The organism is Actinomadura sp. 6N118, assembly GCF_044326415.1.
Taxonomy (GTDB): domain Bacteria; phylum Actinomycetota; class Actinomycetes; order Streptosporangiales; family Streptosporangiaceae; genus Spirillospora.
This window is the reverse complement of the sequence record NZ_JBIRAZ010000013.1, coordinates 284,876-339,132: the sequence shown is the minus strand read 5'-3', so window position 1 is coordinate 339,132 and position 54,257 is coordinate 284,876. Positions and strand designations below refer to the sequence as shown.

59 protein-coding genes and 1 pseudogene (2 of these 60 running past the window's edge) are annotated in these 54,257 nt (G+C 71.2%); 32 read left to right on the top strand and 28 right to left on the bottom strand.

Annotated features, from left to right (window positions below):
- Positions 1-42, top strand: partial view of a hypothetical protein gene (locus ACH34W_RS32190; RefSeq protein ID WP_395964901.1) — the 3' end only. The gene continues 135 nt to the left of window position 1, outside the view; 42 of the gene's 177 nt are visible here — the last part of the coding sequence; the start codon falls outside the window, past its left edge; the stop codon is at positions 40-42.
- Here the strand turns inward: ACH34W_RS32190 and ACH34W_RS32185 are convergent.
- The gene (locus ACH34W_RS32185; RefSeq protein WP_395964900.1) at positions 39-257 is read right to left on the bottom strand and encodes a hypothetical protein; all 219 of its coding nucleotides are present in this window, start codon (positions 255-257) and stop codon (positions 39-41) included. The two genes, ACH34W_RS32190 and ACH34W_RS32185, sit on opposite strands and share 4 nt — an antisense overlap.
- Positions 258-277: 20 nt before the next feature.
- On the opposite strand from ACH34W_RS32185, the gene ACH34W_RS32180 reads away from it, so the two are divergent.
- Positions 278-544: a hypothetical protein gene (locus tag ACH34W_RS32180; RefSeq protein ID WP_395964899.1), complete on the top strand. Its 267-nt coding sequence runs from the start codon at positions 278-280 to the stop codon at positions 542-544.
- Positions 481-825 (top strand): hypothetical protein, encoded by a 345-nt coding sequence (locus tag ACH34W_RS32175; protein ID WP_395964898.1) that lies wholly within the window; start codon positions 481-483, stop codon positions 823-825. Before ACH34W_RS32180 ends, ACH34W_RS32175 begins: the two co-directional genes overlap by 64 nt.
- Before the next feature lie 479 nt (positions 826-1,304).
- Here the strand turns inward: ACH34W_RS32175 and ACH34W_RS32170 are convergent, their stop codons facing one another.
- The 3 genes and pseudogenes from ACH34W_RS32170 to ACH34W_RS32160 all read right to left on the bottom strand — a co-directional run bounded on the left by ACH34W_RS32170 (position 1,305) and on the right by ACH34W_RS32160 (position 4,028).
- A complete protein-coding gene (locus tag ACH34W_RS32170) occupies positions 1,305-1,997 on the bottom strand; it encodes a metal-dependent transcriptional regulator (protein WP_395964897.1) in 693 nt (230 codons plus the stop codon).
- A gap of 8 nt (positions 1,998-2,005) precedes the next feature.
- Positions 2,006-2,512 (bottom strand): annotated as a pseudogene (locus ACH34W_RS32165) (YbhB/YbcL family Raf kinase inhibitor-like protein).
- A 475-nt stretch (positions 2,513-2,987) separates the two neighbouring features.
- Positions 2,988-4,028 (bottom strand): threonine/serine dehydratase, encoded by a 1,041-nt coding sequence (locus ACH34W_RS32160; RefSeq protein ID WP_395964896.1) that lies wholly within the window; start codon positions 4,026-4,028, stop codon positions 2,988-2,990.
- 24 nt (positions 4,029-4,052) lie between these two features.
- Here ACH34W_RS32160 and ACH34W_RS32155 point away from each other — a divergent pair, with 24 nt between their 5' ends.
- From ACH34W_RS32155 to ACH34W_RS32145, 3 genes are all read left to right on the top strand, one after another.
- Complete coding sequence (locus tag ACH34W_RS32155; protein ID WP_395964895.1) at positions 4,053-4,703, top strand: GntR family transcriptional regulator; 651 nt, start codon at positions 4,053-4,055, stop codon at positions 4,701-4,703.
- A gap of 61 nt (positions 4,704-4,764) precedes the next feature.
- Positions 4,765-5,529, top strand: a complete 765-nt coding sequence (locus ACH34W_RS32150; protein ID WP_395964894.1) for an NAD(P)-binding domain-containing protein — start codon at positions 4,765-4,767, stop codon at positions 5,527-5,529.
- Between the two features lie 309 nt (positions 5,530-5,838).
- Positions 5,839-6,771: a phytanoyl-CoA dioxygenase family protein gene (locus tag ACH34W_RS32145; RefSeq protein WP_395964893.1), complete on the top strand. Its 933-nt coding sequence runs from the start codon at positions 5,839-5,841 to the stop codon at positions 6,769-6,771.
- 74 nt (positions 6,772-6,845) lie between these two features.
- Here the strand turns inward: ACH34W_RS32145 and ACH34W_RS32140 are convergent, their stop codons facing one another.
- Positions 6,846-7,550, bottom strand: a complete 705-nt coding sequence (locus ACH34W_RS32140) for an SDR family NAD(P)-dependent oxidoreductase (protein ID WP_395964892.1) — start codon at positions 7,548-7,550, stop codon at positions 6,846-6,848.
- Positions 7,551-7,864: 314 nt separating this feature from the next.
- Here ACH34W_RS32140 and ACH34W_RS32135 point away from each other — a divergent pair, with 314 nt between their 5' ends.
- The 10 genes from ACH34W_RS32135 to ACH34W_RS32090 all read left to right on the top strand — a co-directional run bounded on the left by ACH34W_RS32135 (position 7,865) and on the right by ACH34W_RS32090 (position 17,052).
- Positions 7,865-8,407, top strand: coding sequence for a dihydrofolate reductase family protein (locus ACH34W_RS32135; protein ID WP_395964891.1), 543 nt, complete (start codon positions 7,865-7,867; stop codon positions 8,405-8,407).
- A complete protein-coding gene (locus ACH34W_RS32130; RefSeq protein ID WP_395964890.1) occupies positions 8,404-9,438 on the top strand; it encodes an RNA polymerase subunit sigma-70 in 1,035 nt (344 codons plus the stop codon). The genes ACH34W_RS32135 and ACH34W_RS32130 overlap by 4 nt, the downstream gene beginning before the upstream one ends.
- A gap of 10 nt (positions 9,439-9,448) precedes the next feature.
- On the top strand, positions 9,449-9,781 hold the full coding sequence (locus ACH34W_RS32125; RefSeq protein ID WP_395964889.1) for a helix-turn-helix domain-containing protein: 333 nt from the start codon (positions 9,449-9,451) through the stop codon (positions 9,779-9,781).
- Positions 9,782-9,842: 61 nt separating this feature from the next.
- Positions 9,843-10,259: a hypothetical protein gene (locus ACH34W_RS32120; protein ID WP_395964888.1), complete on the top strand. Its 417-nt coding sequence runs from the start codon at positions 9,843-9,845 to the stop codon at positions 10,257-10,259.
- 206 nt (positions 10,260-10,465) lie between these two features.
- Positions 10,466-12,703 (top strand): MMPL family transporter, encoded by a 2,238-nt coding sequence (locus ACH34W_RS32115; protein ID WP_395964887.1) that lies wholly within the window; start codon positions 10,466-10,468, stop codon positions 12,701-12,703.
- A 7-nt stretch (positions 12,704-12,710) separates the two neighbouring features.
- On the top strand, positions 12,711-14,042 hold the full coding sequence (locus tag ACH34W_RS32110) for a sensor histidine kinase (protein WP_395964886.1): 1,332 nt from the start codon (positions 12,711-12,713) through the stop codon (positions 14,040-14,042).
- Positions 14,039-14,731 carry a response regulator gene (locus ACH34W_RS32105; RefSeq protein ID WP_395964885.1) on the top strand — a complete coding sequence of 231 codons (693 nt, stop codon included), beginning with the start codon at positions 14,039-14,041 and terminating at the stop codon, positions 14,729-14,731. Before ACH34W_RS32110 ends, ACH34W_RS32105 begins: the two co-directional genes overlap by 4 nt.
- A 313-nt stretch (positions 14,732-15,044) precedes the next feature.
- A complete protein-coding gene (locus ACH34W_RS32100) occupies positions 15,045-15,416 on the top strand; it encodes a VOC family protein (RefSeq protein WP_395964884.1) in 372 nt (123 codons plus the stop codon).
- Positions 15,413-15,808, top strand: a complete 396-nt coding sequence (locus tag ACH34W_RS32095) for a YciI family protein (protein ID WP_395964883.1) — start codon at positions 15,413-15,415, stop codon at positions 15,806-15,808. The genes ACH34W_RS32100 and ACH34W_RS32095 overlap by 4 nt, the downstream gene beginning before the upstream one ends.
- The gene (locus ACH34W_RS32090) at positions 15,805-17,052 is read left to right on the top strand and encodes an RNA polymerase sigma factor (protein ID WP_395964882.1); all 1,248 of its coding nucleotides are present in this window, start codon (positions 15,805-15,807) and stop codon (positions 17,050-17,052) included. Before ACH34W_RS32095 ends, ACH34W_RS32090 begins: the two co-directional genes overlap by 4 nt.
- A 258-nt stretch (positions 17,053-17,310) precedes the next feature.
- Here the strand turns inward: ACH34W_RS32090 and ACH34W_RS32085 are convergent, their stop codons facing one another.
- The 5 genes from ACH34W_RS32085 to ACH34W_RS32065 all read right to left on the bottom strand — a co-directional run bounded on the left by ACH34W_RS32085 (position 17,311) and on the right by ACH34W_RS32065 (position 21,875).
- Positions 17,311-18,849 carry a DUF6297 family protein gene (locus ACH34W_RS32085; RefSeq protein WP_395964881.1) on the bottom strand — a complete coding sequence of 513 codons (1,539 nt, stop codon included), beginning with the start codon at positions 18,847-18,849 and terminating at the stop codon, positions 17,311-17,313.
- A complete protein-coding gene (locus tag ACH34W_RS32080; RefSeq protein ID WP_395964880.1) occupies positions 18,846-19,481 on the bottom strand; it encodes an ATP-binding cassette domain-containing protein in 636 nt (211 codons plus the stop codon). Before ACH34W_RS32080 ends, ACH34W_RS32085 begins: the two co-directional genes overlap by 4 nt.
- Before the next feature lie 91 nt (positions 19,482-19,572).
- A complete protein-coding gene (locus ACH34W_RS32075) occupies positions 19,573-19,995 on the bottom strand; it encodes a serine hydrolase (RefSeq protein ID WP_395964879.1) in 423 nt (140 codons plus the stop codon).
- Between the two features lie 69 nt (positions 19,996-20,064).
- Positions 20,065-21,432, bottom strand: coding sequence for a flavin monoamine oxidase family protein (locus ACH34W_RS32070; protein WP_395964878.1), 1,368 nt, complete (start codon positions 21,430-21,432; stop codon positions 20,065-20,067).
- 266 nt (positions 21,433-21,698) lie between these two features.
- Positions 21,699-21,875: a hypothetical protein gene (locus tag ACH34W_RS32065; RefSeq protein ID WP_395964877.1), complete on the bottom strand. Its 177-nt coding sequence runs from the start codon at positions 21,873-21,875 to the stop codon at positions 21,699-21,701.
- Between the two features lie 27 nt (positions 21,876-21,902).
- Here ACH34W_RS32065 and ACH34W_RS32060 point away from each other — a divergent pair, with 27 nt between their 5' ends.
- On the top strand, positions 21,903-22,118 hold the full coding sequence (locus ACH34W_RS32060; protein ID WP_395964876.1) for a hypothetical protein: 216 nt from the start codon (positions 21,903-21,905) through the stop codon (positions 22,116-22,118).
- Positions 22,119-22,197: 79 nt separating this feature from the next.
- Here the strand turns inward: ACH34W_RS32060 and ACH34W_RS32055 are convergent, their stop codons facing one another.
- The 4 genes from ACH34W_RS32055 to ACH34W_RS32040 form a co-directional block, all read right to left on the bottom strand.
- A complete protein-coding gene (locus tag ACH34W_RS32055; protein ID WP_395964875.1) occupies positions 22,198-23,394 on the bottom strand; it encodes an ABC transporter permease in 1,197 nt (398 codons plus the stop codon).
- Positions 23,391-24,116 (bottom strand): ABC transporter ATP-binding protein, encoded by a 726-nt coding sequence (locus tag ACH34W_RS32050; RefSeq protein WP_395964874.1) that lies wholly within the window; start codon positions 24,114-24,116, stop codon positions 23,391-23,393. The genes ACH34W_RS32055 and ACH34W_RS32050 overlap by 4 nt, the downstream gene beginning before the upstream one ends.
- A complete protein-coding gene (locus ACH34W_RS32045; protein WP_395964873.1) occupies positions 24,113-25,162 on the bottom strand; it encodes a peptidoglycan-binding protein in 1,050 nt (349 codons plus the stop codon). Before ACH34W_RS32045 ends, ACH34W_RS32050 begins: the two co-directional genes overlap by 4 nt.
- Positions 25,163-25,341: 179 nt before the next feature.
- Positions 25,342-25,890, bottom strand: a complete 549-nt coding sequence (locus ACH34W_RS32040) for a hypothetical protein (protein ID WP_395964872.1) — start codon at positions 25,888-25,890, stop codon at positions 25,342-25,344.
- A gap of 118 nt (positions 25,891-26,008) precedes the next feature.
- Between ACH34W_RS32040 and ACH34W_RS32035 the strand changes: the two genes are divergently transcribed.
- Together ACH34W_RS32035 and ACH34W_RS32030 are read left to right on the top strand one after the other, a co-directional pair.
- The gene (locus ACH34W_RS32035) at positions 26,009-27,199 is read left to right on the top strand and encodes a sensor histidine kinase (protein WP_395964871.1); all 1,191 of its coding nucleotides are present in this window, start codon (positions 26,009-26,011) and stop codon (positions 27,197-27,199) included.
- Positions 27,196-27,852, top strand: coding sequence for a response regulator transcription factor (locus ACH34W_RS32030; protein WP_395964870.1), 657 nt, complete (start codon positions 27,196-27,198; stop codon positions 27,850-27,852). The genes ACH34W_RS32035 and ACH34W_RS32030 overlap by 4 nt, the downstream gene beginning before the upstream one ends.
- A gap of 41 nt (positions 27,853-27,893) precedes the next feature.
- Here the strand turns inward: ACH34W_RS32030 and ACH34W_RS32025 are convergent, their stop codons facing one another.
- Positions 27,894-28,568, bottom strand: coding sequence for a response regulator (locus tag ACH34W_RS32025; protein WP_395964869.1), 675 nt, complete (start codon positions 28,566-28,568; stop codon positions 27,894-27,896).
- The gene (locus tag ACH34W_RS32020) at positions 28,565-29,650 is read right to left on the bottom strand and encodes a sensor histidine kinase (RefSeq protein ID WP_395964868.1); all 1,086 of its coding nucleotides are present in this window, start codon (positions 29,648-29,650) and stop codon (positions 28,565-28,567) included. Before ACH34W_RS32020 ends, ACH34W_RS32025 begins: the two co-directional genes overlap by 4 nt.
- A 165-nt stretch (positions 29,651-29,815) precedes the next feature.
- Between ACH34W_RS32020 and ACH34W_RS32015 the strand changes: the two genes are divergently transcribed.
- Genes ACH34W_RS32015 through ACH34W_RS32005 form a run of 3 tightly spaced genes read left to right on the top strand, consistent with a single transcriptional unit; the run spans position 29,816 to position 33,146 of the window.
- The gene (locus ACH34W_RS32015; RefSeq protein ID WP_395964867.1) at positions 29,816-30,847 is read left to right on the top strand and encodes an ABC transporter ATP-binding protein; all 1,032 of its coding nucleotides are present in this window, start codon (positions 29,816-29,818) and stop codon (positions 30,845-30,847) included.
- Entirely contained in the window at positions 30,844-32,364 is a 1,521-nt protein-coding gene (locus ACH34W_RS32010) for an ABC transporter permease subunit (RefSeq protein WP_395964866.1), read from the top strand. Before ACH34W_RS32015 ends, ACH34W_RS32010 begins: the two co-directional genes overlap by 4 nt.
- Positions 32,361-33,146 carry an ABC transporter permease gene (locus ACH34W_RS32005; protein ID WP_395964865.1) on the top strand — a complete coding sequence of 262 codons (786 nt, stop codon included), beginning with the start codon at positions 32,361-32,363 and terminating at the stop codon, positions 33,144-33,146. The genes ACH34W_RS32010 and ACH34W_RS32005 overlap by 4 nt, the downstream gene beginning before the upstream one ends.
- Here ACH34W_RS32005 and ACH34W_RS32000 read toward each other — a convergent pair.
- Positions 33,127-34,113, bottom strand: coding sequence for a hypothetical protein (locus ACH34W_RS32000; RefSeq protein ID WP_395964864.1), 987 nt, complete (start codon positions 34,111-34,113; stop codon positions 33,127-33,129). The two genes, ACH34W_RS32005 and ACH34W_RS32000, sit on opposite strands and share 20 nt — an antisense overlap.
- A gap of 93 nt (positions 34,114-34,206) precedes the next feature.
- Here ACH34W_RS32000 and ACH34W_RS31995 point away from each other — a divergent pair, with 93 nt between their 5' ends.
- Positions 34,207-34,695: a GNAT family N-acetyltransferase gene (locus ACH34W_RS31995; RefSeq protein ID WP_395964863.1), complete on the top strand. Its 489-nt coding sequence runs from the start codon at positions 34,207-34,209 to the stop codon at positions 34,693-34,695.
- Between the two features lie 49 nt (positions 34,696-34,744).
- Here ACH34W_RS31995 and ACH34W_RS31990 read toward each other — a convergent pair whose 3' ends face one another.
- Positions 34,745-35,374, bottom strand: a complete 630-nt coding sequence (locus ACH34W_RS31990; RefSeq protein WP_395964862.1) for a TetR/AcrR family transcriptional regulator — start codon at positions 35,372-35,374, stop codon at positions 34,745-34,747.
- Positions 35,375-35,473: 99 nt separating this feature from the next.
- On the opposite strand from ACH34W_RS31990, the gene ACH34W_RS31985 reads away from it, so the two are divergent.
- Genes ACH34W_RS31985 through ACH34W_RS31970 form a run of 4 tightly spaced genes read left to right on the top strand, consistent with a single transcriptional unit; the run spans position 35,474 to position 38,357 of the window.
- The gene (locus ACH34W_RS31985) at positions 35,474-36,259 is read left to right on the top strand and encodes an RNA ligase family protein (RefSeq protein ID WP_395964861.1); all 786 of its coding nucleotides are present in this window, start codon (positions 35,474-35,476) and stop codon (positions 36,257-36,259) included.
- A complete protein-coding gene (locus ACH34W_RS31980) occupies positions 36,246-37,370 on the top strand; it encodes an AAA family ATPase (protein ID WP_395964860.1) in 1,125 nt (374 codons plus the stop codon). Before ACH34W_RS31985 ends, ACH34W_RS31980 begins: the two co-directional genes overlap by 14 nt.
- A 44-nt stretch (positions 37,371-37,414) precedes the next feature.
- Positions 37,415-37,546: a hypothetical protein gene (locus ACH34W_RS31975; RefSeq protein WP_395964859.1), complete on the top strand. Its 132-nt coding sequence runs from the start codon at positions 37,415-37,417 to the stop codon at positions 37,544-37,546.
- 49 nt (positions 37,547-37,595) lie between these two features.
- Positions 37,596-38,357, top strand: a complete 762-nt coding sequence (locus ACH34W_RS31970) for an SDR family oxidoreductase (protein ID WP_395964858.1) — start codon at positions 37,596-37,598, stop codon at positions 38,355-38,357.
- Positions 38,358-38,385: 28 nt separating this feature from the next.
- Here ACH34W_RS31970 and ACH34W_RS31965 read toward each other — a convergent pair whose 3' ends face one another.
- Positions 38,386-39,333 carry a helix-turn-helix transcriptional regulator gene (locus ACH34W_RS31965; RefSeq protein WP_395964857.1) on the bottom strand — a complete coding sequence of 316 codons (948 nt, stop codon included), beginning with the start codon at positions 39,331-39,333 and terminating at the stop codon, positions 38,386-38,388.
- Positions 39,334-39,417: 84 nt separating this feature from the next.
- Between ACH34W_RS31965 and ACH34W_RS31960 the strand changes: the two genes are divergently transcribed.
- Positions 39,418-40,161 (top strand): alpha/beta fold hydrolase, encoded by a 744-nt coding sequence (locus ACH34W_RS31960; RefSeq protein ID WP_395964856.1) that lies wholly within the window; start codon positions 39,418-39,420, stop codon positions 40,159-40,161.
- A gap of 46 nt (positions 40,162-40,207) precedes the next feature.
- Here the strand turns inward: ACH34W_RS31960 and ACH34W_RS31955 are convergent, their stop codons facing one another.
- The 5 genes from ACH34W_RS31955 to ACH34W_RS31935 all read right to left on the bottom strand — a co-directional run bounded on the left by ACH34W_RS31955 (position 40,208) and on the right by ACH34W_RS31935 (position 46,498).
- Complete coding sequence (locus ACH34W_RS31955; protein ID WP_395964855.1) at positions 40,208-41,497, bottom strand: cytochrome P450; 1,290 nt, start codon at positions 41,495-41,497, stop codon at positions 40,208-40,210.
- 110 nt (positions 41,498-41,607) lie between these two features.
- Entirely contained in the window at positions 41,608-42,333 is a 726-nt protein-coding gene (locus ACH34W_RS31950) for a phosphatase PAP2 family protein (protein WP_395964854.1), read from the bottom strand.
- 12 nt (positions 42,334-42,345) lie between these two features.
- Entirely contained in the window at positions 42,346-43,572 is a 1,227-nt protein-coding gene (locus ACH34W_RS31945; RefSeq protein ID WP_395964853.1) for an LLM class flavin-dependent oxidoreductase, read from the bottom strand.
- Positions 43,573-43,670: 98 nt separating this feature from the next.
- Positions 43,671-45,533, bottom strand: coding sequence for a glycoside hydrolase family 3 protein (locus ACH34W_RS31940; RefSeq protein ID WP_395964852.1), 1,863 nt, complete (start codon positions 45,531-45,533; stop codon positions 43,671-43,673).
- Between the two features lie 110 nt (positions 45,534-45,643).
- Positions 45,644-46,498, bottom strand: coding sequence for an AI-2E family transporter (locus ACH34W_RS31935; RefSeq protein WP_395964851.1), 855 nt, complete (start codon positions 46,496-46,498; stop codon positions 45,644-45,646).
- A gap of 121 nt (positions 46,499-46,619) precedes the next feature.
- On the opposite strand from ACH34W_RS31935, the gene ACH34W_RS31930 reads away from it, so the two are divergent.
- Positions 46,620-47,042 carry an acyl-CoA thioesterase gene (locus ACH34W_RS31930; RefSeq protein ID WP_395964850.1) on the top strand — a complete coding sequence of 141 codons (423 nt, stop codon included), beginning with the start codon at positions 46,620-46,622 and terminating at the stop codon, positions 47,040-47,042.
- A 253-nt stretch (positions 47,043-47,295) separates the two neighbouring features.
- On the opposite strand, the gene ACH34W_RS31925 is transcribed toward ACH34W_RS31930, so the two are convergent.
- The 3 genes from ACH34W_RS31925 to ACH34W_RS31915 are packed head-to-tail and all read right to left on the bottom strand — an operon-like array spanning position 47,296 to position 50,483.
- Positions 47,296-48,294, bottom strand: coding sequence for an ARPP-1 family domain-containing protein (locus tag ACH34W_RS31925; protein WP_395964849.1), 999 nt, complete (start codon positions 48,292-48,294; stop codon positions 47,296-47,298).
- On the bottom strand, positions 48,291-49,691 hold the full coding sequence (locus tag ACH34W_RS31920; protein ID WP_395964848.1) for a hypothetical protein: 1,401 nt from the start codon (positions 49,689-49,691) through the stop codon (positions 48,291-48,293). The genes ACH34W_RS31925 and ACH34W_RS31920 overlap by 4 nt, the downstream gene beginning before the upstream one ends.
- Positions 49,692-49,742: 51 nt before the next feature.
- Positions 49,743-50,483, bottom strand: a complete 741-nt coding sequence (locus tag ACH34W_RS31915; protein WP_395964847.1) for a TetR/AcrR family transcriptional regulator — start codon at positions 50,481-50,483, stop codon at positions 49,743-49,745.
- A gap of 101 nt (positions 50,484-50,584) precedes the next feature.
- Here ACH34W_RS31915 and ACH34W_RS31910 point away from each other — a divergent pair, with 101 nt between their 5' ends.
- Both ACH34W_RS31910 and ACH34W_RS31905 read left to right on the top strand, forming a co-directional pair.
- A complete protein-coding gene (locus ACH34W_RS31910) occupies positions 50,585-51,535 on the top strand; it encodes an ATP-binding cassette domain-containing protein (protein WP_395964846.1) in 951 nt (316 codons plus the stop codon).
- 52 nt (positions 51,536-51,587) lie between these two features.
- Positions 51,588-52,373 (top strand): ABC transporter permease, encoded by a 786-nt coding sequence (locus tag ACH34W_RS31905; protein WP_395964845.1) that lies wholly within the window; start codon positions 51,588-51,590, stop codon positions 52,371-52,373.
- Positions 52,374-52,379: 6 nt separating this feature from the next.
- Here the strand turns inward: ACH34W_RS31905 and ACH34W_RS31900 are convergent, their stop codons facing one another.
- The gene (locus ACH34W_RS31900; protein WP_395964844.1) at positions 52,380-53,501 is read right to left on the bottom strand and encodes an EamA family transporter; all 1,122 of its coding nucleotides are present in this window, start codon (positions 53,499-53,501) and stop codon (positions 52,380-52,382) included.
- 136 nt (positions 53,502-53,637) lie between these two features.
- Between ACH34W_RS31900 and ACH34W_RS31895 the strand changes: the two genes are divergently transcribed.
- Positions 53,638-54,257, top strand: the 5' portion of a protein-coding gene (locus tag ACH34W_RS31895) for a hypothetical protein (protein ID WP_395964843.1). It continues 2,080 nt past the right edge of the window; the window shows 620 of its 2,700 coding nt (coding positions 1-620); its start codon is at positions 53,638-53,640; its stop codon lies beyond the right edge, outside the window.

Sequence of the window (54,257 nt, the reverse complement as noted above, 5' to 3'; positions counted from 1 at the left end):
GCGGTCTTCGCTGATGCTTCTGACCGGATCGTGGCGGCCTAGTGGGCGCGGGCGGCTCGGATGTACCCCTCGGACTTCGCCGGGTGTGGCGAGGCGGTGCGGTACACGCTGCTGGCGGCGTTGTGCTGGACCCGGCAGGCCGAGCTGGTCGACGGCCTGGTGGAGCAGTTGATCGGGTTGATCCACCGGATCAACGCCCGCGCCGAGCGGCGGGTGGAGAAGGAGCTGATCGGCGCGCTGACCAATATGCCGGGCAAGCGGCTGCATCTTCACCAAGGTGGTCGACGCGGCACTGGCCTATCCCGACGACACCGTCCGCGAGGCGGTCTATCTGGAGGTGCCCGGCGGCACGAAGACGTTGACGGCGCTGGCCAAGGAGTTGAAGGCGACCGAGCGGGTGCGGTGGAAGAGGCAGACCAACACCCGCTGGGATGAACGGCGCGCCACTGTGTACGCCGAGTACGAACATTCGGTCATTCGTTGCGTGACGATGGCACGCCGGATCGCCGCCAGCCGGGGCCTCTGCGGATCTCCCCACCCCTGACCGTCGAGGAGGGACGGCTGGAGCTGGCTGTGGCCCGGGCGGAGCAGGGAGTGTGCTGGGAATCGGTCTTGCTACTGGGTGCGTCGGAGGCGATCCAGGCGGGACGGCTGTGGCATCGAACCGCCTGGCACCTGGAACGGATCGCCCTAGGTGAGGTGGACGGCGACCTGGAGGCGGTACTTGCCGAGGCGGGCCACCAACGCCGGGCCTTCTACGAGGCAGCACGTGGAGATCTTGGAGTGGCCGGGATTCTGCCCGAGGTCGGAGAAGCGGGACTGTGAGGCCAACTCTCGACGTCCCCATCCTCACCAACGCCCACGCCACCCCCACCTACCGCGATGCGCCGCCGCCGCGACTACGGCTGGCTCATCGAGCGCGGTGCACCTGACCACATCACCTGCGAGCGCGGCGAGTACGCGCCGCAAGGCGGCCAGCCATGGCCCGAGTTCGCCATCGTCGACGACCCCCCTCGTCGCGGCTTCGGCACGTCGCCGACCCACGGACAACGTGTCGGGCCGGTCCATACCAGGTACAACTCGACGTACGGGGCATGCGCGCGCTGCACCCCCGCACAGCCTCGGTGTGGAACCGCTCGTGCTCCCCACAAAGCCTCAGAGTGCCGCATAGACCTCGGCCACCCATCACCTGACCTGCTGTTATTGCAAAACAAGTGAGGCCGGGCCCGTTGCAGCAGGCGAACGAAGAGCCTCATCCTCGTGCTGCACGAGTCACGGCAACCGGCCCGGGCGCCCCGCTGGGCTCAGCGCTTGACGACGAAGATGTGCGCGGCGTTCTGGATGGGGAGTTCGGCGGCCTCCCCGCCGCTGCTGACCATCACGCAACCCGGCGACGACTTCACGCTCACGACCGCGCCGGGTTGCACTCCGGCGTGCCGCAGGGTGTACATCAGCTGGGGGTCGGTCTGGATCGACTCTCCGAAGCACCGTACGACCGCGCTCGCGCCGTTCGGCCCGGGCTCCAGGTCGCCGAGGCTGACCATGCTCTCGCCAAGGAACGGATCCGCGGTGCCCTTCTCGCCAAGCTCCTCCAGGCCCGGGATCGGGTTGCCGTAGGGCGACTTCGTCGGGTGCCGCAGGAGCTCCAGGACGTGGCGTTCGACAGCCTCGCTCATTACGTGCTGCCAGCGGGAGGCTTCGGCGTGGACCTGTTCCCACTCCAGCCCGATCACGTCGACGAGCAGACATTCGGCGAGCCGGTGTTTGCGCATGACGCGTGTGGCGATTCGCCTGCCCTCCTCCTTCAACTCCAAGCGCCGGTCGCCGGCGACGTGCAGCAGACCATCGCGCTCCATGCGGGCGACCGTCTGGCTGACGGTGGGGCCACTGTGGTTTAAGCGCTCGGCGATGCGGGCGCGCAAGGGAAGAACGCCTTCCTCCTCAAGTTCCAGGATGGTGCGGAGATACATCTGCGTAGTGTCGATGAGTGCGGACATGCCGTGGATCAGCCGAGGGTTTGGGCGGTGGCGGTCAGGACCGCGCGGCCGAGGATGTGCCCGGCCATGGTGAAGCCGAGGAACGCTGGGTGGCGTCGGCAGGGGCGCCGATCGACTCGACGTCCAGAGCGTGCACCACGATGAAGTAGCGGTGCGGGCCGTACCTGGCCGGCGGGGCGGCGCCGATGAAGCGGGCTGCGCGGGCGTCGTTGGGGCCCCCCGGTGTCGTCGCCTGCGCCCTCGGGCAGCTGGGGGACGGTGGCGGGGATGTCGGCGACCGCCCAGTGCCAGAACCCAGACCCGGTGGGGACGTCGGGGTCGTAGACGGTGACGGGGTAGCTCTTGGTGCCTTCGGGGGCGCCGCTCCAGGACAGCTGCGGGGAGACATCCTTCCCGCCGGGGACGCCGGAAGAGAACTGCTCGGGCGACCAGGCGGCGCCGTCGTTGATCGTGGTGCTGGTAACGGTGAAGGACGTCGCCTCGGGGAGCCGGGCGAAGGGGTCGTTGGCGCTCATCGCGTCGTTCCTTTCAAGACTGTGGGAGAGGTGATGCGGCCGACGCAGAGTCCGCAGCGTCACGTAGGGGGCACCGCCGTCGCCTTTCGTCCACCAAGACCGCCGGGTTCGGCGCCACCGCCAGTGCCACCGCTGGCCGCACCGAGCCGGTGCAAAGGATCAGTCCCGCCAAGGGGCAAGGCCAGGACGGCCGTATCCCTTCGGCAGCTTCGGATCGAATCTCCAAGGTCTGGACCGCTCGGCGTGCACGTCGTTGTTCCGCCGCGATTTGACACGGTTGTGGTCGGGGCTGTGATCGAGACCGCGGTCACGGCTGCGGGCTTCGGCTGAGCGCAGGTCGGCGCGGAGGCGTTGGTCGTCGCGGTCCTGGACGTCCGTGCTGCCGGCCAGGGGCGGGTTCGGCGGCGGTGGTTGCGCTCCAGTGCGTACGCCAGCGACGCCAGCAGGATCAGCGGGATCAGCAGGACAAAGATGATCATGATGGTTCTCCGGCAGGGGCGCGTTCAGCGGGACGCCTTGCCGCGTCCGTCCGCCGTGCCCGGCGGCTTGCGCTGGCGGGGAGGTGGTCGGATCCCAGCACGGTGTGCGGGAGTCCGGGGCGAGGGTTGGCGCCGGTCAGCACCGTGGCGGGGTGCTCGCCAAGGTCGTGCTTGGCGATGGCCGCGATACCTGCTGCGCCCGCAGGCTCCACCAGGATGCCCAGGGTGTCGGCGATCAGGCGCATCGCCGCGAGCAGGTCGGCGTCCTCGACGAGCACCATGTCGTCGACCAGATCGCGCAGCCGGTCCACGGACTGGCGTACCGGCACCCTGATGGCGATGCCCTCGGCGATGGTGTCGACGGGGCCGCCGGTGACGACGCGGCCGGCGCGGAGGCTGTCGGCCAGGGCGGGGGCTCCGGTGACACCGACTCCCACGATCCGGGTGGACGGCGCGGCGTGCTTGATCCAGCTCGCCACCCCGGCGATCAGGCTGCCGTCGCCTACCGGAAGTACGACGGTGTCGGGGGCGTCGGTGCGCAGCAGCTCGATGGCGATCGTGCCCGCGCCCTCGGCGATGGCCGGCTCGCGTCCGTCCTCGACCAACACCGCGCCCGGGTGCTGCCGTACGTGCTCGTGTGCGGCTTGTTTGGCGGTGGTGCCGTCGCCGTCCACCTGGGTGATGGCGGCGCCCAGTGATCGCAGCCTGGCCAGTTTGACGGGGTTGGCGGTACGGGTGGAGAACACGTGCACCGGCACGCCGCGGCGTCGCCCGGCGTAGGCGATGCCCTGGCCGAAGTTGCCCGACGAGGCGCAGACCACGGTCCGCACGTCCGCCGACAGCTCGTGGAGCAGGAACTCGGCCCCGCGCCCTTTGAAGCTGCGCAGCGGGTTGGTGGTCTCGACCTTGACCAGCGTCGGGCGGCCCAGCGCGGCGGACAGCAGCTCGTCGGTGTACTGCGGTGTGTTGCGGAATCGCTCGTCGATCACGGTGGCGGCGTAGGCGATGCGTTCGATGGAGATATCGTTCCCAGACATGTGCACATCGTATACGATGTGCACATGAACGCAAGAGAGCCGATCGAACGGCCCGCGCCGCTACGCGCCGCCGTCTATCAACGAGTCGTCGACCTGGTGACCACAGGAGAGCTGGAGCCGGGCCGTGCGGTCACCGAGCCAGAGCTGAGCCGCTCGCTGGGTGTCTCACGCACCCCCGTGCGCGAGGCGCTGCTGCGGCTGGAGGCAGAGGGCGTGCTGGATTCCACGCCGGCGCGGGGGTTCACCGTCCGACCCTTGAATCCCGTGGAGGCCGCCGAGCTGTATCCGATCCTGGCCACGCTCGAACGGCTGGCGGTGTCGACCTCACCGGCACGAGTCCTCGACCTCACCGCGCTGCGCGCGATCGACGCCGAACTGCTGGCCACCAGCGATCCAGTCCAACGGTGGCGGTTGGACACCACCTTCCACGACACGATCGTGTCGGCGTGCCCGAACGCCAGCCTGCGCACGATGATTCATGCGCTCCGGGTCCGGGTGTCGCGCTATGAGCTGGCGTTCATGCGCGATGGCACCCGCGAAAGTCACGCCGCCCCGCTGCACGAGCAGATGCTTGCCGCGTTCGACGACGCGGACCTGGCCGGCGCCGCCGACCTCATCGGCCGCAACTGGGAAGGCTCCCGCGCAATGGTCCTGGACTGGCTCAGGTCGTGTTGACCACCTCACGACCGCTGCTGTCCTGCACGGTCACGATCACCACGCCAGGGAGGATGACACAGTGAAGCGCATCGGCATCATCGGTGTGGGCGAGATCGGCCGGGCCATCGTGGTGGGACTGTGCGAGGGGGACGACGAGTCCCCCAAAGTGCTCCTGTCCCCTCGGGGAACCGGCACGGTCGTGGAGTTGGCCGCGCATTACCCCAACGTCCGGGTGTGCGCCGACAACCAGGAGGTGGTGGACAGCTCCGAGGTGGTGATCATCGCCGTACGCCGCCAAGACCGACATGAAGCACTCGCTGGCCTGAGGGTGGCCGACGACAAGATCGTGGTCAGCGTGATGGCCGGCGTCGGCATCGACGCCCTGCGCGAGACACTGGCCACCAACGCCCCGCTGGTACGGGCCATCCCCCTGCCCGCCGTACGCGAACGCCGCTCCGTCACCGTGACATACCCGCCGCACCCGGTGGTGGACTCCCTCTTCACGTACCTGGGCGGGGCGCTCCCGGTCGAGGACGAGGCGGTGTTCAACGTCTTCTCCGCACTGACCGGGACGCTGACCGCTCACTACTCCTACCTCGCCACGCTCACCTCGTGGGCCACCGGCCACGGCATCGCCCCCGACGACGCAGACAACTACGTCCGCAACCTCTTCCAAGGCGTCGGCCGCGCCCTGAGCGACCAGACCCGAACCCTGCACCAACTCGCCGCCGACCACGAAACCCCGAACGGAAGCAACGAACGCATCCGCACCACATGGTTCACCACTGCCAGCTCTGAAGCCCTCAACAAAGCCCTCGATGACCTCCTCGCCGATCTCACATAGCCGGTAACCCGACCGACTGCCAGTAGCGTCGGGCAGCCGGTGCTGGAGCGCTTCGCCGGACTCGGGAGGCTCGCGGTCCTGGACGTCGCGCGCATGGTCACGGTTGCGCGCTACCGGTCCTGTGGAAAGTCAGCGGCCCAAGCGTCATTTCGTTGCTGGTCGTCGCCGCCGTTCTGGCCCTCCGCTCCCGAACGTGTCCCCCAGCCGCCAGGTAGCGATGTGCGGTTTGGGTGGTCTAGCTGGGCGGGGGCGAACCGTACGTGCGAAAACCGATGGCCTGTGGTTGCGCACTCGGATGATCCTGGGTGGATGGACCTTGAGAACGCCGCGCGGGACTGGCGGGCCGATGGCTTCGTGATCCTCCCGGAGTTCATCCCCGCCGAGGAGCTGGCGCCGGCGGTGAGCGAACTGAGCCTGCTCTTTCCCTCCGCTGAGGGTTTTCATGACGGCACCGACCCGCGCCGCGGACGCTTCATCGGCGACGAGTTCGCCGGGATCGACACCTTCCCGTTCGCCAGTACCGAGATCAGCCTGCTGGCGGTGAACCATCGCATCCTGGCACTCGCCCAGGCGCTGCTGGACGACAGTGACGTCCACCTCTACACGGCCGAGGCTTGGGCCAAGTACACCGGTGCCTGCGACTACGACCAGGACCTGCACCGCGACTACCTCAACCACACCGTCCTGGTCCCCAGCACGGCACCGGGCTGCCAGCAGCTGGAGATGTTCGTCTTCCTCGGCGACGTCCCCGAAGAACTCGGACCGCCGCATCTGCTCTCACGTGCGCACACCGCGGACATCCCCGCCGTACCGAACTGGTTCCTGCGGCCCGGACAGGACAGCGCCTGGCGATTCAACGAAGACAGCGGCAGCCCACAGATGTACGGAGCCGAGGTCTCCGGTGCCGGGCCCGCCGGAACGGTCATCGCCTTCGAGGCCGGCACCTTCCACCGAGGCACCCAACTGACCGCACCTCGCGGCGCCCGCTACAGCATGCACCTGGGCTTCCGGCCGTCCAGCCTCGCGTGGGGGCAACGTGCGGGGTGGGCGGCGCGCAGCTTCGAACGAGAATGGGTCGAGTTCGTCCACCGCGCCACCCCTCGCCAACTCCAGGCCTTCGGATTCCCCCCGCCGGGGCATCCCTACTGGACACCACAGACGCTGGCCGGCATGGCACTGCGGTACCCGGAACTCGACCTCACGCCCTGGTCGGCCTCCGCTCCCGCACCACAGAGGTCTTGATTGCGCCAACGGGGCCGAGGCATGTGTCTGTCGAGTTAGCCGAGCTGGGGGTGGGGTGGATTTGCTCGACGCGGTCACGGTTGGTGTACATGTCCCAGTAGTGCGCGGGCGAGGTCGTCGGGGTCGACGAGCGGGCCGACCATCTCGCTGCCTGCGATGAGGGCCTCGATGGACAGGGTGCCAGCGTAGGCGCCGATCTGGGCCAGTTCGCCATTGAGGGAGCAAAGCCAGTTGCGGGCGGCCGACATGAGCGTGCCCACGCCGCTCATATAGGGCCGCGGTTGCACGGCCGTGTGGCCGGTGGTCATCAGGAAGGCGCCGTCGCCGCGCTCGGTCCATTCCGGCAGCACGGCGCGGACCACTTCGACGGGGGTGAGCAGCAGCGGGCTGTCCTTCTCCAGGGTGGCCGCGTCCAGCTTCGTGGCCGGGGAGAAGCCCTGCTCGCCACTGATCGGGCTGTACTCGATCACGTCGATGCGGCCGAAGCGGTCCCGGATGGCTTCGGTCAGGGCAGGCACCTCAGTGGGCCGGGACAGGTCGGCGGTGAAGCCGGCTGTCTCCATGCCTTCGGCGGTGAGCTGCTCGACCAGGGCGTCCAGGCGGTCCTTGCGTTGTGCGACCAGGGCGACGCGGAAGCCTTCGCGGGCGAAACGACGAGCGACCGAGGCGCCGAGGCCGGGACCGGCTGGCGGCCGCCGCGCCCGGTGCAACGCATTCCGGCCTGACGCCGTGACCGGCGGCCTGCGCTCGCGGAAGCCGGCGTGGGCGGATCCGGACACGGGGGTGAGCCTCGGCCCGGTGGCCCGGCACCGGGGGGCGTTCGGCTCTGGCTGAGGCGACGGGGGCTGGGTTGGTGCGTGGGGTGAAGGCAAGCAGGCCTGGCCACGTCCCCTGGTGGGGAGCCTGACTCCGTAGGTGTGAAGCGGAAGCGGTTGTCGGCGAGTTTGGAAACGCTTGGCGATCGCCCGGGCCTGGAAATGTAGGTGAGAGGTGAGACCGCCTCGCTTGGATGGTGGCGGCGAGTCTGATCCGACCGATGACACCACCTCTTCTGTGACGTCTATACCCATGGGACCGAATAGAGGAGGACACCATGATCATCAGCAGCCACTTCGTCACGCTGGATGGGGTCATCGGATCACCCGAGCAGTGGCATCCCGCGTTCATGTCACCGGAGAGCATCGACGTCATGCTGACGCAGCTCGCGCGGGCCGACGGGTTGTTGCTGGGGCGACGGACTTTCGAGGAGTTCGCCGCCTATTGGCCCCGACAGGGCGACGACGTTATGGCAGCGAAGGAGACCAACGCGATCCGCAAGTACGTCGTATCGTCCACGCTCAGCGACCCGGACTGGGGCCCCACCGAGGTGCTGGCGGGTGACCCGGTGCGTTCTGTCAACACGCTGACCGAGCCGGGACTGACGCTCTGGCTGACCGGCGGCCGCCTCACACGCACGCTGCTGGCGGCTGGCATGATCGACGAGGTGCAGTTCTACCTGGATCCCTTCGTAGCCGGCCATGGCCTGCGTCTCTTCGACGGACTCCACGCGCAGCTGAGGCTCGAGCTCGCTCAGTGCACGCAGCTCCCCAACGGCGTGCTGCACCTGGTGTACGGTCCCGGTGGACCGACCAAATGAGCGGGCCGGACACGACCGAGTTCGAGTGGCTGCTGTGCCGGCATCGTGCGGAGATTCAGCTGCACTGCTACCGCATGCTCGGCTCGCTCGAGGACGCGGAGGATCTCACCCAGGAGGCGTTCCTTCGAGCCTGGCGGGCGCGGGACACGTTCATCGGACGGTCGAGCTTCCGTACCTGGATCTATCGCATCGCCACCAACGCATGCCTTGATCATCTGCGTCGCCAGTCCCGACAGCGCCACCCGGCGGTGGCCGCGGCCGAGTTCACTCAGGTGCCTGTCCAGGTCGCGGTGCCGTGGCTGCAGCCCTATCCCGACCCGTCGGACACCGGCCTGGTGGACCTGCCGGCCGCCGTGCCGGTTTCGACCGAGCCGGGGCCCGAGCAGCAGGCGTCGGCGCGAGACACGGTCCGGCTCGCGTTCGTCGCAGCCATCCAGTACCTGCCACACCGGCAACGCGGCGCGTTCTTGCTGCGCGACTGTTTGGGGTGGTCGGTTCAACAGTGTGCGGAGGCGCTCGAGTCGAGCTCGGCCGCCGTTAACAGCGCACTCCAGCGGGCCCGCGCGACGATGCGCACCGTGCTCGACGGGGATCCGGCACGGTGGACGTCCCCGCGGCCCGGCGACATGAGTTCCGAGGAGTGGGCCCTGGTCGAGCGCTACGTCGACGCCGTGGAGAGCGCGGACGACTCCCGGATCGCGGCTCTGTTCGCCGCCGAGGCCAGGGTCAGTCACGCACCGCAGGCCGGCGGCAACCAAACCGATGAGGCGGTGTGGTACGGGGGTCGCCAGACCATCGTGGAAGCGTGGCATCCGGTGCTGCACGCCGATGGCCATCCGGAGCTGAGGCTGACTGCGGTCCGGATGAACGCGCAGCCAGGCCTGGCGGCCTACGTGCGGATGCCGGGCCAGGTGGATTACGAGGCATTTGCGCTCAATGCACTAACTGTCGTCGCTGGCCAGGTCACCGAGGTGGCCACCTTCCCCGCCGCATTGTTCACGTGGTTCGGCCTGCCCAGACGACGGCGTTAACATCGGCGCGGTGTCAGCGCCCAGGACCTCCCAGCCATCTATCGCTGGGCGGGTTGCATCTACGATCTCGCCGACCCGATGTCGAAGATGTTCTTCAACATGCTGGCTGTGTTCGCCGCGTTCGAGGCCGACCTCCTCAAATGAGAACTCGCGAGGGCGTGGCCATCGCACGCGCAACGGCAAGCTCAAAGGCAAACCGCCCCAGCTCACCACGCGCCAGCAAGCCGAACTCGTCCGCACGCACGCCACCGGCACGCACACCATCGGCGACCTGATGGAGGTCTTCTCGATCGGACGAGCCACCGTGTACCGCGTCCTCAAACGCGCAGCCAAGACTCCCTGAGGTGTATCCGACCGAAAATTCGTCAGTGCTACCGGAACCCCTATGTACGCGGTCCAGCTCGATGAGCGCGAAGACCGTCTACTTGCCCGCGCCCAAGGGGCCGACCAAGGCCGTCATTCCGGTGCCCGGTGCCTCGAAACTCACCTGCTGGTGGACACACACCGCTACTTTGCGGCTCGCCGTGGGCTTCGGGAGTTCTGGGCCGTACATGTGGGCGGCGACCGCGCGGCTCGGGCCGCGATTCCGGGTGCTTGGCTTACGGGCTGGTTACGTCAAGCACGGCTTGCCCTCCAGGAGCCCTGCGTTCCGTGCGGGCAGGCGCCCGGCGACCGAGCGGGAGTGGGGGGCGGAGCCTGAGTACCTGTGGGCACCGTCGACGCGCCCCAACCCTGTCACGGCCCTCGACGCGGCCGCCGCTCTCACCATTCTGGAGGCGGCCCGCCGCTCGCCTGCCGAGGGCGTGACAGTCCGGCTGTAGCCAGGTCACTGAACTCCAGGTCAGCCCAGTGGAGGCCCAGATCGGCCTAGTGCGTAGACACCAGGACACGTGAGTGACTGGTCCGGGTGCACCAGGGGAAGACGGCGTCGGGAGACGATGCCCGGCGGGAGCGCCGGAGGGAAGTGTTGGAGGCGCGTGAATCTCGCGCATTCCCCTTGCCTAGCAGTGTCTGGAGTGATCAACAGGTGGCGACATTTCTTTACCGGATCGGACGGTGGGCCTTCCGGCGGCGCCGGCTCGTGGGTGGTCTGTGGCTGGGTGTCCTGGTGCTGGCCGTCGTCGCCGCCGCCATGGCGCCGGCCGGGGAGGAAGAGGACCTCTCCATGCCCGGCACCGAGTCGCAGAAGGCGTTCGACCTGCTGGACGAGCGCTTCCCCCAGAGCAACTCCCAGGGTGCCGAGGCCCGCTTGGTGTTCCAGGCCCCGGACGGGCAGCAGGTGACAGCCAGCGAGAACAAGGCGGCCGTCAAGGCCACGCTCGGCTCGCTGGACGGGGGCGATCAGGTCGCGTCGACCACCGACCCCTACAAGACCGGCGCTGTCAGCGAGGACGGCACCATCGCCTACTCCACCATCACCTACACCGCAGACGCCGTCGACCTGACCGAGCCGACGAAGAGAGCCCTCGAGGACGCCGCGAGCCAGGCCCGGGACGCGGGGCTGACCGTGGAGATCGGTGGCTCGGCCCTGGAGTCGGAAGAGGCGCTCGGCGGTACGACGGAGATCATCGGCGTGGTGGTGGCGGCGGTGGTGCTGGTCCTCGCCCTCGGGTCGCTGGTCGCGGCCGGATTGTCGCTGCTGACCGCCTTCGTGGGCGTGACCATCGCCTTCGGACTGGTCTCCGCGCTGGCCGTTCCGCTGGGCCTGACGTCCACCGTCGCCATCCTGGCGCTGATGCTGGGGCTGGCGGTCGGCATCGACTACGCACTCTTCATCACCTCCCGCTTCCGCGACGAGCTCGCCCAGGGCAGCGAGCCGGAGGAGGCCGCCGGCCGGGCGGTGGGCACGGCCGGATCCGCCGTCGTCTTCGCCGGCGCGACCGTCTTCATCGCCCTGGTCGGGCTGGGGGTCGTCGGGATCCCCGAACTCACCAAGATGGGCATGGGCGGCGCGGGCGCCGTGGCCCTTGCCGTACTCGTCGCATTGACCCTGGTCCCCGCGCTTTTCGGCTTCTTCGGCCGGCGGATACTGTCCCGCGCCGTCCGCAAGGCCACCCGCCCGGGAAGCGAGCGCCCGGTGCCCACCGCGGCCGGCCGGCCTGGGCTCGGCACCCGCTGGGCACGGTTCGTGCTGCGCCGGCCGGTGACCGTGCTGATGATCGCCGGACTCGGTCTCGGCGCCGTCGCCCTACCGGCGCTGAGTCTCGAACTCGGGCTGCCCGGAGCCGAGTCCAAGTCGGTGGAGACCACCGAGCGCCGTGCCTACGACCTGCTGTCAGAAGGCTTCGGCCCCGGCTTCAACGGCCCGTTGACCGTGGTCGTGGACATGTCGGAGTCCGCGGACACCCGGGCCACCACGGACCTGGTCGTCAAGACGGTACGGGGAGTGGACGGGGTCGCGTCGGTCGGTGATCCGGTTCTCAACCGGACCAAGGACACGGCCGTCCTCACCGCCGTCCCGCGGACCGCGCCGAACAGCGGCGAGACCAAGGACCTGGTGCACGCGATCCGGGGCGCGGTCTCCGGCGTCGAGGCCGGCACGGGCGCCGCCGTCCTGGTGACCGGCACCACCGCGATGAACATCGACATTTCCGAAGCCATGTCCGACGCCCTCCTCCCCTATCTGAGCGTGGTCATCGGCCTGGCGGTGCTCCTGCTGATGGTGGTCTTCCGCTCGGTCCTGGTCCCGATCAAGGCCGCGCTCGGCTTCCTGCTGTCGGTGGGCGCCGCCTTCGGCGTCGTCGTCGCCGTCTTCCAGTGGGGCTGGGCGGCAGACCTGATCGGCATCGAGCAGACCGGACCGGTCATGTCGCTGATGCCGATTCTCATCATCGGAATCGTGTTCGGCCTCGCCATGGATTACGAGGTCTTCCTCCTCACCCGGATGCGGGAGGCCTACGTCCATGGCGCGTCCCCCGGCGAGGCGATCGTCAGCGGTTTCCGGCACAGCGGACGCGTGGTGGCCGCGGCGGCGATCATCATGATCAGCGTGTTCGCCGGATTCATCGGGATGACAAACCCGACCATCCAGACGATGGGCGTCGGCTTGGCCGCCGCCGTCGCGTTCGACGCCTTCGTGGTCCGGATGGCGATCGCACCCGCGGTCCTGGCACTGCTCGGCCACCGGGCCTGGTGGCTGCCCCGTACCCTGAACCGTGTGCTGCCGAATGTGGATATCGAGGGTGAGGCACTGAGCAGGCATGTCCCGGCCTCCACGACCGAGCCGGACGCAATGGTGCCGCAACTTCCCGCCGGCCGGCACTGAGCCGGCCATGACGAACACGGGTGGCGGTGGCCCGCGACCACGCGGCGCGTGGTGGCGGGAGGGAGCGATCACGGCGACGGCGTTCGCGCTCTGCCTGCTCGGCGGCGTGGTGGGGGTCGACGACACGCTGTCACCGCCGCCTGCCGCTGCCTACTTCGTCGCCGTGGTGTCCTGTGCCGTGCTGCCGGTGCGGCACCGGGCGCCCGTGGCCGCCATGGCGGCCACGACTGCGGGTGGCATGCTGGCGCCACCCGCGGGCCTCCTGCTGAGCCCGCTCATCGTGGCCCCCGCCGTGATCACCGCCTACTCGCTCGCCGTGCGCACCGAACGGCGCGCGGCGAGCGCGGTGTTGCTCGCCTCCGCGGCGCTGCTGGTCGCCTCCATACCTTTGTTCGGGGACTTCTCGTGGCAGGACGCGACCAGGATGGGTGCGGTGGCGGCGTTCCCTCTGGTGGCCGGCGTACTCGGTCACTCGGCGCAGAACCGGCGGGCCTACCTGGCGGCCGTGGAGGAGCGGGCCCGGCGGGCCGAGAAGAGCCGGGAGAGCGAGGCGCGCCGGAGAGTGGCCGAGGAACGGGTGCGCATCGCCCGGGAACTGCACGACCTCGTGGCCCATCAGATCACCCTGGCCAACGCGCAGGCCACAGTCGCCGACCACCTGTTCGACGCCCGCCCAGAGCAGACCCGCAAGAGCCTGAAGGAGCTCGTCGAAACCACCAGCAACGCGCTCGACGACCTGCGGGCCACGGTCGGTCTGCTCCGTCAGTCCGGGGACGCAGCGGCGCCGGCCGAACCGGCGCCCGGGCTGTCCCGGCTTCCCGCGCTCCTCGAATCCTTCCGCCGCGCGGGTCTGGAGGTGTCGGTGCACCAGGAGGGCAAGGCCAGGCCGCTGCCGCCGGGAGTGGACCTCACCGCCTACCGCATCGTTCAGGAGGCCCTGACCAACGTGACCAAGCACGCCGGTACCGGTAGCGCCCGTGTGCGCCTCGCCTGGAACCGCGATCGCGTGACCATCACCGTCGCCGACGACGGAGGGGGCGCCCGCACGGTGCCGACCGCATCCACGAGGCCGACCGCATCCACGGGGCCGGATGCGCCGGACCGTCCGCCCGGTTACGGTCTGATCGGGATGAGGGAACGTGCCACCGCGGTCGGGGGACACCTCTCCGCGGGCACGCGTCCGGAGGGCGGCTTCCTCGTCTCCACCCAGCTGCCCCTCCCGCCTGCCAAGGACACGACGCGGAGGACTGACGGAGCAACAACCGCCGAGGGGTGGATGGCCGACGGAGCGACAGGCGACGGACGGACGAGCGACGGAGAGGCCAGGGATGCGCCGTGACGCTCCGGGTGCTGCTCGCCGACGATCAGGCCCTGCTACGCGGTGCCTTCCGGCTGCTACTTGACACCGCCGACGACATCACCGTGGTCGGCGAGGCCGCCGACGGCAGGGAGGCGGTGAGACTCACCCGGGAGCTGCGGCCGGACGTGGTGATCATGGATATCCGTATGCCCGAGGTGGACGGTCTCACCGCCACGTCGGAGATCTGCGCAGACCCGGAACTGCGTGCCAGCCGCATTCTGATCCTCACCACGTACGAGACCGACGAGTACGTCGCTCAGGCGCTGCGCGCGGGGGCCGGCGGCTTCATCGGCAAGGGCATCGGGGCCGAGGACCTGGTGGACGCCGTGCGTACGATCGCTGAAGGTGACACTCTGCTGTCCCCCGCCGCGACCCGCTCCTTGGTCGCCCGTTTCCTGGCCGCACCGGACGCCGCCCCGCCGCACCGCCCCGAACTGCTCTCCGTGCTCACCCCGCGCGAACGCGAGATGGTGGCCCTGGTCGCGACCGGCCTGTCCAACCAGGAGATCGCCGAGCGGATGTTCCTCAGCCCCTTCACCGTCCGCGCCCACGTCCAGCGCGCCATGACGAAGTTGGAGGCCCGCGACCGGGCGCAACTCGTCGTCATCGCCTACCGGACGGGCCTGGCCCGCGCCGCCCCCGACGGCGGCACCGACCGCCTGTCGTAGCCCGATACCGGGGCCCTTCGGCGGCTCCACGCGGCTGGCCGCGCACACCCCCGCTGCCCGGCGCGGAGACGTTGGCGTTTGTGGACGTGGACTCGATGCAGCTGAGGTTGTTCACGGTGCGCAACGACGGCCGGCCCGCAGCGCCCCGATGACCGCGGTCAGTGCATGCCATGACCGATCCCCGATCTGACAAAACATGGGGCGCGCGTCTTTCCGCCGCACCCTTTCTGGGACAGATGTAGAGAATGATGCGTCAGATCCGACCTCTGCTGTGAGGCGCCCGCCCGGGGCGCAACGAGGAGAGGATCGACCAGTGAAGAATCCAGTGGTGCACTTCGAAATCATCGGGAGTGACCCCGCGCGGCTTCGCGAGTACTACGGCGAGCTGTTCGGGTGGGAGTTCCAGGTGGGCGACGCGCTGAACGAGCAGGTCTCCAAGCCGGGCGAGTACGGGTTCGTGGAGAGCGGCATCAACGGAGGCATCGGCGGCGGCGCGGGTTATGAGAGCCGCGTGTTGTTCTATGTGGGTGTTCCGGACGTCGAGGCGGCGCTCCAGGAGGCGGAGAGGCTGGGCGGGAAAAGGATCATGGGCCCGGTGGGAGAGGACTTCACGGTCGGGCAATTCACCGACCCCGAGGGGCACCTGATCGGCGTCGCGGGCCCGCCCGTGAAGGAGGACGAGTGAAGTACCTGCTGCTGGTCTACAGCAACCCGGAGAACTGGGAGCACCCGATGTTCCTGCGTGATCCCCAGTTTCTCGCCCTGCCGCAGGAGGAACGCGACAAGCTGACCCGGCAGGCCGACGACCTCTACAAGGAGATCACCGAGTCCGGTGAGCTGGTGGTCGGCACCGCGCTGGCCGATCCGGTCAACACCATGACCGTGCGGGTGCGCGAGGGCGTCGCAGCGACCACGGACGGACCGTTCAGCGAGGCCAAGGAGCAGCTCGCCGGCTACTTCGTTCTCGACTGCGACAGCCCGGAACGGGCGGCCGAGATCGCGGCGAAGTTCCCCGACGCGCGCTTCACCGCGGTCGAGGTCCGGCCGATCATGGACATGTCCGGCCAGGAGATGTGAGCACCGCGACCGAGGATCTGCTGCGCCGGCTGGCGTCGCAGGTCCTCGCCGCGCTCGTGCGTCACCACGGGCATTTCGAGACAGCCGAGGACGCGGTCCAGGAGGCGCTGCTGGCCGCCGCGACGCAGTGGCCCGAACGCGGCGTGCCGGACCGCCCGGACGCCTGGCTGATCACGGTGGCGTCCCGCCGGATGACCGACCAGCTCCGCAGCGAGCTGGCGAACCGCCATCGGGAGGAGAAGGTCGCCGCGCGGACACTGCCGGACGAGCTTCTCGCGTCGGCGGCCGACATTGAGCTGTTGCGTCAGGGGGACGACACCCTCACCTTGCTTCTGCTCTGCTGCCATCCCAGTCTTACCCCGCCCTCACAGATCGCGCTCACGCTCCGCGCGGTGGGCGGGCTGACCACGGCGGAGATCGCCCGTGCGTTCCTCGTCCCCGAGGCGACGATGGCCCAGCGCATCAGCCGGGCCAAGCAGCGCATCAAGGCGTCCGGCGCCCGCTTTCGGATGCCGCCCGAGCCCGAGCGGCCCGACCGGCTGCGCTCGGTGCTGCATGTGCTCTACCTGATCTTCAACGAGGGGTACACCGCGAGCTCGGGCCCTGACCTGCATCGCAGCGACCTCACCCGGGAGGCGATCCGGCTCACCCGGATGCTGCGCGGGCTGCTGCCCGATGACGGGGAGACCGCCGGGCTCCTCGCCCTCATGCTCCTCATCGACGCGCGCCGCCCGGCCCGTACCGCCGCCGACGGCGCCCTCGTCCCGCTCGCCGAGCAGGACCGCGCCAGGTGGCACCGGGAGTCCATCGACGAGGGCATCGACCTGATCACCAGAACGCTTTCCCACGCCCGGATCGGGCCTTACCAGCTCCAGGCGGCCATCGCCGCCGTGCACTCGGAGGCCGCGCACGCCGGCGACACCGACTGGCCCCAGATCGTCGCGCTCTACCAGTTGCTCGAACGCATGGACCCCAATCCGGTCGTCACCCTCAACCATGCCGTCGCGGTCGCGATGGTGGACGGCCCGCACGCCGGTCTCGCGCTCCTCGCACCGCTGGACGCCGACGACCGGCTGTCCGGTCATCACCGGCTGCACGCCGTCCGGGCGCACCTGCTGGAGATGGCCGGTGATCAAGAGGGCGCCCGGTCCTGCTACCGGACGGCCGCGCGTCTGACCACCAGTCTTCCCGAGCAGCGCTACCTGCAGGGCCGAGCCGCCCGCCTCGCCCCACCGGACCCGTAACCCGGCTCACCCACTGGCCCCACAGGGCAGACGAAGGAAGCCGATAGGGCTACCCCCAGGTCACCAGCCTGCACGCCAACTGAGGCATGACGATTCGCCAGCTTGGTCGCGGATCGGCAAAACCGCGGGTTCGACCGTCCACCCCTAGCCCAGCCCGTCGACACGACATGACCGTGTCGCCCCCCTCGCCCATGCCCTCCGGGGCACGCACGAGCTACTCGACGTGGCACTCTTGCCGGGACTCAGGCAAGGGGTCGTTCAGTAGCGGTGTCCTCCCAGGCCGAGGTACGCGGCCAGCACTGCGGCGCCCGACACCGCCTGTGCTGCTAGAAGCCCCGCGGACACGCCGCCGATGAGCGTCGTCAACGTCGGCGCGCAGCCGAGCACCGCGACGTCCACCCCGGTCAGCGCCCACAACACCGGCCCCGTCGGCAGCGCGCCGACCGGTGTGTTCAGGACGGGCATCGCGTGATCGACGGGCCGCCGCCTCGCCATCCGCAGTGCGCCGGCCGCCAGCGCGGGCGCGCACGCCACGCCCAGCAGCCACCACGGCCCGGCGGGCAGCGCACCCGCCGTGCCCAGCACCGTCAGCGCCGCCACCAGCCATCCGCCGCCCAAAAGCGCGGGTAGCACCGCCCGCGCGGCAAGCAGCGCCCGCGGACCCACGCCCAGCAGCCGTGCCAGCGCCGGGTCCTCCCCGTCGCGCCGGGCTCCGGTCGTCGCCGAGGCCGCGACCGCCAGCGCTCCCACGCCCAGCACAACGGCGGCAACAGCGGGAACACCGTTCCCCGCCACGTCTGTTGTGGCGCGGGCGGCCAGCGCTGGAAGAAGTGTGGAGGACACCAAGAGGGCGACACGGACGGGGCGGCGGGCCAGGCGCCGCCATTCCTGCCAGGAGACCGCCAGCGGCCCCCGTGCGCGGGCGGGCACAAGGCCCCTGGCCAGACCGGACGGCCAGGGACGCGAACGCAGGGAACGGCCACGCCAGTGGGCGTCTTCGACGATCCAGGTCAGAGCACCAGGGTCCATCATGACCGCCGCCGCGGCCGCGTGACCGGTACGGGTGGAGGCGTCCAACACGGTACGGGCCGGGATGCGGCCGAGCGCGGTCCACGCGCGGACGGTCAGCCCGGCGGCCGGCATCACCGACGCCGTCGCCGCTGCCAGCACGGCCGACGGCGGCGCCGACGAGACAGACGCCGCCAGGTGGCTGCCCGGACCGAAACTCATGATGGCTGCGATGCCCGCCGAGACCACGATGACGCTGATCCCGCCGGTCAGCCACGCGTCCCACCGCTCGGACGTCTGGGCCAGCACGGCCGCCGACATCCCGCCCGCCATCGTCGCGACGCCGAGTACCAGCGCGGCCAGCAGGCGCAGGACAGCCTGGTCCCTCGAGCCCAGAACAGTCAGCAGGCCCACCCCCAACGCTGCGCCGGCCACCACCGACACCCCCACAAGGATCAGCGCCGTACGGCCCAGCACGCCACGGCGTGGCAGCGGCGACAGCACAAGCCACGCCGCGTCCGCCGCGGGCACCGCCACCGGACCGGACGCCCTGGCCGCCGAGAGCGCCCCCGCCAGCAGCAGCGCGAGTAGAGCCACGCCTGCGCACGCACGCGACGTATCCACTTCCCGCGGAACGGCCGACAACGCTGTGCCCACCGCCGGAGCCGTGATCAGCACCGCCAGCGTCAGCCCGATAAGACCGGTGTAGCGATCCGACCACGTGCGCCCGCTGCGTCCCCGCGCCCGCACATACGCCCGGACCGCCGTCACGCTCGCGACGCCGGTCATGCCTCCTCCAGGGTGAGCAGCCGGGCACCGGCGGCCTCGGCCAGGCGCAGATCGTGGGTCGCCATCACCACCGTGCCTCTCTCAGCCGCGTATCCGGCGAGGATCCCGGCCAGCCGGCCCCGGAACGAGGTGTCCAGGGCGCGTTCGGGCTCGTCCAGCAGGAGCACGCGGCTCGGCCGCAGCAGCGCCATCGCCAGCGACAACCGCTGCCGCTGCCCGGTCGACAGCGACAGCGGCGCCAGGTCGGCCCGCGCGGTCAGGCCGAAGAGGTCCAGCGCCGCCCCGGCGTCCATCCGCGGCCGGCGCCGGCCGCCCGAGGCGTGCACCGTGGACATCAGCTCGAGGTGCTCGCGGACGCTCAGCCCCGGATACCACGCAGGCTCGTCGCCGACCAGGGCGACGTCGCGCCAGAACTCCGGCTCGTCGGCCGGCGGCCGGCCGAACACCCCGACCCGCCCGTCCGCCGCCTGCAAGCCCACCAGGGAACGCAGCAACGTCGTCTTCCCCGCCCCGTTCGCGCCGACGATCGCGACGACCTCGCCCGCCCTGGCCGTCAGGTCCACGCCACTCAGGATCGGCGCGCCGCCCAGTTCCACAGCCACACCGCGGGCCTCGATGATCACCTCAGCCATCGTCCGACCGTAACAAGGACGGTCCTCCGAGCGAACCGGGACAGTCGCGTTCCTGCTGACCTGCATTGCCATGGGGTCGGGTGAGAGGGGGTCAGCTGTTGCTTGGGGTGCGGTCGCCTCGGTCAGCAGCAGGAATCCCTGGCGATCGACCGATGCGGAGGTCGCGGACAGGACGACGGCGCCGGTTCCGGTGTCGCGGTCGAGTCCGGCCCAGGAGCGGAAGCCGCCGGTGCCGCCGTTGTGCCAGGTCACCGATGGTGGCCCGGATGCCACCGGCCAGCCCCACTGCTTCCCCGGTCCATGGCTGCCGTGGCCTGCCTCGCCGGCTCGTACCGGTGATGGCACCTGGGCTGAGCTGGTCGGCTGTTGCGGGCAGATAGAAGCGATCCAGCCCCAGCGGGCCGGCGATGCGCCGGTGCACCAGTTCGGCGTAAGGCATTCCGGCTGCGGCGGCGATCGCGTGGCCGAGTAGTTCAAACCCGAAGTTGGAATAGCGGGACCGTGGCCTGCCCACCCCGCACAGTGCGGGTATGGGCAACACAGAACTGCGGTGCTCTCGGAACTCACCGACATTCAAGGCCCGTTAGTGCAGTTCAGCCCGTGCCACCGCGTCCGCGGCGGCTTCTCCGGATCGAACAGCGCCGTCGATGTAGCCGTACCAGCGTGGCGAGGTTTCCGCCCCCGCCCAGTGGATTCGGCCGACGGGCGCGCGCCACGTGGAGCCGAGCTGAGTCCACGCACCCGGCGGGAACAGCGCCGAGTAGGCACCGCGGGTGAATGCTTCCTCGTTCCAGTTCCGCTCGACGAAGCTCACCGGTGTGGCGGCCTGGGGGCCGAACAGGCGGCCGAGCGAGTCGAGAAGGGTCGTGCGGCGGTCCTCGGGAGAGCGCGTGGCGAGGTCGCGGGCGGGTGTGCCGTTGACGAAGGCGATCAGTACGCCGCGCCGGCCAGACCGTGGACTGCTGTCGACGGTCAGCGCGATCGGGCCGCGCAGGCTGAGGGCGGCTCCGCTCAGGCCGGCCTGCCGCCAGAACGGTGCCGGGTAGCCGACGACGTACTTGATCACGTTGCCCATCGGGAGCCGCTGCAGCAGGTTGTCGCGCGCGGCCGGCAGCGGTGGATGGAAGGCGATCCGGGCCGCGAGCGGAGGAGGAACCGCGACCACCACGTGCCTAGCGTGCCATGTGGTCCCGTCCTTGACGGTGACCACGACACCGGAATCGTTCTGCTCGATCCGCTGGACCGGCGCGTTCAGCCGGATCGCGGCGCCCAGCCGCTCGGCGAGCCTGGTGGCCACGCCGTATGCCCCGCCGTCCAGCCGGTCTTGCTGCGCGCCGCCTTCGACGTCGGTCACCGCGGCCAGACTGCCTGCGGCCTTGATGTAGAACAGCGCGTGCAACAGCGACAGCTCGCTGGGTTCGCAGGCCCAGATCGCCCGGCAGGCACAGACCAGGAACCGACGCCCGCCCTGGGTCTTGACCGTGCGGTCGATCCAGGACTGCAGCGTTTGCCCATCGAGCGCGGCCGCGTTCGGGCCGCACCACGGGGTCTCGGCATCGACGGTACGGGCGAGCCGGCCAAGACGGGATTGGGCACGTGCCACGTCCAGCAGCGTCAGCGGACCGAGTTTCGGCGCCATGCCGCGGAACCGGCGCACCCGTCCGGTCTCGGTCTCCAGTACGTTCGCGCCCGCGGTGTGCGTCGGAAAGATGGCCACGCCGAGCTCGGCCGCCAGCGCGTAGATGCGGTCCTGGCCCGGTCCGATGAACTGGCCACCGAGATCGACGGTCTCGCCATCGACCTCGATGCCGGCCGTACGGCCACCAACCTGATCACGGGCCTCGGCGAGAAGAACGTCATACCCGCGGCGACGGAGCCGCTCCGCGCACACGAGACCGGCCATACCTGCGCCGATCACGATGACGTCAACGCCTGGATTGTGGTGGGACATGCGACCTCCTGGGGTGTTGGTCGTGTTCGCGACATGCACGAACACGCCAGCGCACCCACCTGCCACCACGGCGCTGACTTCTGCGATTCACTTGTGCGCACAGATCATTTCCGGCACGCCGCCGGGGTGTCAACAAGCCATCGACATCCCCGAACCCCGCGCCGAACTTCCCGCAGGCAACCGACGCCCGGCCGATCCGCACCCCGCACCCCGCACCCCGCACCCCGCACCCCGCACAGGGCTAACGCGATCGTCGGTATGGGTGGTCAGGGTCGCGCGCTGCGATCATGGTTCTCCAACGGAGAGGGTGGCATGGTCAGCGCGTTGGATTCGCCGCGCACCGGCGCCGTCGACGCGCGTTCGCGTGCGCCGTTCGGCTGGGCGCCGCTGGTCGTCTTGTTCATCGTCGGATTCGTGGACAGGATCGAGCACAACCTGCTCATCGGCGTGCTCCCGGCCGTTCAGAGCGAATGGGGCTTCAGCGACACCGCCGCCGGCTCGATCCCGACGGCCGCGGCCCTGGCGGCGGCGCCCTCGGCTCCCTGGTCGTCGGCATCGCCTCGGGCCGGCTCGGGTCGCTGCTCGCCGGGATGTACGTCCTGGTGATCCCGATGGTCGCCGGCGGACTTCTCACGCTCAGGGCCAGGGCGTCGTTCGAACGCGACGCGCACAAGGTCATGGAGTAGGCCGCCCTCGACTGCCGTCAAGCGTGAGCAGGGTGGAGGGATGAGCCGCGCGAAATGCCCTTTCGGCCCCCCATGGGCGTCAGGCTGTTCTGAGTGCTTCGGTGGGGGGCATGCGGGCTGCTCGCAGGGCGGGGAGCAGGCCCGCGACGCCGCCGATGACGACGGCTGCGCCGAGGCCGCCGCCCCACGCCAGCATGGGGACGATCGTCGCCCAGCCCTTCACGGACGCGTAGACGACCGTGGCGGCCACGCCGAGTGCGACACCGGCGGCGCCGCCGAGTGCGGCGAGCAGGACCGCCTCGGACAGGAACTGCAGCCGGATGCCGCCCCTGGTGGCGCCGAGGGCACGCCGGAGCCCGATCTCCGACCGGCGTTCCAGTACGGAGATGACCATCGTGTTGGCCACTCCGATGCCGCCGACGAGCAACGCCACCGCGCCGAGCCCGAGGAACAAGCCGTTCAGCGCGGACTCGGCCGCCGCCCGCGCCACCAACGCGGCGGAGGGCTGGCTGACGCGCACCTCACCGGCGTTCCTGGGGTTGGCCGTCGCGCCCAGCAGCCCGTGGACCTCCTCCACATGGCCGGTGCGGGCCCGCACATAGATCATCGATGGATGCCCGTCGAAGTCCAGGTATCGCCGCGCCGCCGGGTAGCCGACCAGGACTGAGGAGTCGATCTCGGGTGACAGTGCCGCCGGGCTGAGGATGCCGCTGACATAGAACCACTGCCCGCCCACCCAGATCCGCATCCCCGGGTGGACGCGGGCGATGCCCAGCCGACGCGCCGCCGCCGAGCCGAGCACGGCCACCGGCTGGGTGGCGGTCGCCGCGTTCAGGTACCGGCCTTCGGCGACGGTGGTGCGAACCGCCGCGGGCAGATCCAGGCTCGCCGCGTTGACCGTCAGCCCGTTGGTCTGCAGGCCTGGTATGAGCGGGCTGCGGAAGGCGTTGACCTTGGTGTCGCCGGTGCTCTGCACGGCCTCCACCGCGGGGATCCGCCCGATCATCCCGGGTGCCTGGAGCGGCAGCCGGGCGTCTTGGCCGGTCAGGGACTGGCCCGGGGCGACGGTGAGCAGGTTGGTGCCGAGCTTGTCGATCTCGGCGAGAAGCCCGGCCTGGGACGAGGCCGACAATCCGAGGACCGCCACCATCGCGGCGACGCCGATGGCGATGCCCAGCGCCGACAGCGCGGCCCGCGTCCGGCGGGTGCGCAGGCCGACCGCGGCGACCCGGGCGAGGTCGACCGGGTGCAGCCGGCCCGGAATGGAGGCCGTCATGGCAGTTGCCTTCCTGCAAGCAGCGGCTGTTCGGTCACGTCGGCGACGATGCGCCCGTCGAGGACCTCGATGCGGCGCGGGAGCCGCGCGGCCAGCTCACGGTCGTGGGTGATCATGATGATGGTGGCGCCGTCGGCGTTGAGCTCGGTCAGCAGCTCGTAGACGGCGGCGCCGGAGACGCTGTCGAGGTTGCCGGTTGGTTCGTCGGCCAGCACGATCGCCGGGTCGCCGACCAGGGCCCGGGCGATCGCGACGCGCTGCCGTTCCCCGCCCGACAGCTGCGAGGGGCGGTGGTCGAGCCGGTGGCCGAGACCGACGCGTTCCAGGGCGGCGGTGGCGGCGGCCATTCTTTGCCGGTGCCGGACGCCTGCGTAGAGGAGCCCGTCCGCGACGTTCTCCACCGCCGTGGCGTGGTCGGCCAGGAAGAACTGCTGGAAGACGAATCCGATCCGTTCGGCCCGCAGGCCCGCGAGGGCGCGGTCGGACATCGCGGCGGCGTCGTCGCCGAGGATCCGTACCGTGCCTGATGTGGGCCGGTCCAGCGTTCCCATCACCTGCAGCAGGGTCGACTTGCCCGATCCCGACGGGCCGACGATCGCCACCAGGTCGCCGCGGTGAACGGTGAAGCTGGCCTCTTCCAGCGCCGTCACCGGAACCGTGCCCGGATAGACCTTGGACACCTTGTCCAGTTGCAGCACCGCTGTGTCGTCCGTTCCGGTCATGAGGCCGGCACCACGACGCTCTGCCCGGCCGCCAAGCCGCTGCCGCTGACCTCGACCGTGCCCGCACTGTCATCGAACAGCCCGGTCTTCACGGGGATCAGGCGATGGGTGCCGTCGGTCCCGACGACTTCGACGGCGTAGCCGCCGCCCGCCTGCGCCAGCAGCGCGTTCACCGGGACCGACAGCACGTCCTTGGCCGTGTCGGTCACGATCGAGACCTGGACCGGCGCCTGGTCGAGCATGCCGGTCTCCCTGGGCTTGAACGGCCTGATCCGCACATCGACGGTCGTGCTCTTGTCGCCCTTCGTGGCCACCTTGCCCACCGAGGAGACAACGCCGGGGGTGTTCCTGCCGGTGGGCAGGGAGATGGTCACCTTGTCGCCGGCCTTCACCTCGCCCTGCTGGCCGGCGTGCATCGAGATCGAGACCTGCCGCCGGGTGGAGGAGGCCCGCAGGACCACCGCACCGCGCGCCGCCCCGCCGCCGCGCACCGCAGTGATCTTGGTGATCCTGAGTTCGGTCTCCGGCACGAAGACGGCTTGGCCGCGGGTCAGGATCCCGGTCTCCGCCAGGCCCGCCTTGTCCTGCAGCTCCCGGAGGGCGTGGTACGTCCCTGTCCCGAAGTAGTCGGAGTCCGGGTCGATCTCGGCCTTGGTGGCGTAGCGCAGGGCGACGAGCGCCGCGTTCAGCTGCCGGACGTCTGCTCCCTTGCTCCCCTGCGACAGGTCGCGGTAGACCGGGACGCTGCCGCGCAGCAGGATCACCGGCTTGCCGTCGACCCGGTACAGCGCTCGGCCCTGGCGGATCACCTGCCCCACGGCCGGGAGCTTGGTGAGGGTGCCATCGGTCTGGTTGACGACCTCGTAGCTGCCCGCGTAGCCCAGTGTCCCGCTTTCCTGGGTACGGGCCGACAGCGTTTCCTTGGCCACCTGGGCCAGTCCGGTCGCGTTGGCGCCCCGCAGCGGCGGGTCTTCGGGCCGCATTCCGAACGGATCGGCGATGACGACCCCGGCGCCCGCCGCGATCAGGACGCCCGCGGAGGCCATGATGACCGGTCCGGTCAGGCGCCTGGCGCTTCGGGACCGTCGTGGCGGCTTCGGCTTCGCCCCTAGCCCCGGCTTCGCCCCTGACCTCGGCTCTGGTTTCAGCCCCGGCTCTGGTTTCGGACCATCAGGCGGCGTGTGTGGTTCGGCGTTCATGGTTTCGTGGTCGGCTCTGCTGGTCATCAGTTCTCGACACGCATCGGGCCCTTGAAGCCGGTCTGCTTCTGGCAGGTGTCCATGGCGGTGCGGTACTGCGGAGCCTCGCGGTCGACGTCCTTGAGGTGGAAGACGCCCTTGCCGTCAGGGTCGGGGAAGTCGGAGACGCCGTTGGACCGCATGCAGCCGGCCAGTTTGACGGCCTCTTGGCGCGCCTGCGGGTCGTTCGCAGCGGGCTCCGCGGGCAACAACGACTTGCACTTGCCGTCGGCGGCCTTGTACTTGGGGTCGTCGGCGTCGAGGTTGGTTGAGAATCCGACGCCTCCGCCCGGGTCGCTCTCGGGGTCGGGGAACTCCTTGATGCCATTGGCCCGCATGCACTTGGAGTATTCGACGTGCTTGGCCAGGAGCTCCCCCTGGGAGCCGTTCGCCGCCGCGCCGCCGTTCGCGCCCCCGCCCCTCTTCTCCTTCTCGCCGCCAGAGCAGGCGGTGCCGGTGAGAACGAGCCCGAAGAGCGCGGTCGTCACCACCGCGATGCGCGCCGCGCGGCTTCCCGCCGTACATGTGGTTGCCATGTTCTTTCCTCACTGCTCGGCCGCTGGTTGTCAGAGGCCGTTCTACGCAGGAGGCGCTAACACGAGCCCAACATGATCCGTTATTTCGTTGTTAGGCGCGATGAGGCATCCTTGGGCCGTGTTCCACCTGCCACGACGCACGATCCGGATGCGTCTCGCCCTGCTCTACTTCGGGGTCTTCCTCGGGTCGGGCGCGGCTCTGTTGACCATCATGATCGCGCTGTATCAGGGCTCCTCGGTCTCGGCCCCGGCCGACCCGGGAGCCGTCCATCCGACGCCTGGCGCATCCGGCACACGGGGCGCGCCCGGCACGTTCGAGGACAGCCGGGATGACTCCGAGCTGAGCCAGCTGCTGGCCGCCGCGGGGCTCGCGCTGGCGTTCATGGCGGTGGTGTCGCTGGTGCTGGGCTGGCTGGTGCCGGGCCGGTTGTTGCGGATCCTGCGCACGATCACCACGAGCGCGCGCCAGATCTCGGCCACCAACCTGCACGAACGCCTCAACCTGCCCGGGCCCGAGGACGAGCTCAAGGAGCTGGGCGACACGTTCGACGATCTGCTGGCCCGGCTTGAGCGCTCGTTCGAATTCGAGCGGCGGTTCGTCGCCAACGCCTCGCATGAGCTGCGGACGCCGCTGGCGACCATGCGGGCGTCGCTGGACGTCGCGATGGCCAAACCCGGGCCGCTGCCCCCGCAGACCGTCACCCTCGCGGACCGGATCAGACACGAGCTCGATCACGTCGACCGGCTGCTGGAGAGCTTCCTGACGCTCGCGCGCGCCCAGCACGCCCCGGTCGCCGACGAGTCGACCCTGGCCCTCGGCGCCGTCGCCGCGGCCGCGCTCGAACGCCGCGACGACGTCATCGCCGAGCTCGAACTCCAGGTCGACCTGGAGACGAGCCCGGAGGCGCGGGTCCGGGGCAGCGAGACACTGCTGTCCCGCCTGGTCGAGAACGTCATCGACAACGCCGTGACCCACAACCGGCCCGGCGGGTGGATCCGTGTCCGTACCGCGGTGCGGGAAGACCTCGCCGAACTCGTGGTCGAGAACGGCGGCCCCGTCCTCGCGCAAGACGACCTCGCTGACCTCACCCAGCCGTTCCGCCGCCTGGGCGCTGACCGCACGGGCTCTGACCGGGGCAGCGGGCTCGGGTTGTCGATCGTCGAGGCGATCGCCGAGGTCCACGGCGGGACGCTCGGACTGCTCGCGCTACCTGGCGGCGGCCTGCGCGTGACGGTCACGTTGCCGCTCACACACATGGACATCGAGACCAGCACCAGCGCCAGCGCCGTCGCTGGAGCGAGCGCATGAGAGTGCTCGTCGTCGAAGACTCACGCGCCCTGGCCGACGTGGTCGCCGAGGGGCTCCGAGACCAGGGCATGGCCGTGGACGTCGCCTACGACGGGCTCGACGCGGCCACCAAGCTCGATGTCTCCTATGACGTGGTGGTGCTCGACCGCGATCTTCCCGGGCTGCACGGCGACACCCTCTGCCGGATGATCACCGAGGCGGAGCGGCCCGTCATGGTGCTCATGCTGACCGCGGCGGACTCCCCCGGCGACCGGGTCAGCGGCCTGAGCCTGGGCGCCGACGACTACCTGGCCAAGCCGTTCCACTTCCCGGAGCTGGTGTTGCGGGTGCGCGCGCTCGCCCGCCGCCGCCCCGGCGCACGCGCACGGGTCTTCCGCGCAGCGGGCATCGAGCTCGACCCCGTGCGGCGCACGGTGGTCCGCGACGGGCGGATGCTCAGCCTGTCGGTCAAGGAGTTCGGCGTGCTGGAGGCGCTGCTGCGCGCCGCACCCGCGTTCCTCAGTGCCGAAGACCTGCTCGAACAGGTCTGGGACGAGCACGCCGACCCGTTCACCAACACCGTCCCGGTGACCGTCGGCCGGCTGCGGCGCAAGCTCGGCGACCCGCCGGTGATCACGACCACGCCCGGCGTCGGCTACCGCATCGCCGAGTGACGTGCCACGTGCAGTCAGCCGCCGGTGCGGGGCACGTGCGGTCAGCCGCCGGTGCGGGGCACGACCAGGCCCGACTCGTAGGCGGTCACGACCGCCTGGACGCGGTCGCGCAGGCCCAGTTTGCGCAGTACGCGGCTGACGTGGGTCTTGACGGTCTCCTCGCCGACCGTCAGCCGCGCGGCGATCTCAGCGTTGGACAGGCCCTCGGCGACGAGGCGGAGCACGTCGGTCTCGCGGGGCGTGAGCACGCCGAGCGCCGGCGCGACCGGGCGCGGGCGGAGCCGGGCGAACTCGCCGATGAGCCGGCGGGTGACGCTCGGCGCGAGCAGGGCCTCGCCGGCCGCCGCGACCCGGACGGCGTCGAAGAGCCGTTCCGCCGTCACGTCCTTGAGCAGGAACCCGCTGGCGCCCGCGACGAGCGCGTCGTAGACGTGTTCGTCGAGGTCGAAGGTGGTCAGCATGACGATCCGCGGTGAGGAGCCGTCCCCGGCCGCGGCGGTGATGCGGCGGGTGGCCTCGATGCCGTCCATGGACGGCATCCGCACGTCCATCAGCACGACGTCCGGGCACTGCTCGCGGCAGGCCGTGATCGCCGCGGCGCCGTCGGCGGCGGTGCCGACCACGGTCAGGTCGGGCTGCGTCTCCAGGAGGGCGCTGAACCCGGCCCGGACCACTTCCTGGTCGTCGACCACCACGACACGGACGGGCGCGCTCACCGGTCCTCTCCCGCCGTGACCGGGAGGGTGGCTTCGACGAGAAACCCGTGGCCCGGCGCCGGTCCGGTATGCAATTTGCCGCCGACCGCCGCTGCGCGTTCACGCATCCCCAGCAAGCCGTGCCCGCCCCCGTGCCCATCCTCGTGCGAGCTTCCGTGCCCGCCTCCGTACGAGCTCCCGTGCCGCCCGCCGCCACCGCCACCGTCACCGTTGGCGTCGGTGGGCGGCGGGCCTGGCCCGTTGTCGCGGACGCACAGGTGCAGCACATCGTCGTCGTAGTGGAGCTCGACGTCGACGGCGGCACCGGGGGCGTGCCTGCGGGCGTTGGTGAGTGCTTCCTGCACGATGCGGTACGCGGTCAGCTCGACGCCCGGGTCCAGCGGCGTGGCGCGGCCTCGCAGGATGAGGCGGGCGGTGACGCCACCGGACTCGCGTGTCTCGTCGATGAGTTCCAGCAGTTGCTCCAGGGTGGGCTGCGGCCGGCGGGTGGGTTCGGCGCCGGCGTCCTCCCGCAGGACGCCCAGCAGCCGGCGCATCTCGGTGAGCGCCGTGCGGGCGGTGTCGCCGATGGCGAGCAGGTGCTTGGCGCCCTCAGGCGGCATGCCGGGCACGGCGAGCCGGGCGGTCTCGGCCTGCACGGAGATCATCGAGATGTGGTGGGCCACGACGTCGTGGAGCTCGCGGGCGATGCGGGCCCGTTCGCCGCGCGCGGTGAACTCCATCAGCGTGCTCTCGATGGCGCGCCGCGACGCGTCCCGTTCGACGGCCGCGGCGCGCACCCGGGCCAGCCTGCGGCGTGCGACCAGGTACCAGGCGGCGATCAACGCGGCGATCCCGGTGAACAGCGGCGACCAGTAGAACGGGACCGACAGCAGCGTCGTGCCCGTGACCGTCACGGCCGCCGCGAGCGGGTGCCGGCCGGCGACCGCGAGCGGCACGGTCGCGCACAGCGCGAGCAGGACGCCCACCGGCAGGTTCGCGCCGACGCCGGTGCGGGCCACGGTCTCGGCGAGCGCGACCATGCCGAGCACGGCTCCGGCGATGACGGGGGCGCGGCCGCGCGCCGCCTCGGGCAGCTCCACAGCGTCATTCTCACCGACCGGGGCGGGCCTTGGCGTCCCCCTGATCAACAGTTCGGCCGTCCCCCGTGAGAGGGACGTGGCATCGGCCTGTCCCCCGGTCCGCTCCGGCGAAGATGACTCCGGTGCGGGACGACAGCGAGGGGCAGGATTCCTAGTCTCCTGGTCATGAACGCCACCATCGAAGTTCGCGGGCTGCGCAAACGCTACGGACCGACCGTGGCCGTGGACGGCCTCTCGTTCACCGTCGAGCCCGGGCAGGTCACGGGGTTCGTCGGGCCCAACGGCGCGGGCAAGTCGTCCACGATGCGGATGATCATGGGGATGGACCGGCCGGACGAGGGCAGCGCGCTCATCGGCGGCCGTCCCTACCGGACGCTGCGTTCCCCCTTGTGCCAGGTCGGTGCGCTGCTGGACGCGTCGGCGGTGCATCCCGGCCGGCGGGCGCGCGACCACCTGCTGTGGATGGCGCACTCCAACGGGCTGCCCGCGCGGCGGGTGGACGAGGTGATCGACCTGGTCGGCCTGCGGTCGGTGGCCAAGCGGGCGGCGGGCGGGTTCTCACTCGGCATGCGGCAGCGGCTCGGCATCGCGGCGGCGTTGATCGGCGACCCCCCGGTGCTGATGTTCGACGAGCCCGTCAACGGCCTGGATCCCGAGGGGATCGCCTGGATCCGCGGGCTGCTGCGGTCACTGGCGGCGGAGGGGCGCGCGGTGCTGGTCTCCAGCCATCTGATGAGCGAGCTGGAGGACAGCGCCGACCATCTGGTGGTGATCGGGCGCGGCCGGGTCGTCGCCGACACCAGCGTGCGGGAGCTGCTCACGGCCGCGTCCAGCGGCCGGGTGATGCTCCGCACCGGCCGGCGGCAGAAGGCCATGACGGTGCTCGCCGACGCCGGTGCGTCCGTGGCGGCGAACGGACCTGACACGCTGACGGTGTCGGGGCTGGCCGCCGAACGCATCGTGGCGCTGCTGAACGAGGGCGGCGTGACCTTCTCAGGCATCGCGGAGCACCGTGCGTCCCTGGAGGAGGCGTACATGGAGCTCACCCGCAACGCAGTCGACTTCCGAGGCGGCGCGGGCGGCACGGGCGGCTCAGCCGGCACGGATGGCTCAGCCGGCTCGGGAGGTCTGGAGGGTACGGGAGAGCCGGGCGACTCGGCGAGTTCGTCGGCCACGACCGGACGGGACCAGGGATGACGACCACGACGACGCGGTTCCAGAGTTCGATCACCGTGGCCCGGGACGGCTTCGGGCGGCTGGTGCGCGCTGAGTGGACGAAGTTCCGGTCGGTGCGCAGATGGACACTGGGCATGCTGGCCATGGCCGTGCTCACGGTGGGAATGGGCCTGTTCATCGTTTCGGGCAGCGGCACCGATGTGAACACCCGGCCGCAGGAGATCACGGTCGGGCCCGGCGGGACCCGGGTCAATGATGTCTTCCAGTTCACGCACCGGCCGCTGCAGGGGGACGGCGGCATCACCGCGCGCGTGACCTCGCTGAAGAACCCCGGCGGCCAGAAGATGGCGGGCTGGGCCAAGGCCGGTCTGATCATCAAGGCGGGCACGAAGCCGGGCTCGACGTACGCGGCGGTGATGGTCACGCCGGGCCACGGCGTCCGGTTGCAGTCCGATTTCACCAAGGACGTGGCCGGGAAGTCCCAGGTGATACCGGGTTGGCTCCGCCTGGTCCGTGCCGGCACGTCCGTCACGGGCTACGAGTCGCCCGACGGCAGGACGTGGCGCACGGTCGGCACGGTCAAACTGCCCAAGCTGCCGCAACGCGCCGAGATCGGGTTGTTCACGACGTCGCCGGGGGTCTTCAAGGTCCAGCGGGAGTTCGGCACCACGTCGGTCGGGCAGACTACCTCGATCGTCACCGCGACCTTCGACGGCGTCGGCGTGGAGCCCCGGCAGCAGGCTGCTCCGTGGACCAGCACCGCCGTGCGCCCGATCCGCGTGGGCGACGACGACTCCCAGGACGAATTCCAAGGGACCGAGAGCGCGGGCACGTTCACACTGCGCGGCCAGGGCGACATCGCACCCCTGCCCGTGGAGGACGATCCGGTCCGGCTTCCCTTCACCGGCGTCATGATCGGCATGATCGCGGCCATCGCGCTGGGCGTGCTGTTCATCACCGCCGAGTACAAGCGCGGCATGATCCGGACCAGTTTCGCCGCCAGCCCGCGGCGCGGCCGGGTGCTGGCCGCCAAGGCCGTCGTGATCGGCGCCGTGACGTTCGCCACCGGGCTGGTCGCCGCCGTCATCTTGTTCTTTGTGTCCCAGCCGGTGCTGCGGTCGAGCGGGTTCGGGCCACCCGCCTTTCCCGAGCCGTCGCTCACCGAGCCGCCGGTGATGCGGGCGGTGGCGGGCACCGCGCTCTTCCTGGCACTGGTCGCGGTGTTCAGCCTGGGCGTCGGCACGATCTTGAGGCGCAGCGCGGGTGCGATCGCCGGCATCATCACGCTCCTCGTGCTGCCGACGATCATCGCGTCCGCGCTGCCGATCTCGGCGGCCACCTGGATGATGCGCCTCACCCCCGGCGCAGGCCTGTCGATCCAGCAGACCAGAACGAACTATCCCCAGGTGGAAAGCGTCTGCATCCCCGAAGACGGCTGCTACTACTCCGAGCCGTGGGCGGGCATCGGCGTGCTGGCCGCCTACACGGCGGTGGCTCTCGGGCTGGCGTACTGGCTGCTGCGCCGGAGGGACGCATGATCCGCACGCTGCACGCCGAATGGACCAAGCTGCGCACGCTGCCCAGCAGCGGCTGGTCGTTCGTAGGAGTGGTCGCGGTCACCGTGGCGCTGAGCGTCGCGTTCACCGCGTCGGTGGACGCCGCCGACTGCCCGACCCCGCAGGGCTGCCATGAGGACACCACCAAGCTCACGCTGTCGGGAACCTGGCTCGGGCAGGCCGCCGTCGTCGTCCTCGCCGCGCTCGTCATCACCAACGAGCACGCCACCAGGATGATCCAGACGACACTGGCGGCAACACCGCGCCGGGCCGTGGTGCTGCTCGCCAAGGCCGCCGTCGTGGCGGGTGTCGTGCTGGCCGCCGCGGTCCTGGGCGTGGCGGGTTCCCTGCTCACCGGCCGGTTCTTCCTCGAGGGGAACGGGTTCACCGCGGCCAACGGCTATCCGCCTCTGTCGCTGGGATCTGAGCCGACGCTGCGGGCCGCGTCCGGCACCGTGCTGTACCTGGTTCTCGTCGGCCTGCTGAGCCTGGGCGCCGGGGCGCTGCTGCGCGACACCGCCGGGACGATCACCGCGGTGCTGACGCTGTTCTACATCGCTCCGCTGGCCGTCCAGTTCGTGGGTGATCCGCAGTGGCGGGAACGGCTGGAGAAGGCGGCGCCGAGCGCGGGCATGGCCGTGCAGGCGACACGGGATCTGGACCGGCTGCCGATCGGGCCATGGGCGGGGCTGGGGGTGCTCGCCGCCTACACGGCCGGTGCCCTGCTGGCGGGTGGCGCCGCGTTCATCCGTCGTGATCCCTGAACGGGGACGCGGCCCGGCGGCGCGGACGGCGGCGGGGGCTGCGGCTCTGGCGGGTGCCGCTCTGGCGGGTGCGGCCCGCGCCGGTGGCGTACGCCGCGAACCGGGTCAGCATCCCGCCGCCCGCCTGGCGCCACAGTTCGGGACGTGCCGCGGGGAAGGCGTAGCACGGCACCCCGCCGCTGATCATCCCCATGACGCGGGGCTCCCCGAACGATGCCGCCGCGAACGAGTACAGCCCGGTCAGCCGCGGGGCGATGATGCCCCAGTCCAGCAGCCGTGGCAGCGGCCCCTCGGCGGCGACCATGTCCTCGACCGTGAGGCCGGTGAGCGGGTACCGCTCGGGGAAGGCGCGGCGCAGGTCGAGGAACAAGCCGACCGAGCCGCGCCGCGGGTCTCCGGCCAGCCGCCCGATCGTGCCGAACGAGCCCAGTGCCAGCCTCGGCTGTGCCGCCAGCGCGTGGGTGTAGAGGACCCGCAGGAGAGCGACGTTCATCATGAAGCGCTCGGGGGGCAACTCTGCCTCAGCGAGCTCCACGTTCTCCAGATATCCGGCGACGACGCTGGAGTTGTGGGCGCGGTACCAGGAGGAGGGTGACGGGGCGCGCAGGAACTCTCCCCACAGCTCGACGCTCCGGGCCGAGGACCTGCCGCCTGCCGGGGATCTGCCGCCTGCCGGGGATCTGCCGGCTCCCGCCTCGTACAGCAGCGCGGCCTCGGTCTTGTCGCGCAGCAGGCGGTCGTTGACCGCGCGCCACCACGGGCTGCCGGGCCGGGCGGCGGTGGGCGGGTTCAGGACGCCCCGCGCGATCTCCCAGCGCAGGAACGCGAGCTCGGCCCGGCCGTAGGAGGCGCGTGCCCGGCCGGCTGCGGTGTAGAACTCGGTGGCGAGCCGCACCCGGCTGCCGGTCCCGCCGGCGGCCTCGCGTACCTTCGCCGCGGCCAGCGACGCGGCCTCCGTCTCCCCCACCGGCAACCTCGCTCCCACCAGTAAGCTCGCTCGACCTCGCCGGAGCAACGGGAACAGTGTCGCATCCTCACGTGATCGCTTACGATCGCCGCCATGGCCTATGCCGTCCGCCCCGCCGAAGACCGTGACCTGCCCCTGCTGGCCGAGATCGAGCGCAGTGCGGACGGGGTGTTCGGCCCGCTGGGCATCGCTTTCCCGGTCGGCCCCACGGTCATCGAGGAGGTCGCCGCCGGCGCGCTGCAGCTGCTGGTGGTGGGTGATCCCCCGATCGGGTTCGCGGCGGTCATCGAGGTCGACGGCCACCGGCATCTGGAGCAGATCGCGCTGCACGCCGACCACACCGGGCGCGGGCTCGGCCGCCCGTTGATGGAGCGGGTCATCGGCGACGCCGACGGCGGCGAGCTGACGCTCATCACCTTCCGCGACGTGCCGTGGAACGGCCCGTGGTACGCGCAGTTCGGCTTCGTCGAAATGCCGGAGTCGGAGTGGGGCCCGGAGCTGCGCGCGCATTGGCAGGCGGAGATCGCCGCGGGCCTGCACGAGTTGGGCCCGCGCCTGGTCATGCGCCATCCAGGCAGCTGAGGCCGGTCCCCGCCAGCCCGGTCCCGCCAGCCCGGTCCCGCCCGCCTGGTCACTCGCCCGCTTGGCTGCCTGCCGCGAAGACACCGGCTCGGGCGGCGGCGAACGCGGCCGCTCCTGCGCGGTCCGCGACGTCCTGGTCGACCGGCTCACCGGAGATGAACAGCCGGTAGTAGAGCGGGGCGACGGCTGAGCGCACCACCTCGGCGGCATCGGTGCCCGGTGGCAGTTCACCGCGTTCGACGGCTCGCGTGACGATGACCGCGGCGTCCTGCTGACGCCGGGCGAAGAAGGCGTGCAGCGCGGCGGCGGCACCGGGATCCTGCACGGCGGCCGCGATGAAGGCGGATGACACCGGCCCGAGCTCGGGGTCGGCGAAGCCGCTGTGGACGAGCCGGGCCAGCTCGCGCAGGTCGTTCTCGGCCGAGCCGGTGTCGGGGACCGGCCAGGGCTCCTCGCCGGCCAGCTCCAGCGCGTCGGCGATGAGGCCTTCGGCGTTGCCCCAGCGGCGGTAGACGGTCGTCTTGTGCACGCCCGAACGCGCCGCGACGTTCTCGACGGTGAGTCCCTGATAGCCGTGTTCGGCCAGCTCGGCGAGCGTCGCCTCCCGTACGGCGGCACGGGTCCGAGCGGTGCGCCCGCCCGGCCGCACCGTGCCCGGCTCCGACGCCCCGGCGGTCATGCCCCCACTGTAACGCAACGCAGGTTGCATTAGCTGTGGCGTCGCGGCCCGGTGAAATCCGGTTGGCCGGGGCCGCCGCCGTCCGTTACAACGGATCGCATGCTTCGCAAATATCCCCGGACCCGGCATATCGAGGGCTCCCGGCTGCAGCCAGGGGACCACGATCTCGCCGCCGTGCCCTTCGGGGAGATCGTGGGGCGGTATCTGGTCGTGGAGGAGAAGCTCGACGGCGCGAACGCCGGGATCAGCTTCTCGGCGGCGGGTGAGCTGCGGCTCCAGAGCCGCGGCCACTACCTGACGGGTGGGCCGCGCGAGCGCCAGTTCGGCCCGCTGAAGGCGTGGGCGGCGTCGGTGCAGCACCAGCTGTGGCCGCGGCTCGGCGACCGGTATGTGCTGTACGGAGAGTGGCTGTACGCCAAGCACACGATGTTCTATGACGCCCTCCCCCACTATTTTTGCGAGTTCGACGTGCTCGACCGGCGCGATGGCACGTTCCTGTCGACCGGGCGGCGGCGCGAGCTGCTCGCCGGGTCGCCGGTGGTCTCGGTGCCGGTGCTGCACGAGGGCCCGCTGCCCGATCTGGCATCGCTGACGGCCCTCACCGGGACCTCGACCTGCCGGACGGCGGGGTGGCGGGACGCGCTGCGAGCCGCCGCGGCGGCGGGCGGCGCGGACCCCGCCAGGGTCGCCGACGAGACCGACCGGTCAGACGACATGGAGGGCCTCTACATCAAGGTGGAGGAGGACGGGCTCACAGTCGACCGCTTCAAGTGGGTGCGGGCGAGCTTCCTCACCGCGATCCTGGACTCGGGCACCCATTGGCAGGACCGGCCGATCGTCGCCAACGGCCTGGCAGACCCGGAGGTGCTCTATGCAGGTCTTTGAGGACTTGTGCCCGGCGCCGCCGCACTGGCGGGTGCCGTGGCCGGAGATCAAGGAGACGTTCGCGTGGGTGCACGACCTGGCGGGCGTCCCGCAGGACGCGATCCATCACGCCGAGGGCGATGTGGAGATCCACACGCGGATGGCGTGTGAGGCGCTGGCGTCGCTGCCGGCGTGGCGGGCGCGCCCGGCCGATGAACGGGTGCGGCTGTTCACCACGGTCCTGATGCACGACGTCGCCAAGCCGTACTGCACGCAGACCGGCGCCGACGGCCGGATCACCGCGCACGGCCACTCGCGGCGCGGTGATCTGATGGTGCGCCGGATCCTGTGGGAGCTCGGCGCGCCGGTCGCGTGGCGGGAGCACGTGGCGGCGCTGGTGCGGCACCATCAGGTGCCGTTCTGGGCGCTGGAACGCCCGGACCTGCAGCAGATCGTGTTCCGGGTGAGCCTGCTGGCCCGCAACGACGACCTGGTGCTGCTGTCAACCGCCGACATCCTCGGCCGGATCTGCGGCGACACCGACGAGGTCCTGGACAACATCGCGCTGTACGAGGAGTACTGCGCCGAGCAGGCTTGCCTGGACGGGCCGCGGCGGTTCCCGTCCGATCACGCCCGCTTCTGGTATTTCCGCAAGCCAGGCCGCGACCCCGATTACGACGCCTACGACGACACCCGGCTCACGGTGACGGTCCTGTCGGGGTTGCCGGGGGTCGGCAAGGACCACTGGATCGCGGCGAACCGCCCGGACCTGCCGGTGGTGAGCCTGGACCGGCTGCGCGCCGAGATGGGCGTGAAGCCGTCCGGTGACCAGCGCCCGGTGGCGGCCGCCGCGCACGAGCTGGCGCGCGGGCATCTGCGGGCGGGACGCTCGTTCGTCTGGAACGCCACGAACGTGTCGCGGATGCTGCGCGAGCAATGCACCGGCCTCGTCGCCGACTACCGGGGCCGCATCGAGCTGGTCGCGCTGGAGGCACCGCCGGGAGTGCTGCGCGAACGCAACCGTGCCCGTCGGGCGCCCGTCCCGGACGCAGTCATCGACCGGCTGGTCGGCCGCTGGGAGACTCCTGACCCGACCGAGGCGCATCGGGTGCACTGGCTGTCGACGGCCTGACCGGCGCCAGCCCCTGCCGGTCACGCAGCCCGACCAGCGGGTCCATGATGGCGGCCGCGTCCGAGCAGTTCGGTACCTGGCTGGGCCTGTTCACGGGGCTGAGCGTGACCGCGGCGCTGCTGTTGCGCCGCTTCGCGCGGAACCTCCCCGTCCGGGCCGGGCTGCCCGCCGGGTAAGCCGCTGCTGGCACACTCCTGTGAGGCCGAACGCGAAGGAGGAACGCTCATGGAAGTTCCTGGTCAGGTGGCATTGGTGACAGGTGGCGGGTCCGGCATCGGCGGGGCGGTCGCCACGGCGCTGCTGGGCGCGGGCTGGCGGGTGGCGCTGGCCGGACGCCGGGCCGGGCCGCTGCGGGCGACGGCGGACGCCGCGGGCGTGCCGGCGGACCAGGTCCTCACCGTGACCGCGGACGTGAGCGCGCCGGAGTCGGTGGAGGCGTTGTTCGCGGCGGTGACGGAACGGTGGGGGCGGCTGGACCTCCTGGTCAACAACGCCGGGACGTTCGGCTCTCCCTCGCCGGTGGAGGACTTCGACCTCGCGCAGTGGCGCACGGTCATCGACACCAACCTCACCGGATCGTTCCTGTGCGCGCAGCAGGCGTTCCGCGTCATGAAGGGCCAGCGGCCCCAGGGCGGCCGGATCATCAACAACGGCTCGCTGTCGGCGTTCACGCCGCGTCCGAACTCGGTCGCCTACACCGCCAGCAAGCACGCGGTGACCGGGCTGACCAAGACGTTGTCACTGGAGGGCCGCCGCTACAACATCGCCTGCGGCCAGATCGACATCGGCAACGCCGCCACCGACATGACGAGCAGTTTCGGGTCGGGCACCCTGCAGGCCGACGGCTCGACCAGGTCAGAGCCGGTGATGGACGTGCGGCATGTGGTGGACGGCGTCCTTTACATGGCGGGTCTGCCGCTGGACGCCAACGTGCAGAACCTCACGGTGCTGGCGACGGCGATGCCCTCGTTCGTCGGCCGCGGCTGATCACGTGCCGGCTGCTCGCGTCGGCTGTTCACTTGTCGGCGTAGCCGCGCAGGCCGGCGGCGAGGTCGCGGACGGCGGCGCGCAGCTCGTCGGGGCGGCGGATCTGGAACGGCCAGCCGAGCCCGGCGAGCATCGTCGCCATGCCGTCGAGCCTTTCGGCGCGGGTGACCATGAGCACTCCCCCGTCGGTCTCGGTGAGCGTGGCGGTGGAGGCGGGGACGCGCCGCCGCGCTTCGTCCAGGGACGTCTCCAGCACGACTTCGACGTCGTGCCGGTAGGGGACCTTGGCCAGGGAACGGGTGACGTGCTGGACGGGATCGGCGTCCACGGGGATCTCGAAGGTGCCTTCGCCGGGTTGCACCGACACCACGCGGTCGACGCGGAAGGTGCGGACCTCGCCGCTGCGGTGGTCGTGCCCGGTCGCGTACCAGCGTCCGGAGTGGAAGACCAACCCGTAGGGATCGAGGTCACGTTCACTCTCATCGCCTTGCCAGGACCGGTAGCGCAGCCGCACCCGCCGCCGCTCGCGCGCGGCGGCGGCGAGGGTGAGCAGGGCGGCGGTGGCGGGGGCGGTCGCGTCACGGGCGGCGAGTGTGAAGCCGAGGGTCTCCTGCAGGGCCTGGACGCGTTCGCGCAGCGCGGCGGGCAGGACGCGCTGCACCTTGGCCAGCGTGCTCTCGGTGGCCTCTCCGGGCAGGCCCAGGCGGCGCCCGGCCAGCAGCCCGAGCACGACCGCGGTCGCCTCGTCGTCGGTGAGCATCAGCGGCGGCAGCTTGAAGCCGGGCATCAGCCGGTAGCCGCCGTAGCGCCCGCGCTCGGCGACGACGGGGATGCCGAGCTCCTCCAGCCGCGCCGCGTACCGCCGCACCGTGCGCTCGTCGACGCCCAGGCGCTCGGCCAGCTCGGTGCCGCGGATGCGGTGGTGGGCCTGAAGCAGCTCCAGCATGGTCAGCACACGGGTCGTCGGATGTGACACAGGTCACCCTCTTAATCCGGGCGGGAACTGTCCGGTATTGACCGTAGGTTAGTGCCAACGGATCGACAGAGAGAAGGCATCGAGATGGCGACGTTCGTACTGGTCCCCGGTTTCTGGCTCGGCGCGTGGGCGTGGGACGAGGTCGCGGCCGGGCTGCGCGCGGCGGGGCACGAGGTGCACGCGGTGACGCTCACCGGCCTGGCCGAGCGGGCGGCGGAGGCGACCCCCGAGGTGAACGTCGACACCCACATCGCCGACATCATCGGCGTCATCGAGGACAACGACCTGCAGGACGTGATCCTCGTGGCGCACAGCGGCGCCAGCATGCCCGCCACGGGCGCGGCGGACCGCGTTCCCGAGCGGTTGAAGCGGATCGTCTACGTCGACACCGGGCCGATGCCGTCGGGCATGGCGCAGATCGACTTCACCGACCCCGAGGAGCAGGCGGCCACGCGCAAGCAGGTGGAGTCCGAGGGCGACGGCTGGCGGCTGCCGGTGCCCGCATTCGACCCCGAGGCCGACCCGGTCACGCTGGCCGGGCTGACCGCCGAGCATCTGGCCATGATCGCCGAACGCGGCACGCCCGAGCCGTTCGGCGCGGCGGTGCAGCCGCTGATCCGGCCGCAGACGCCGCCGGACACGCCCAAGAGCGCGATCTTCAACAGCATCCCGCTGGCGATGGTGGAGCAGCTGGCGGCGAGCGGCAACCCTGTGTTCAGCCTGATGGCCGGGCCGGAGTGGACCTACCACGAGCTGCCGACCGGGCACTGGCCGATGTTCTCCAAGCCCAAGGAACTGGCCGCGCTTCTGGACGAGATCGCCCGCTGACCTCGTCCTCGGCGTTCTCGGTGCACCGCCCTCTGGCCCGGCCGGGTCAGGGGGCGGTGAACGTGCAGGGCAGGCGCTTGACGCCGTTGATGAAGCTGGACACCAGCCGGTCCGGTTCACCGGCGGTGCGGATGTCGGGCAGCCGGGTGAACAGCTCCCGGAACATCACGGTGATCTCGCGGCGGGCGAGGTTGGCGCCGAGGCAGAAGTGCGGGCCGGGACCGCCGAAGCCGACGTGGGGGTTGGGGTCGCGGGTGATGTCGAAGGCGTCGGGGTCGTCGAACACCGCCGCGTCGCGGTTGGCCGAGTTGTAGTACAGGATCACCTTGTCGCCCTTGCGGAAGGTGTGCCCGTTCATCTCGTGGTCACGGGTGAGGTTGCGGCGGAACTGGATGACCGGCGTGGAGATCCGCACGATCTCCTCGACCGCGCCGGCGATGCGGCCGTCGAAGTCCTCCAGGAGCAGCTCGCGCTGGCGGGGGTTGTCGCTGAAGAGCTGGAGGCCGTGGGCGATGGCGGTGCGGGTGGTCTCGTTGCCGGCGACGACCAGCAGCAGGAAGAACGTGCCGAACTCCTGGGCGGTGAGCTTCTCACCGTCGATGTTGGCGTTGACCAGCGCCGAGGTGAGGTCGCCGGTCGGGGTGGCGATGCGTTCCTTGCCGAGCTTGGCCGCGATGACGTGCAGTTCCCGGCTGGCGAGGGCGACCTTGGCGAGGCCCAGGCCGGTGCGGAGCTTGCCCATCTCGGGGGTGATGCCGGTGAACTCGGCGTCGGAGTTGCCCAGCACGATGTTGGTCAGCTGGATCACGCGCGGGTAGTAACGCTCGGGGATGCCGAGCATGTCGCAGATGATCTCGACCGGCAGCCGCACCGCGACCCCGGCGACGAAGTCGCCGGGGTCGGACGCGATGAGCTCGTCGACGATCCGCGCCGCCCGGCGCTGGATGTCGTCCTCGGTCTTGGCGAGCATCTTGGGGCTGAACGCGCGCGACACGATCCGGCGGATCTTGGCATGCCGCGGATCATCCATGTTGATCATGGAGTTGACGTACTTGTCGAGCCATTTCGGCGAGTCGACCACGCTGGTGGCGTTCGGCTCGCTGCTGAAGATCTGCGGATTGCGGCTGGCCTCGGTCACGTCGGCGTGCCGGACCAGCGCCCAGTAGCCCGGGCCGCGCTTGGTGAACGGGATCGAGGGGTCGGGGAAGAAACGCGGCCCGTCCTGCTCGCGCAGCACGGCGAACGCGGCGGCCCGTTCGGCGAGCGGGCGCTGCCAGAACCGCAGATCGCTGAGATTGATGCCGCCGACCTGCCCGCCCGGTGCCTGGATCGTCATCGCCGCGCCGCCTTCCCTCAGCCCCCACCCAACCGCCCTTTCAACGGACAAGCTCCGCTTGGCGGTTTTCCTGCCCTTACCCCCATGCTTGGGTAAGTGCTTGGTTACGGTCAATGGGCTGGGGCGTCCTGTGACCCAGGCCACCCTGTCACGAGCACGGCGCCGCCCCAGCCGAGGACCGCACCGAGGGCCCAGCCCGCGATGGCGTCGGTGGGCCAGTGGTAGCCGAGCGTCACCACCGCGAACGCGACGCCGGCGATCAGCGCATGGCCGGCGATGGTCCAGCGCCGGGTCGCGCCCAGCATGGCGAGGATGAAGATCCAGCAGGCGGCGGCGTTGGCGGCGTGCCCGGACGGGTAGGACAGGTAGCCGCCCTCGAACAACAGGTCGGCCCCGGTCCGCGGCGGCGTGCGCGCGAAGCCGATCTGCGCGGCCCGGATCGTCAGCTCGGTGCCGGCCAGCCAGAGCCCGGCCCTGGCCAGGAAGCCGATGACGCTGCGCCGGCCCTGGTCGCGGTGCCGCCACGCGACCCACAGCGTCGCCAGCACGACGCCGGTCGCCACGATCCAGTACTGGCCGCCGTTGACGACGATCCGCCAGAAGAAATGCCACGCGCCGGTACGCGGGGGCAGCCCGCCGTCGAACACCCAGTGGTCGAACCGCCGCAGCAGCCCGCCGGCGAGCACGTCGAGCGTGGTCGCGAGCAGGAGGACGGCGGCGGCCAGCGGCAGCGCGTACGGCCGCAGCCGGATCAGAAAGACCTGGGGAGGAGGCAACCTGGCCGGAAGGCGCCCGCCCCCGATCGAGGCACCCGCATGCCTTCGATCTTGCCTCATCCGGCCGGGTGCTCACTCCGCCGGCGTTCCCCCGGACTCGGCGGCATGCTGCTGGACCTTGGCCATGATGGCCTCGGTGGTGGCGCCGATGAACTGCGGCCGGTTCTCGGCGGCCCAGTCGCGGCTGGCGGTCAGGGACGCGGCCGAGCCCTGGAAGCGCGGGGCGACGTAGCGGGCGAACAGCTCGTAGGAACGGCGTGTCTGCGCGGTGTCGGCCCACTCGTGCGCCATCAGCAGGTAGGCGCCGAAGCCGCCCGACTGCGCCGCGAGCCGCTCGATCTGGGCGATGGCGTCGTCGGGGGTGCCGATGACGCCGAAGCCGGTGGCGTTGATGGCCTCGACCAGCGCGTCCGGATCGGCGGTCTCGGGTGCGATCGGCAGCGCGGCGACCTTCTGGAAGTAGGTCACCCAGTCGGGCAGGCCGAACGCGACGTCACGGGCGGCCTGCTCGCGGGTCTCGGCCAGGTGCATCGGGCCGACGAGCCGCCACGCGGAGCGGTCGGCGGTGGTGCCGAACGCGGCGGCGCGTTCCTCCATGACGCCCCAGTGGTAGCCGAGCGCGTCGAACCCGGCGGTCTGGGTGGCGCCCAGCGACAGCAGGCTGCAGCCGAACCGCCCGGCGGCACGCGGCCCGGACGGGGACACCATCGCGGCGACCGCCACCTCCAGCTCGCCGCGGTAGGGACGCAGTTGCAGGCGCGCGTCGCGCAGCTCGAACCAGTCGGTCTTGAACGTGACGGGCTCGTCGCCGCGCAGCAGCAGGAGGATCGCCTCCAGGGCCTCTTCCATCATGTCGCGCTGGCGGGCGACCTCGATGCCCATCATGTACGCGTCCGACGGCAGCGCGCCGGGGCCGACGCCGAGCATGACGCGGCCGCGGGTGAGATGTGAGAGCAGCACCATGCGGTCGGCCAGCATCAGCGGGTGGTGGTAGGGCAGCGAGGAGACGCCGGTGCCGAACCGGATGTGGCGGGTGCGTTCGGCCGCGGCGGCGATGAACACCTCCGGCGAGGCGATGATCTCGAACCCGGCCGAATGGTGCTCGCCGATCCACGCCTCGTCGAACCCGAGCGAGTCCAGGTGGGCGATCAGGTCGAGGTCGCGTTCCAGAGCCAGCGTGGGGTTCTGCCCGGCCGGGTGGAACGGGGCGAGGAAGATGCCGAACCGCAGCGGGCCGCCGGACGCTGAGCCTGGAGTTGAGCCGGGCGCGGGGTCGGGGGTGGAAGTGGGTGTGCTCATCGGAACCCCTGTCCAGATTCGAATCGCGTTCTAGACGTGCCTATCACCGGGCGGCGCGCCGCGTCGAGACGGAGATCACGATGATGCGGGCGCGGCGTTCAGCGGCGGTAGCTCAGGCCGTGGCCGAACGGGTAGAGCGTCTGGCCCGGGTTGTCGCGGACGGGGATGGCGACGGGCAGCTTCCCGGCCGGGGACAGTTCGCCGAAGAGCACCTTGCCCAGTGACCGCAGTGCCTCGGCGGTGTAGGAGTAGGTGGCCACGTAGGTCTGCGCCTCGGTGAACCAGGCGATGTCGTACGGGTCGCGGGCCGCGACCACGACGACGGGTTTGCCGGTGGCGATGAGCGCCTTCACCAGGTTCATCTGGCCGGGGCCGTTGTGCGGGTTGCCGGGTGTGGACGTTTCGATGTCCCAGGCGCGGTTGGTGACGGCGACGATGAGGTCCTGGTCCTGGGCGGCGGCGACGGTCTGCTGGATGCGTTCGGGAGTGGGGCTGACCCCGCTCTCCTGCACGGCCGTCGTGGCGCCGCGTTTGGTGAACTCGCCGGCGAGGGTGCTGGTCGTGGTGACGCCCCAGCCGGCGACGAGGACCTTGCGGGCGCCGGGACGCAGCGGCAGCAGCCGCGTGTCGTTCTTGACCAGGGTGGTGGTGCGGTCGGTCGCGCGCTGGGCGGCGGCCAGGCTGGCGGGCTTGCCGACGATCTGGCCGACCTTGGACTCGTCGACGTAGGGGGCGCGGAACAGACCGCGCTTCTTCTTCAGCGCCAGGATGCGGTACACCGACTCCTCGATGCGGCGTTCGGTGAGCTCACCGCCGCGGACGGCGTTGACGACCGCGTTCAGCTGCACCCGGAACAGGCCGTCGCCGTTGGCGTCGAACGAGGGCGGCTTGAGCAGCACGTCCACGCCGGCCTTGAGCGCCAGGACGGGGACGCGGTCGTCGCCGTACTTGTCGCGCACACCCTGCATGTCGAGGGCGTCGGTGACGATGACGCCCTTGTAGCCGAGCTTTTCGCGCAGGAGCCCGGTGATGATGGGCTTGGACAGCGTGGAGGGGTCCTCCGACGGGTCCAGCGCGGGGAAGATCAGGTGCGCGGTCATGATGGAGTCGGCGCCGCGCGCGATCGCGGCCTTGAAGGGCGGCAGGTCGATGCGTTCCCATTCCTCGCGGGTGTGCTCGATCCGCGGGACGCTGGTGTGGCTGTCGAGCTTGGTGTCGCCGTGGCCGGGGAAGTGCTTGACGGTGCCGGTGACGCCGCCTTCGCGGAAGCCGTCGACCTGGGCGGCGACCATCTTCGACACCAGCGCGGGGGCGGAGCCGAAGGAGCGGACGCCGATGACGGGGTTGGCGGGGTTGACGTTGACGTCGGCGTCGGGTGCGTAGTCCTGGTTGATGCCGATGGCGCGCAGTTCCCGGCCGGTGATGCGGGCCAGGGCGCGGGCGTCGCCGGTGCGGCGTCCGGCGGCGAGGGCCATGCTGCCCGGTGACTGGGTGGCGGGTGGCTGGACGCGGGCGACGATGCCGCCCTCCTGGTCGGTGGCGATCGTCGCCGGGACCGGGATCCGTGTCGCCATCGCGGCGCGCTGGATGCCGTTGGAGAACGCGGCGAGCTGCTGTGGGCCCGTGACGTTGGGCGGGTCGGCGGAGTAGTAGATGATGCCGCCGGGCTTGTAGCGCGCGATGAGCTGCGCGGCGTTGTCCAGGCCGTACAGCCTGCGGTTGCGGGCGACGTCGGCGGGGTCGGTGGTGTCGGCGCTCTTGCCGTACACCTGCAGCACGAACAGCTGCGCCGCCTTCTCCTCCAGCGTCATCGACCTGATGAGCCGCAGCAGCTGCCGGTCCTTGCCGCGGTCGGCGGCGTCGGCGTCGGCCTGGGCGGGAACGGGCGTCATGCCGGACAGGGTGAGCGCCGCCACGGCGGCGATGACGGTACGGCGGGCCGCGGTGATTCGGGTGGGCATGACGGGCTCCCTGCGCTCGCTCCGGCGCCGCCCCCGTACGGCATGGGACACGACCAAGATCGCGTTCCTGGTGGAAACGTAAGCATCTGCGCGCCGCGCGTCAACCGCCCTTAACCGTCCTTCTCGCCCTCGCCCTCGCTCTCTTCTTGGATCTTGCCTTCCTCCTCCTCTTCTTCGCCGCTGACCGGTGGCGGCCCGACGGTGGTGGTGAGGGGGTGCTCCTCGACGTCGTACCGGCGGATGTAGGCGCTGAGGAACGCCTGGAGGCTGGCGCCGAGGGGCAGCGCGAGCAGGGCCCGCGAGTAGATGTAGCCGCCGGTCTTCTGGATGGCGATCTCCCAGGCCCACAGCACCTGGCGCTGGCGGTGCGGCGGCAGCAGCGAGCACACGGCACGGCGGAACTGGGGGCCCTGCGCCGACAGGTAGAAGGTGAACAGCAACATCCCGAGGCCCTGAAAGATGACGGCGAGGGCGGTGGCGCCGATCCCCCACACGTTGCCCGCCAGGCCCGACACGTGCTTGGACAGCTCCTGGGTCAGCGTGGGCAGCTTGGAGAACAGCCTCTCCTGGGACAGCCGCGTGCCGAACGTGTCGTTGATCCAGAAGATGAGCCGGTCGGCGTATTCGGGGAAGCCGTTCACCAGGTTGGTGGCCTGGTCGACGACGAGCGAGCCGAGCACGCCGAAGAAGGCCACGGCCACCGCTGTGGTGAGCAGGAACATCACGCCGGTGGCCCAGCCGCGCCGCCAGCCGCGGGCGGCGAGCCAGTTGACCGCGGGCTCGATCGCGAACGCCAGGAACAGCGATGTCAGCAGCAGGAGCAGCAGCCCTTGGAGTTTGTCGAGCAGCCACAGCCCAGCGGCGAACAGCAGCACGATTGTGGCCGCGAGCACGAACGCCTTGGGCAGCCACGGCGGCATCGTCCGCGCCGGGCCGGTGGCCGGAGGATCCTCTGGCTGCGCCATTCCGGCACGCTAGGCGCGGCGGCGGCAGGTGCGCTCCGGGGCGTGGATGTTCTTTGCCGAATCTTCGTCTCGGCCGTAGGGGGGATGCGCGGGGCGGGGCCGGAGGGCGAGGATGCCTGCCATGGGTGAGATCTTCACGCACCGGATGCGGGTGCGTTACAGCGAGTGCGACCAGCAGGGCGTGGTGTTCAACGCCCACTACCTCTCGTTCTACGACGTGGCGCTCACTGAGCTGTGGCGGGCGGCGATCGGCCCCTACACCGACGTGGTGGAGGCGGGCTACGACCTGGTGGTGGCGGAGGCGCGGATCCGGTTCCGGGAGGGCGCGCGGTTCGACGAGCTGCTGGACGTGCGGATGCCGCTGGTGAAGCTCGGCGTCACCAGCATGATCGTGCAGCCGGAGTTCCGGGTGGACGAGCGGCTGATCGCCGACGGGGAGGTGCGGCACGTGTTCATCGACCCGGCGGCCAAGGGCAAGAAGGAGATACCGCCGGATGTGCGACTGGCCCTGGAGCCGTATCTGGCAGAGCCGAATCCGGCATAGCCATTTCTGACTGAGCCATCTCTGGCGGAGCCCGATCTGGGCGGAGCCGGCCTGCCGGGTGACGGTTCCGGCGGGCGGTCAGATGCGGGACGGGCGGCCGGCGCCTCGTCGGGCGGATGATCGTTTCAAAGACGAATCCCAAATGTGGAATCAGGGTTTCGCCCGACGTGCCCGGCTCAGTTCCCGCATGACGATTCAAGTGGTCCCGGGCCGCCCGGGGCAACCGATTTACGCGACCGATTCACGCGGTCGATCACGTGATCGACCGGGCGAACAGGGAGGCGTACACGGGCCGGTCGCCGTCGGTGACGACCTGCCCGGCCAGCTCGGCGCCGGTCACGGTGGACAGCCGCAGGCCGAGGTAGCGTTCCTCCTCCTGCAGGCGCGCGTCACCGGCCGGGACGGCGGCGGCCCAGCCGGCGATCTCGGAGGTGCGGGCCGCGCGGTCACGGGCGAGTTCGGCGCGCAGCGAGGCGAGGTCCGCCGCCTCGTACGGCGCGGGCGTGAGGTCACCGGGTGCCGGTTGCGGCTCGGCGTGCCAGGCGGCGGCGCCGTAGGCGAAGCACACCAGCGCCATCCACACCTCGGCGAAGTAGACCGGGTCGGGTGCCAGCTCCAGGCCAGCGAACCGGCCGCCGATGAAGAACAGCGCGCCGAGCTGGCCGGGCTGCGGCTCCAGCCGGCTCTGGAACTGGGTGAGGACGGCGCGCTTGCGCGACAGCACCTGCTCCAGGTGGCCGCGCCGCGGCAGCCCGTAGCGCGCGTTGAGGTTGCCGATGTCGTTCCAGAGCTTGCTGTAACCGTGGACGCCGCGCAGTTCCAGCGCGCGGGCGCGCAGCTCGACGGGCAGCACGAAGAACCACTGGTCGCGCTCGGTGAGGTAGCCGCCCTGGCTTTCCTGCACGCAGCAGGCGTCGTCGAACATCACGGCGGCGCCGGGGGCGAGGAACGCCGAGCGGCACAGGGCGTGGTTCTGCGCGGCGTCCTGGATGTAGCCGATGTGCAGCGGGACGATCGCGACGCCGTCGGGTGAGCCGTTGCGCAGCTCCACCCGCCCGTATCCGGCGACCTGTGTCAGCTTCAGGCCGGAGCGGGGCGGCACGATGCCGGGGTAGGCGGGGCCGGTGATGGGGATCATCGTGAGCGCGCCCGCCTGCTGCGGGGCGCCGAGCCGGTATCCGGTGAGGTCGACCGGGCCAGGCACGAGCGGCTCGAGCGATCCGGGCGTTCCGGGCATGTCGGTGGTCGTCATGCGGCGAGCCCTCCTAGGTGTGCCGCCTGCCGGTCCAGGGTGTCGAGCCGGGCGTGCATCGCGGCGCGCAGCCAGGGGCCGCCCGCCGCGCAGTGGCCGAACATCCAGGGCAGCAGCTCGGTGAAGTCGTCCTGGTGCCAGAAGCCTCGCTGGGGCAGCGCGGGCGCGGGGCGGCGCAGCGTGAGGTCGTCGGCGCCGGTGAACTGCGCTTGGCAGAACACCACCGGGGTGGTGACACCGGCGCGCGGCAGCGTCGCGGCGACCCGGGCGAGGTCGCCGGGGAACAGGTTCTCGTAGCCGTCGGAGATCACGGCGACCAGGTCGGGGGTGGCGGTGAGGGCGTCGAGCACGCCGGTCGCCAGGTCGGTGGCGCCGGCCGGGGCGCGTTCGGATCCCCCGACCTCGACGACCTCCAGCCGGGCGCAGATCCGCGCCAGGACCATCCGCAGCGCCGCGGCCTGCGACAGCACGGCCCATTCGCGGTCGCCGTAGCCGCGCATGGACGCCGAGGCGTCCAGCACGACCGCGACGGTGCCGTCGAACCGCGGCAGCGCCGCGGTCGCGGCGGCCACGTAGCGGCCGAGCGCGGTGTGCAGGTCGTCGGCGGGCCCGCCGCGGTACAGGTGCACCAGCGTGGCGGCGATGTCACCGCGGTTGGTGGCGGTGACGACGGGACTGCGCTCACGGACGGGGTCGAGGGCGAGCACCGGCTCATACGGCAGCACCACGGCGGGCGAACCGCGTTGGCCGTCTCCGCGTTCGCCGGCACTGTGTTCCCCGTCGCCACGTTCGCCGTCGCCGCGTTCCCCCTGCGCATCGATTCCGTACAGGGCCCGGACGCGCGGCATCGCCGCCTGCGGCGCGGTCAGGAACCGCAGCAGGCGGCGCCGCAGGTAGTCCGAGCCGGTGTCGCCGTCGTCGATGCGCCGGGCGCAGCCGCGCGCGGTGGCCTTGCCGAGGGCGTGCTCGAAGCAGTCGACCAGGGCGGGGCGGCGCGCCGCGATGAGGATGTCGGCCTCGGGGTGTTCCAGGACGAACCGCAGCGCGGCGCGGGTGGTGTGCTTGTGGTTGGCGCGCAGCCGCCGCAGGCCGAGCAGGACGGTGATGACGGCGGCGGGCGGCAGCGCGAGGGTGAGGACGCGGGCGACGCGGGCGAGCGTGCCGCGGGTGGTGTCGTCCAGCCCCGCCTGGGAGGCGGCCAGCAGCTGCAGCAGCACCCGCGCGCGCTGCCAGGGCAGCACGCCGGGCGCGAGCCCGAGCAGCGCGTAGCCCTCGGGGTCGTCGGTGTAGGCGGCGCGGTGGAAGTCCGCGTCGTCCCAGCACAGCGTGCCGCCCCGGGGCAGGGCGAGCGCACCGGTGTGCGTTTCGAGGTGGGCCAGGAGTGTGGGGGTGTCCATGAATGCCTCCGCAATCATGGATTTTAAGAATCACCGGGAGTGCGCCGACACTTATTTTTCAGCGGACGTCCCGGTGGACGTCTCGGTGTGCGTCTCGGTCGGGGTGCGGGCGGCGTAGTCGCCGAGTCCTTGTTCGAGCAGGTCGAAGACGCGGCGCGCGTTGGCGTAGACGGCTTCGCGCATCTCCTCCAGGCTCTGCCCGGCGAGCTTGCGCCGCTGGATGTCGTCGATGAGCTCCCAGTGCGCGGAGAAGATCATGGCTGCGGCGACGCGCGGGGTGATGTCGTCGGGGTCGGCGCCGGTCTCCTCGGCCAGCAGTTCGGCGACCCGGGCCTGCGCCTCCAGGCCGATCTCGCGGGCGCGGGCGGTGAGGGCGGGACTGTCGCGGACGGTCTTGGCGAAGATCTCGGCGCCCTCGTGGAAGGCGGTCTGGTAGCTGTTGCGATCCAGGCCGTCGAGGAACTCGCGGCGGAACACCGCGACGGCCGGTTCCCCCGGGCGGCGCTCGCGCAGGGCCCGCGCGGCCTGGTCGGTCACCTCGCCCTGCCGGTCGAAGAACAGGTCCTCCTTGGTCTTGAAGTAGTTGAAGACCGTGTTGACCGACACGTCTGCGTGGCGGGCGACGTCGGCGACGGTGACGTTGTCGAACCCGCGCATCATGAACAGCCCGGTGGCGATGTCGGAGATCCGCCGCCGGGTCTCGCGTTTCTTGCGCTCGCGGAGCCCGAGCTCCGGTGCCGTGGCCCTCTCGCCCGCTGCCGCCTTCCCGGCGGTCTCCTCGCCCTCACCCATGCGCGCAAGCCTATCCAACATGGAGTGGATGAAAATTTGGAGTGACTTAAACTTTGTGGTTACTCTAGTGAAGTCATCGGGACGTTCTCAGGGAGGCGAGTGTGATCAAGGCGAGCGGGCTGGCCCGTACGTTCACCGGCAAGCACGGCACGGTCGAGGCGGTGCGCGGCGTCGACCTGCAGGTCGGGGCCGGCGAGATCGTCGGGTTCCTGGGGCCCAACGGCGCGGGCAAGACGACCACACTGCGGATGCTCACCACGCTGCTGACGCCGACGGCGGGCAGCGCCACGGTCGCCGGGCACGACCTGCGCGCCGACCCGGCGGGCGTGCGGCGCCGCATCGGCTATGTCGCGCAGGGCGGCGGCACCGACCCCGCGGTCCCGGTCGGCGAGGAACTGGATCTGCAGGCACGCCTGTACGGGGTGCCCGCTCCCGGTGAGCGCATCGCCAAGTTGTGCGCCCGGCTGGATCTGGAGGGCATGCTGAGGCGCCCGGTGGGGTCGCTGTCAGGCGGGCAGCGCAGGCGCGTGGACATCGCGCTGGGGCTCGTTCACCGGCCGCCGCTGGTGTTCCTGGACGAGCCGACGGCCGGGCTGGACCCGCAGAGCCGCAGCAACCTGTGGGAGCACATCCGGCGGATGCGCAGCGAGGACGGCACCACGGTCTTCCTCACCACGCACTACCTGGACGAGGCCGACGCGCTGTGCGACCGGATCCTCATCATCGACCACGGCCGGATCGTCGCCGAGGGCACGCCCGCCGAGCTGAAACGCCGCGTGTCCGGCGACGTGGTCACCCTCGACCTCGCCGGCGGCCCGGACGGAGCCGCCCGCGCCCGGGCGGCGCTGTCCGGCGATCCCGCCGTGCGGGAGGCCACGGTCATCGGCGGCACCGTGCGGCTGACGGTGGAGAACGGCGACCGGGCGCTGATGGGGCTGGTACGGGCCCTGGACGCCGCCGGGGTCGGCTTGGTCTCGCTGCATCTGGCCCGCCCGACGCTCGACGACGTCTTCCTCACCGTCACCGGCCGTTCGCTCCGCGACGCCGCCTGAGCGCCTGCCCCCTGAACAACTGAAGCCCTGAACGCCTCAAAAGGAGCCTTCCGTGTCTCTTGCAGAGATGTCTGTTGCCCGGACCGCGCGCGACACCGGCCTGATCTTCCGCCGTCAGCTGCGGCAGACGCTGCGCAGCAAGGTGGCGATCGTCTTCGGCGCCGTGCAGCCGCTGCTGTATCTGGTGTTGTTCGGCCCGCTGCTGACGACGATGACCGGCGTCGGGTCGTTCGGCGGCGGCAACGCCTGGCAGGTGTTCGTGCCCGGCGTCCTGATCCAGCTCGCGCTGTTCGGGGCGGGGTTCGTCGGGTTCGACCTGATCGCCGACCTGCGTTCGGGAGTGGTCGAGCGGCTGCGCGTCACCCCGGCGAGCCGGGTCGCGCTGCTGCTGGGCCGGGTCCTGCGCGACACGCTGGTGCTGACCGTCCAGGCGGTGATGCTGGTGGCGGCCGGGCTGGCGATGGGGTTGCGCGCCCCGGCCGCCGGGCTCGTGGCGGGGCTGGTGTTCGTGGTGCTGCTGGCGGTCGGCTGCGCGTCGCTGTCGTACGTGCTGGCGCTGATGACGCGGTCGGAGGACGCGTTCGCGCCGCTGCTGTCGGCGGTGACGCTGCCGCTGATGTTGCTGTCGGGGATGTTGCTGCCGATGAGCATGGCACCGGGGTGGCTGGACGTGGTGTCGCACTTCACGCCGTTCCGGTACGTGGTGGAGGCGGTGCGCGCCGCCTTCCGCGGCGACTACGCCAGCCTGGCGGTGGCCGAGGGCGCCGCGGTGACGGTGGCGCTGCTGGTGGTGTCGCTGGTGCTCGGCACGCGCCGTTTCCGCCGCGAGAACGCCTGAGAACGGTCAGCGGTTGAAGGCGTGGGCGTGCGGCCCCTCGGCGGTCTCATCGGGCACGTCCGCTGCGGCGGAAGCGGCAGAGTCTCCGGCGGAATCCGTGGAATCGGCGGAATCGGCGCGTGTGCCGGGCATGCCGAGCGCGCCGGGCGTATCGAGGGTGGCAGGGGTGGCTGCGAGGTCGCGGGCGCTGACGGCGCGCTGCGCGATGAACGCGCCGGTCAGCACGACCGCACCGCCCACCAGCTGCACCGGGGTCAGCCGCTCGCCGAGCGCGGCCCAGGCGATGAGGGTGGCGGCGACGGCCTCGGTGTAGCAGATCGCGCCGGCGACCTCGGCCGACAGCCGCTGCACCGCGGCCGCGCCGGTCAGGTAGGCCAGCACGGTGCTGACCACGATGACCCAGGCGGCCAGCAGCCAGCCGGGCGCGGCATGGTCTCCGACGGGAACCTGCGCGGGCAGGACCTCCCACGGCAGGGTCCACGGGGCGGCGATCGCGGTGAGCGCCACGGCGGCGACGATGGCACCGGCGGCGGTGGTGACCAGCGGGTCGACGCCGCCGGTGAGCCGTTCGACCAGCAGGAAGTAGGCGGCCTGGCAGGCGGCCGCGCCGAGCCCGGCCAGCAGCCCGAGGGCGTCCAGCCGCAGCCCCGCCCAGACCTGCACGACCATGGCCAGGCCGATCATGGCGACGGTGATCCCGAGGGCGGCGGTGCGGTGCACGGGCGTGCGGCGGACCAGCCGGATCCAGGCCAGCACCAGCAGCGGCCCGGTGAACTCCAGCAGGATCGCGATGCCCACGGGCAGCCGCGAGGCGGCGACGAAGTAGAACGCCTGGCAGCCCGCCACGCCGGTGACGCCGTACAGGATGACGGGGCGCAGGTGCGGCCTCAGGGTGCGCAGCCCGGTGGCGCCGCGCAGCACCAGCACCAGCGGCACCAGGACGAGCGCGGCGCCGGCGATGCGGAGCCACACCGCCTGCAGCGGGGTCAGCCCGGCGCTGATCAGCGCCTTGCCGAACGGCCCGGAGGCGCCGAAGCACACCGAGGAGAACACCGCGAGGGCGAGTCCCCACGCCTTCGCGCGGGCCGCCCCGTCGCCCTGACCGCCGCGCGTCCCGTCCACCGTCATGCCGCCGCCTCCTCTCATGCCCCAGTCCGGAATTCACGAGCATAATGCCATAACGCTCATTACACATCGAGGGTGTGATCAGGGTGTGATCGCCGATGATGACCGCCGATCCGGCGGGGCGGACTAGGATCGCCGCGTGAGCTGGCAGGGGGCCGGGGCGGGACTCGGCGGAACCGGGAGTGGCACGGGGGCGGGGGGCGGCGCGGGCGGCGCCGCCGGTGACCTCTTCACGGCGGTGGAGGCGAACGTCCGCGAGCTGGTGACCTCGGCGTGGTGGCAGACCGCCCCTCCCCAGCAGCGGGCGGAGCAGACCGTCGCGCGCATGTTGTGGGGCGCCGGTGAATGGTGGCTCTACGGCGCGTGGGGCCGCTGGTACCGCTGCGGCCTGGACGGCAGCTGGCATCCCTGCCCGCCGCCGGCCGACCCGGGCGACCGCCGGGTGGCGGTGCCCGCGCCGCGCGGCGCGGCGACCCCGCCGGTGCCGCCGCAGCTGTTCCCGACCGGCCCGGACCTGTCGGCCGGACGGGTGTCGTCGCTGGGGTTCCTCGGCCCGGCACCCGACACCTCGGTCGTGGCGCCGGTCCAGCAGGCCATCACCACCGCCCTCGCGGTCAACCCCGCGCAGTTCGCCCAGCAGGACCCCACGTTCGCGCCCGGCACGCCCAGCACCATCGCGGCGGCCTGGGCGGCGCTGCTGTGGTGCGCCGGCTCTCCGGTGGCGCTCAGCGAGAACCCGCTGATCGAGTCGTTCGTGCC

What these genes read in the sequence shown, in the direction of transcription:
- ACH34W_RS31950 (WP_395964854.1), bottom strand. Translation starts at nt 42,333, where the DNA reads ATGAGGCAAGATCGAAGGCATGCGGGTGCCTCGATCGGGGGCGGGCGC.
- ACH34W_RS31915 (WP_395964847.1), bottom strand. Translation starts at nt 50,483, where the DNA reads ATGGGTGAGGGCGAGGAGACCGCCGGGAAGGCGGCAGCGGGCGAGAGG.
- ACH34W_RS32050 (WP_395964874.1), bottom strand. Translation starts at nt 24,116, where the DNA reads ATGACCGGAACGGACGACACAGCGGTGCTGCAACTGGACAAGGTGTCC.
- ACH34W_RS32120 (WP_395964888.1), top strand. Translation starts at nt 9,843, where the DNA reads ATGAGCGCGAAGACCGTCTACTTGCCCGCGCCCAAGGGGCCGACCAAG.
- ACH34W_RS31970 (WP_395964858.1), top strand. Translation starts at nt 37,596, where the DNA reads ATGGAAGTTCCTGGTCAGGTGGCATTGGTGACAGGTGGCGGGTCCGGC.
- ACH34W_RS31900 (WP_395964844.1), bottom strand. Translation starts at nt 53,501, where the DNA reads ATGACGGTGGACGGGACGCGCGGCGGTCAGGGCGACGGGGCGGCCCGC.
- ACH34W_RS31940 (WP_395964852.1), bottom strand. Translation starts at nt 45,533, where the DNA reads ATGCCCACCCGAATCACCGCGGCCCGCCGTACCGTCATCGCCGCCGTG.
- ACH34W_RS31935 (WP_395964851.1), bottom strand. Translation starts at nt 46,498, where the DNA reads ATGGCGCAGCCAGAGGATCCTCCGGCCACCGGCCCGGCGCGGACGATG.
- ACH34W_RS31975 (WP_395964859.1), top strand. Translation starts at nt 37,415, where the DNA reads ATGATGGCGGCCGCGTCCGAGCAGTTCGGTACCTGGCTGGGCCTGTTC.
- ACH34W_RS32135 (WP_395964891.1), top strand. Translation starts at nt 7,865, where the DNA reads ATGATCATCAGCAGCCACTTCGTCACGCTGGATGGGGTCATCGGATCA.
- ACH34W_RS31990 (WP_395964862.1), bottom strand. Translation starts at nt 35,374, where the DNA reads ATGACCGCCGGGGCGTCGGAGCCGGGCACGGTGCGGCCGGGCGGGCGC.
- ACH34W_RS31960 (WP_395964856.1), top strand. Translation starts at nt 39,418, where the DNA reads ATGGCGACGTTCGTACTGGTCCCCGGTTTCTGGCTCGGCGCGTGGGCG.
- ACH34W_RS31980 (WP_395964860.1), top strand. Translation starts at nt 36,246, where the DNA reads ATGCAGGTCTTTGAGGACTTGTGCCCGGCGCCGCCGCACTGGCGGGTG.
- ACH34W_RS32160 (WP_395964896.1), bottom strand. Translation starts at nt 4,028, where the DNA reads ATGTCTGGGAACGATATCTCCATCGAACGCATCGCCTACGCCGCCACC.
- ACH34W_RS31930 (WP_395964850.1), top strand. Translation starts at nt 46,620, where the DNA reads ATGGGTGAGATCTTCACGCACCGGATGCGGGTGCGTTACAGCGAGTGC.
- ACH34W_RS31945 (WP_395964853.1), bottom strand. Translation starts at nt 43,572, where the DNA reads ATGAGCACACCCACTTCCACCCCCGACCCCGCGCCCGGCTCAACTCCA.
- ACH34W_RS31925 (WP_395964849.1), bottom strand. Translation starts at nt 48,294, where the DNA reads ATGACGACCACCGACATGCCCGGAACGCCCGGATCGCTCGAGCCGCTC.
- ACH34W_RS32065 (WP_395964877.1), bottom strand. Translation starts at nt 21,875, where the DNA reads ATGAGCAGGTTGTGCTCGATCCTGTCCACGAATCCGACGATGAACAAG.
- ACH34W_RS32070 (WP_395964878.1), bottom strand. Translation starts at nt 21,432, where the DNA reads ATGTCCCACCACAATCCAGGCGTTGACGTCATCGTGATCGGCGCAGGT.
- ACH34W_RS32010 (WP_395964866.1), top strand. Translation starts at nt 30,844, where the DNA reads ATGACGACCACGACGACGCGGTTCCAGAGTTCGATCACCGTGGCCCGG.
- ACH34W_RS32155 (WP_395964895.1), top strand. Translation starts at nt 4,053, where the DNA reads ATGAACGCAAGAGAGCCGATCGAACGGCCCGCGCCGCTACGCGCCGCC.
- ACH34W_RS32055 (WP_395964875.1), bottom strand. Translation starts at nt 23,394, where the DNA reads ATGACGGCCTCCATTCCGGGCCGGCTGCACCCGGTCGACCTCGCCCGG.
- ACH34W_RS31955 (WP_395964855.1), bottom strand. Translation starts at nt 41,497, where the DNA reads ATGACGATCCAGGCACCGGGCGGGCAGGTCGGCGGCATCAATCTCAGC.
- ACH34W_RS32145 (WP_395964893.1), top strand. Translation starts at nt 5,839, where the DNA reads ATGGACCTTGAGAACGCCGCGCGGGACTGGCGGGCCGATGGCTTCGTG.
- ACH34W_RS32040 (WP_395964872.1), bottom strand. Translation starts at nt 25,890, where the DNA reads ATGGCAACCACATGTACGGCGGGAAGCCGCGCGGCGCGCATCGCGGTG.
- ACH34W_RS31985 (WP_395964861.1), top strand. Translation starts at nt 35,474, where the DNA reads ATGCTTCGCAAATATCCCCGGACCCGGCATATCGAGGGCTCCCGGCTG.
- ACH34W_RS32110 (WP_395964886.1), top strand. Translation starts at nt 12,711, where the DNA reads ATGACGAACACGGGTGGCGGTGGCCCGCGACCACGCGGCGCGTGGTGG.
- ACH34W_RS32080 (WP_395964880.1), bottom strand. Translation starts at nt 19,481, where the DNA reads ATGGCTGAGGTGATCATCGAGGCCCGCGGTGTGGCTGTGGAACTGGGC.
- ACH34W_RS32130 (WP_395964890.1), top strand. Translation starts at nt 8,404, where the DNA reads ATGAGCGGGCCGGACACGACCGAGTTCGAGTGGCTGCTGTGCCGGCAT.
- ACH34W_RS31920 (WP_395964848.1), bottom strand. Translation starts at nt 49,691, where the DNA reads ATGGACACCCCCACACTCCTGGCCCACCTCGAAACGCACACCGGTGCG.
- ACH34W_RS32170 (WP_395964897.1), bottom strand. Translation starts at nt 1,997, where the DNA reads ATGTCCGCACTCATCGACACTACGCAGATGTATCTCCGCACCATCCTG.
- ACH34W_RS32015 (WP_395964867.1), top strand. Translation starts at nt 29,816, where the DNA reads ATGAACGCCACCATCGAAGTTCGCGGGCTGCGCAAACGCTACGGACCG.
- ACH34W_RS31995 (WP_395964863.1), top strand. Translation starts at nt 34,207, where the DNA reads ATGGCCTATGCCGTCCGCCCCGCCGAAGACCGTGACCTGCCCCTGCTG.
- ACH34W_RS32045 (WP_395964873.1), bottom strand. Translation starts at nt 25,162, where the DNA reads ATGGCCTCCGCGGGCGTCCTGATCGCGGCGGGCGCCGGGGTCGTCATC.
- ACH34W_RS32005 (WP_395964865.1), top strand. Translation starts at nt 32,361, where the DNA reads ATGATCCGCACGCTGCACGCCGAATGGACCAAGCTGCGCACGCTGCCC.
- ACH34W_RS32085 (WP_395964881.1), bottom strand. Translation starts at nt 18,849, where the DNA reads ATGACCGGCGTCGCGAGCGTGACGGCGGTCCGGGCGTATGTGCGGGCG.
- ACH34W_RS32030 (WP_395964870.1), top strand. Translation starts at nt 27,196, where the DNA reads ATGAGAGTGCTCGTCGTCGAAGACTCACGCGCCCTGGCCGACGTGGTC.
- ACH34W_RS32060 (WP_395964876.1), top strand. Translation starts at nt 21,903, where the DNA reads ATGGGGCTTCAGCGACACCGCCGCCGGCTCGATCCCGACGGCCGCGGC.